We start from the raw sequence: 57,671 nt of genomic DNA, 5'->3' as shown, positions 1-57,671 counted from the left end.
AGCCGGGACAGGAGCCGGGCCGGGATCATCAGCGCGGCCTGCTCGTTCTCCACCAGGTAGGTCATCACCTGCACGACGGCGTCCTCGACGTCCTCGGGCACCGTCCCGGCCGCCGACCACCGTACGGCGGTGGCCGGGTCCCACTGGTTCGCCGTCGCCTGGGCGTAGAGCCGGGGCGCGACGTCGGCCCAGACCAGGTCGCGGTCGACCCAGTCCACGGCGAGCGCCGGGCCGCCCGGCTCGACGAGCGCGCCCCGGGCGGCCAGCCCCCAGTGCGGGTCGGCGCGCGCGGCGACGTCGCCGGCGGTCCGCCCGGCCCGCTGCGCCCCCTGCCAGCGCTCCAGGTCCGCCCGGCCCCGGACCACGGTCGGCGGGTCGGCGGTCAGGTCGAACCGGTGCCCCTCGGCCCGGCACCAGGCCGTTAGGTGTACGGCGAGCGCGGGGTGCCGGCCCCGCACCACCAGCCGGTCGCCGGGGGCGAGACCGGCGAGCGCCCGCTCGACCAGGATCTGCCCGCCGGCGTCGAGGCCGAGGTCCTCAAGGTCGATAGTCGCCGGCATGGATCGTCCCGTCGGGGTGGTAGAAACCCGTCTCGGTCACCGCCCGGTCGAGCGCGGCGTACCGGTCCGTCCGGCCGGGCAGCCACTCCTTGAGCCCTTCCAGGTCGAGCAGCGGCCGGGTACGGGCGTCGCCGTACGACATGCTCAGCAGCAGCTTGCCGAATTCGTCCACCCGTTCCGGGTCGGCGTGCGGTCCGGCGGTCATGTTGCAGTGGTCGTACGGCTCGGTCTGGGCGAGCACCCGCACCGACCCGGCCGGCAGGACCCCCTCCCGGCCGAAGAGCAGCAGGTTCCCGTCGATCAGGCAGGCCGCGTCGACCCGGCCGGCGACCAGTTCCTTCGCGGCCTCCCGCTCGCCGCCGATGTGGTCGCCGTGCAGGCCGACCCCGACGTCGAAGCGGCGCACCTCGACGTCGGCGCCCGGGTCGAGGCCGGCCTGCCGCAGCAGCGCCAGCGGCAGCAGGGTCGCCTGGGGCGAGTCGACGGCGCCGGTGGCGACCGTACGGCCGCGCAGCTCGGCGAGGTCGCGCACCGGCGAGTCGGCCCGTACCACGACCACCGAGGTGAGGTCCTGGTCGGTGTCGCGCATCGCGATGGCGCGTACGGTCAGGTCGCGGGCCCGGGCCAGCCGCTCGGCGCGGATCCAGGCCAGCGGCGAGTTCCAGGCCACGTCGATCCGGCCGGCGAGCAGGTCCTCGACCTGCCGCTCGTAGTGGGAGTAGAGCAGGTAGTCGAACTCCAGCCCACGGTCGCGGAACCAGGAGCGGAAACCGTCCCAGATGGTCACCACCTTCGGGTCGTACGCGACCGCGCCGAGCAGCAGCCGGGCGCTCACGCGTCGGCCCCGTCCAGCAGGGGCAGGCCGCAGAGCGCCCGGCCCACGAAGTCCAGCAGCGCGGTGGTGGTGGGCGCCATCACCCGGGCGGCCCGGGAGTCGCGGAACCGCCGTTCGATCCCGAGTTCCTTGCGGAACGCGGCCCCGCCGCACGCCGTCATGGCCAGGTCGGCCACCTCGGCGGCGCTGCCGTCGGCCGCGGCCTTGACCTCCAGTACCAGCAGCTGCGCGTCCTCGCGCCCCTGCTCCAGCGCGGTGAGCGCCGTGTCGACCAGCGCGGCCGTGCGGTCGGTCTCGATCCGCATCCGGGCCAGCGTGGCGCGCGCCTCCGGCTGCTGCGCCAGCGACCGGTCCAGGTGTCGCAGCCGGGTACGGCTCAGGTGCGCGGTCGTCTCGCGCGTCACCGCCTCCATCAGGCCGACGCTGGCGGCGGCGTTGAGCAGCAGGAACCAGGGCAGCACCGCGCCGAGGGCGAGATCGAGGCCCGCGCCGTCCGGGCCGAGCAGGGCCGTGGCGGGCACCCGCAGCCCGTCAGCGGTGACCGGCCGGGAGTCGTTGCCACGCAGGCCCAGGCCGTCGAACTCCGCGCCGACGGTCAGCCCGGGGCCGCCGGGCCGGACCAGCCAGAGCGACATCGGACCCGGCGCCGACAGGGGCCGGCTGGACCAGACGTAGCTGTCGGCCTGGCCGGCCGAGGTGACCCAGCTCTTGTGCGCGTCGAGGCGTACCTCGTCGCCCTCGGCCGTGGCGGTGCCGAGCGGCGCCCAGAAGTGGCTGCGCGACCCGGCCTCGGAGAAGGCCAGCGTGCTCAGGTGCCGACCGGTGGCGATCTCGCGCAGCACGTCGGCCCGGTCGGCGACGGCCAGCGCGGCCACCGCGCTGTAGTGCATCGTCACCACCATCGCGGTCGACCCGCAGGCCGTCGAGATCCGCCGGACCACGTCGGCGGCGGCGCGTGGTCCCTGGCCGGTGCCGCCGTGGGCGGCCGGTACGGTGAGCGCGAGCAGACCCTCGTCGGCCAGCGCGTCGACGGCCTTGCGCGGGAAGCCGCCGGTCCGGTCGACCTCGGCGGCCCCGGGCGCGACGATCTCTTCGATGATGCGGGTCAACGGTTCCTGATCTGCCATGGTTCCTTCCCTCGTCCTGGAGCGGCCCGGATCCGGGCGGCGCGGCGCGGGTGGGCCGGCGGGGTGTCGCCGCCGGTGGTACGGAGATCGATGACTCTGGCTGAGGTAAGTCCAGCCTAAGCGTGGCCGGCGGGAAGACGGAAGAAAAGATCGACATTAGTCCACGTACGCACCGGCGCCTGGAACTTCTCTACGCGACAGCCCACTGTCACCGGAGGTTTCTCGCGGACGCGTACGGCGTTCATCGACGGCGCTCAGGGTACTGGCCATGAAGAGGCTGACCCGTCGAATCTTCGTCCTCGGTGGACTCGCCACCGCGGGCGTGGCGATTTCCCCCTGGCAGAGCGCCCGAGCCGCGGCGCCGTACCCGTTCAAACTCGGTGTGGCGTCCGGTGATCCGGCGCCCGACAGCGTCGTGCTCTGGACCCGGCTGGCGCCCTCGCCGCTCAACGCCGACGGGCAGGGCGGAATGGCCGCCGCCGACGTGACCGTCGAGTGGCAGGTCTCCACCACCGACCGGTTCACCTCGCTGGTGGCGTCCGGAACGGTCACCGCCCGGTACGCCGACGCCCACTCCGTGCACGTGGTGGCGGGCGGGCTCTCCCCCGACGCCGACTACTACTACCGGTTCCGGGCGCAGGACCACATCTCACCGGTCGGGCGTACTCGGACCGCCCCGGCGACCGGTACGTTCGGCCGCGACCTGGTGATGGCCTTCGCCTCCTGCGCGCACTTCGAGTCCGGCTACTACACCGCCTACCGGCGGATGGCCGAGGACAACCCCGGCCTGGTCCTGCACCTGGGCGACTACATCTACGAGGGCGGCGCGGGCAGCGGCGGCGTACGCCAGCACCTCGGCTCCGAGATCGTCACGCTGGCCGACTACCGCCGCCGGTACGCGCAGTACAAGTCGGACCCGGACCTGCAGGCGGCGCACGCGGCGGCGCCGTGGCTCGTGGTACCGGACGACCACGAGGTGGAGAACAACTACGCGAACATGGTCCGGGCCGACAGCAGCCCGGCGCTGACGGCGGCGCAGTGGACCGCGCGGCGCACCGCGGCGTACCGGGCCTACTACGAGAACATGCCGTTGCGGCCCAGCTCCGCGCCGAGCGGCAACAGCATCCCGCTCTACCGCCGGATCCGCTGGGGACAGCTGGCCACGTTCCACCTGCTCGACACCCGGCAGTTCCGCGACGACCAGGCCTGCGGCGACGGGTGGAAGGTCTGCGCGGACGCGGACCTGACCAGCCGCTCGCTCACCGGCGCCGCCCAGGAGGCGTGGCTGCTCGACGGGCTGGCGCAGCACTACGGCACCTGGGACGTCCTGGGGCAGCAGGTCTTCTTCGCCCGCCAGTACGACGCGAGCGGCGCCGCGAGCATGGACGCCTGGGACGGGTACCGCGCCTCCCGGGCCCGGATCCAGCAGGGGTGGCGGGACCGCCAGGTCCGCAACCCGCTCGTGCTCACCGGCGACGTGCACCGGGCCTGGGCCAACAACCTGAAGGCCGACTACGCCAACCCGAACTCGGCGACCATCGGTACGGAGCTGGTCTGCACCTCGATCACCTCCGGTGGCAACGGCTCGGCGAGCACCACGATCCCGAACGGCGCGACCAACCCGCACCTGAGGTTCTCCTCCGACCGGCGCGGCTACGTCCGTACCACGATCTCCCGTACCCAGGTCCGCGCGGACTTCCGGGCGTTGGCCAGCGTGACCGAGCACGACGCGCCGGTCACCACGGCGGGCTCGTTCGTCATCCTCGACGGCCAGCCCGGCCTGCAGGCCGGATAGGAGGGGCCACAGATGTCAGTCATCACCTCGTTGCTGGTCGCGTCGGCGCTCGCGGTACCCGGCTCGGCCGCGCCGGTCAGGCCCGCTGCGGCACCCGGGACGGCTCCGCTGGCCGCACCCGCCGTGGCACCCGGGGCGGCTCCGCTGGCCGCACCCGCCGTGGCACCCGGACCTGGCGCGGTCTCCGCCGCCGCCGTGACCTGGGCGCCGGCCAACAGCGTCGCTACCGGCGACCAGGACGTCCCGGCCATCGCGGCGAACCGCACCGGACAGGTCGCGGTGGTCTGGGAGGACGACCGCGACAGCACCGCTCCCGAGGACGACACGCACAGCGAGATCTACCTGCGGCTCTTCACCAACGGTACGAGCGGCTACGAGGTCAGGCTCTCCGGCGGCGGTACCAGCGGCGTGGCCTGGCGGCACGTCACGCCGGACGTGGGGCTGGACGACCGGGGCAACGCCGTGGTCGTCTGGGCCGCGGACGCCGACGGCAACGGGTACTACAACATCCAGTACCGGGTGGTCTCCCCCGCCGGGGCGGTGCTCGCCTCGGGTCAGGCCAACGCCGACGACGCCGGCCAGCAGGTCTGGCCGAGGGTGGCGGTCGATCCGGACGGCGCGCCGGGCAGCGCGGCGGTGAGCTTCTCCGTGGTGTGGGAGGACATCCAGGGCACCGGTCCGGCCACGGTCCGGGCCGCGGGCTTCACCGGTCCGACGACCAAGGCGTACGAGGTGGCGGCCAGCCAGTCGACGGGGGCCCACCACCGGCCGGACGTGGCCGTGTCGGCCTCCGGCGACGCGCTCGTCGTCTGGGACGAGGACGCCGACGCGAACGGGTACTACAACATCGGCCTGACCCGGCTCGCCAAGGCCAACGGGGCGGTGAACCTGTCCCGCCGGACCGCCAACTCGCTCGGCGACGGCCAGCAGCGGCACGCCGCCGTCGCCGCCAATTTCACCGGCGACTTCGGCGTGGCCTGGGAGTCCGACCACACCGGCACGCCCGGCGTCTGGACCCGTTCGTTCACCTCCGCCGGCGTGGCCCGGCACACCGAGGTGGAGACCTCCTCGGGCGCGGGAGCCGCCGCGCCGACGGTCGGCATCGACGACCAGGACAACGTGGTGGTCGGGTGGACGGTCCAGGCCGCCACCGCCGACGTCTGGGTACGCGGGCTCAACCCGGACGGTACGGGCACGGGCCGGCTGCCGGGCGCGGCGTTCAGCCAGACGACCGCCGGACGGCAGGAGCAGGTGGCGGTGGCCTCGTCGCCCTGGGGCGAGGTGAGCGTCTGCTACACCGACGACAACGACGGCAACCTCTTCGACCAGGTGATCCTCGGCCTCGGGGCGGTGAACTCGAACTGGAGCGGGATCGGGTCGGCCGGCCGGATGTGACGCCGGGCCGGTGGTGGGGAGCGCGTCCCGGCGGGGCGCCCGGAGGCTTCGGGCGCCCCGCCGTCCACGCCGGACCGCGCTCCGGCCGTACGGTCGCCCGTGCGCATGGATCATGCATTAGGCGCCAACCATGTGGACTCTCGGGCGATTTACCCCAAATTTAAGGGAAGTTTATGCCGTGTCGTGGTTCCCGATACGTGCTCTTGGCCCCACCTAGTCGCATAATGCAACGCAGGTCGCCAGGCATTGGGCCAAAAGCGACATACTAGATATGAGAGGTGAAGGCGTGAAGCTCACCTTTATTCGCAAGACCGTGCTGTCGCAGGTCAACAACTGCCCTTCGCTGTACCGCACCGACCGGGACACGTTCATCGTGCAGGGCTGGCGCGTCTCCGACCCTGAGGCCCTGGCCCAGCTCGACATCCCGGCGCACGAGACGGCGGTCGAGGTTCCCTCCGACGTACTGGCCGAGATCGCCAAGACGCTGTAGCCGGCTTCCGATCGGCTCACGGTTCAGGGGTACGTCCCACCGGTCATCCGCGTACCAGCGCACTGGCCACCGGCCGGCGACCCGGCGTCGCGACGACGTCGCGGACGGACGAGAGGCCATCGTCGCTTCCTGACCGGTGAGCCGGTGGCCATCGAGGGACAACCCTGGTCGCACCGGGTCCACACCCCGACCCGGGACGACCGACGGATGCGGCGGGTCCGGCTCATCGGCGACCCGCCTCTCCGTCCCGGAGACACCCACCCCATTCGGCGAAAACGACTCGCTAGCGCGCGCCCAATCGGCCGCGATGCACCACTGGCCGCCATTCGGGCGGTACGGTGACGCCTACCCTCCGCGTAGCCTAGGAGCAGGCGATGTCGACCAACCAAGGCCACCACAGAGGGGCGCTTGGGGCCAAGTTGCGGGAACTGCGCGCGCGCGAGGGGATGTCCGGGGTGGCGCTCGCCGCGCAGCTGGGGTGGGTCCAGTCCAAGGTGTCGCGGATCGAGACCGGACGGCAGCTTCCGACGGAGGAGGACGTCCACGCCTGGGCGGTCGCCACGAACGCCGGACCGGCGATCGTCGACACGCTGCTCGGGCAGCTGCGCCTCTCGCGTACCGAGCATCTCGCCTGGCGCCGCGGCGCGACGGACGCGGGCCAGGCCGGTACCCAGCGCTCCATGCTGGACCTCGCGGCCGAGGCGACCCTGGTCAAGAACTTCGAGGTCGGCATCGTCCCCGGGCTGCTACAGACCCCCGACTACGCGCGGGTACGGCTGGCCGAGAACGTCGAGTTCCACGGCGCGCCCGGCGACGACCTGGAGGACGCCCTGCTGCTGCGCATCCAGCGGCAACAGGTGCTGTACGACCGCAACAAGCAGTTCCACTTCATCGTCACCGAGTCGGTGCTGCGCGCGCTGCTCTGCCCGGTCGAGGTGATGCGCGGTCAACTCGACCGGCTCAGCGCCCTGATCGGCATGACCAACGTCCGGTTCGGCGTCATCCCGATCGGCGCGTACCTGCCGCTCGCGCCGCTGCACGGCTTCGTCATGTTCGACGACGCGATCACCGTCGAGACCTGGGCCGAGGAGGAGACGCTGCAGACCGCCGCCGACGCGGAACGGTTCAGCCGGATCTTCGAGCAGCTCGACCGGGTGGCCCGGTACGGCGACGAGGCCCGCGAGCTGATCGCCGAGGCGATCAGGCAGCTCCGCTCCCCGGCCGAGAGGTAGGGAGGAACCGGGCGCGCGCGAGTTCACGCGGGGCGCCCACGGCACGGTCACGCGAGTTCGGGGATGTAGTGGGCCTTCGCCGCACCGGCACGCCCCTACATCCCCGCAACAGCACGATCTCGACACCCGTCGGCGCGCCCCGGGCCGTCGCGACATTCGGTCGGCGACGGCCCGGGGCGGATCTCCTGACGAGGCCCGGACCGGCGGGACGGGTGCCGGTCAGCCCACGGAGCGGTGCCGGGGACGCCGGGTCAGCGCGAAGCCGACGACCCCACCGACCGCGGCGAGAATGCCGCCGACGCTGGTCCAGATCCACCGGCTGGAGAAGCCGTCGAACCAGCCGTCGAACCAGCCGCCGTCCTCCTCGCCGGACTGCTCCGCGGTGGCCGTGGCGGCGTCCGCCGCGAGCACCTTGCCCGGCTTCGCGGCCGGTACGAGCGGCGCCTTCAGGTCCCCGTCCTCGGGCGCCGAGCCGCTGTTGCCGTCGCTGCCGATCAGCATCTCCACCTCGGTCGGCAGGCCCCGGTCCTCCTCGGGCAGGGTGGTGACCGAGAGCCGGACGTAGTACGTGCCGGGCAGCGGGTCGCCGGACCACGGCTCGGCCCACGGGCGTACCCGGCGCAGGGTGCAGCCGAGCGTGACGCTGGCGGCGTCGGGGGCGGCCATCGGCGTCTGGGCCCCGGCGGTGCACGCCTGCCGGCGGCGCAGCCCGTCGAAGACCTCCACCGCCCAGACGGAGCCGCCGTGCCGGCTCTTCGCCGGTGGCAGGGTCACCGTGATCGACACGTCGTTGACCTGCCCGGCGGTGGCGTTGAAGGACCAGTACAGGTAGTCGCCGGTCGAGGCGGAGACCCGTACCGGCTGTCCCGGGTTGACGACGGTGGCGGTCAGGAAGGAGGTGCCGGCGGTGGTGACCGTGGTGGCCCCCGGCGACGGGGTCGCGTTGTCGGCGGCGGCGACGCCGGCCGGGAGCAGCGCGGCGCCGAACGCCGCGGCCCCGAGCGCGGCGGCGCGGATGACGTGGTTGCGCATGGTCAGTTCGTCCTCCAGACGGCGACCCACCAGCGGGTCAGCCAACCGACGATCAGCCCGGTGAGCAGCCCGGCGACGGCGAGCACCGCGAGCAGCGCCCAGCCCCGGCCGAGTCCGGGGGCGTTCGGCGCGGGCGAGGCGTCGACCACGTCGATGGTCAGCTCGACCGGCATGCCGGGGCCGCCGGTGGCGGCGGCCGGGGCGAAGGAGTTGCTGACCACCAGGCAGACGGTGGTGACGGCGTCCGCCCCGGCCGGCTCGGTCTCCTCCGGCGTCGGCTCGTCGTCGGGGTCCCCCGCCGACCAGCGCAGGCCGGTGGAGACGACGTCGATGGTGCCGCTGCCGGCGTCGGTACCGCGGACGAGTTCCCGGCCGTCGGTGGCGGTGGCCCGCAGCAGTACGCCGTAGTCGCGGCGCAGCGGCCGGTCGAGCGCGACGCTCACCGAGGCGCGCAGCTCCTGGTTCGAGCGGACCGGGATCCGGTACCAGCGGTGCTCGGAGAACTGCTCGCGGTCGGTGTAGACGCCGGGCGAGAGCAGCGGGGCATTGTTGCACTCACCGGAGCCGGTGACGATCGCCGGTGCCTGGGTGTACGTGTCCTTGGCCCGGTCGACCAGCTGCTTGATCCGGTTGGTCAGCTGCTCCGGGCTCTGGGCCGAGGTGTAGGTACCGCCGGTGGCGCCGGCGATGCAGAGCAGCTGCCGCCGTACCTTCTCGTCCGGGGCCAGGCCGAGGGTGTCGACCACCAGGTGGGTGCCCTGGGCCGCCAGCTCGCGGGCCACCTCGCAGGGGTCGGGGGGCGCGCAGGTGTCCTCGCCGTCGCTGATCAGGACGATCCGGCGGGTCGTCTCGCCGGTACCGAGATCCTGCGCGGCGCCGCGCAGCGCGAGCCCGATCGGCGTGAAGCCGGTGGGGCGAAGGGTCGCGATGGCGCCCTTGGCCTGCTGCTTGTCGACCGGCCCGACCGGCACGATCTGCTGCGAGTCCTTGCAGCCGATGGCCTTGTTGTCGCCGGGGTAGGTGGCGCCCAGCACCCGGATGCCGAGCTGCGTCCCCTCGGGGAGCGCGTCCACCACGTCGTTGAACGCCTGCTGGGCGACGGAGATGCGGCTGCGCCCGCCGATGTCGTTGGCGCGCATCGAACCGCTCACGTCGAGCACCAGCTCCACTTTGGGCGGTTCGCTCGGGGTGGTCTCGTCGGCGCCGGCCGGCGGGGCGCCTAGGGGCGACAGGGCGGCCATGAGTCCCAAGAGGACCGCAGCGGGCCGTCGTATGTTGATCACACGGGGATATTAGTGATGCCGGATCGCCGCGATGCCGGCGCGGCCCCGGCTCCGGAGCGTGCCGGTCGACTGTGGACGCGGGGCCACCGTCCCGGCCACTGTCCCGGACGCCGTCCCGGACGCCCGATCGGGACGGCGCGGATCCGGTCGGTACTTTCCCGGACGGCCGGAGCCGTTGAGCCCCTGGTGAGACAGCGGTTGGCTCGATCCATGAGATCGAGAGGAGTCACCACGATGGACCGACCGCAACGCCGTCCCCTGGCCCTGTTCGTGGCGCTGGCCGGAATCCTCGCCCTGCTCGGCGCGGGCGCCGTCGCCGCACAGGCGGCACGGAAGTCGCCGCCCCGTACCGTCAGGACCAGCGTGGGCTTCGACCAGGTGTACTGGCAGCGGGTGCCCGGCCTGGCCGGCAACACGTGCGTGAAGACCGAGCTGAGGGGCAGGATCGAGTACGAGTACTCCTGGCGGCTCGGGCCGATGCCGCACCCGGGCCGGCCGCAGAAGACCCGGCCGGCGCTGAACAAGCTGGCGGTCGTCGCGCCCCAGGTGGTCGTCTCGGCGTGGACCACCTGCTCCGCGTCGGGCCGCAGGCCGCTGAGGGTCAGCGGCGTGGCGTTCGAGCAGCGCTGGCTGAACGCCGACGGCTGCGGCCTCAACGGGCTCTCGCTGGGCGTGGCCTATCCGCCCTTCGCCGTCCAGGCCGGTACGACGATCAGCTGCGGTGAGACCAGCTACATCGGCCGCAAGAGCAGCTTCTCCAAGGACGACAACGACTACCAGGAGTCCAACAGCAACGTGCGGATCAACATCGCGAACAGCGGACTGAAGTGGACGGAGAACTCCAGGGGGATCTGGGGGTGCGCCCGGGCGGAGGTCGGCGGCCGGGTGGTCAAGTCGAACCGGAACGACACCTTCGGACACGTCTTCTACCCGTGCGTCCACCTACCGGCGGAACGGGTCGCCTGAGGCCGGTCCCCGAGGGCGTAGCCACCGTCGGCCACGCCCTCGGCCCGGTCAACGGGCGAGGTCGGGGTCGGGCTCGGCCGGGGTGGCGGCGCGCTCCGGTTCCGGTCCGAGTACGGCGGCGAGCAGGCCCGGGAACCGGGCCTCCAGGTCCTCGCGGCGCAGGCTCACGTAGCGCTGCCGGCCGTGCGGCACGTTCCGGATGACGCCCGCCTCGCGCAGCGTCTTGAGGTGGTGCGAGCGGGTGGACTTCGGGATCTCCCCGCCGACCGCCTGACAGGAGACCTCCGTGAGGGGGCCCTCCGCGAGTTGGCGGACGATCGCCAGCCGGGGTGGATCGCTCAGCGCGAAGAGCACGTCGGTCAGGACGAGCTCCTCGACCTCGGGATGCGGCAGGTCACGCGACGATCCGGGCATGGTTCGAGAATAGTTGAACAGTTGGCGGAATGCGAGGTAGCCTCCACACCGTTCGAGAATCATGGAACATTCGCGAACGGCGGCGCGCCGCTGCTGGAGGAGCTACCGAGATGACCCAGGCCCGTGACGTCACCCCAACCCGCCCCAGAACGGGAGTCATGTCCCACTCGGGCGGTTTCTGGCTGCTCGGCGCGGCACTGCTGATCCTGATGTCCGCCGCCGGCGCCCCCACCCCCCTCTACGTCGTGTACCAGCAGCGCTGGGGCTTCTCCGCCACCGTGCTGACCTCGGTCTTCGCGATCTACGCGCTCGCCCTGCTGGTGGCCCTCGTCACCGTGGGCGCCCTCTCCGACCATCTCGGCCGGCGCCCCGTACTGGCCGCGGCGCTGGTGGCCGAGGCGGCGAGCATGCTCGTCTTCCTCGACGCCCACGGCGTCGGCTGGCTGCTCGCCGCCCGTACCGTGCAGGGCCTGGCCACCGGCGCGGCGGCCGGGGCGATCAGCGCCGCCCTGGTGGACCTGCAACCGCCCGCGCGTCCCCGTCGGGGCGCGCTCGTGAACAGCATCGCCCCCGCCGTCGGTCTGGCCGTCGGGGCACTCGGCTCCGGCCTGCTGCTCCAGTACGCCTCCGCCCCCACCACGCTGGTCTTCGGCGGGCTCGCCGTCGCCTTCGTCCTGCTGGCGCTCGCGGTCGCGCTGCTGCCGGAGACCGTGTCCCGCCGCCCCGGCGCGCTCGCGTCGCTGCGGCCCCGCATCGCGGTACCGGCGCACGCCCGTCCGCACTTCCTCAGCGCCACCCCGCCCCTGGTCGCCACCTGGGCGATCGGCGGGCTCTACCTCTCGCTCGGCCCGTCGCTGACCGCGAGCAGCCTGCACGTCGGCAGTCACCTGGTCGGCGGGCTGGTGGTGACCACCCTGATGGGCTTCGGCGCGGCGGCGGCCCTGTTCGCCCGCGACCGGGCACCCCGCCGGGTGATGGTGGTCGGCTCGGTCCTGCTCGCGGCCGGTACGGCGGTGAGCCTGCTCGCCCTCGGCCTCGGGTCGGCGCCGCTCTTCTTCGCCGGTACGGCGGTGGCGGGCGTCGGCTTCGGCGCGGCGTTCCTCGGCGCGTTCCGGTCCCTCGCGGCGCTACCCGCTCCGGGCGAGCGGGCCGAACTCTTCGCCTCGATCTACGTGGTCAGCTACCTGGCCTTCAGCGTGCCGGCGGTGGCGGCCGGAATGATCGTGCCCCGGCTGGGCCTGGGTGAGACCGCCACCGGCTACGGGCTGGTCGTCATCGTGCTCGGCCTGCTCGCGGCGCTGCCCCGGTTCGCCCGCGTCGGTCAACGGGTGGCACCGGGCGGCGCGGCGGACTGACCGACCGCCGGGCGCCGAAGTGGTCCGGCCGCGCGCAGCGCGCGGTGCGGGCCCCTGCCGGCGATCCGGCCGCGAGCGGTGACGCGGCGGGAACGGCGATCCGGTGGGAGCGGCGGCCCGGTACGTGGCAGGGTGTCCGGATGACGATCCGCCTTCCGGCCGCCGAAGCCACGTACCTCGACTCGCTCCTGCACCGGCTGCACGGCGCGTTCGGCGACGAGCTGGTGGCGGTCTATCCGACCGGGTCGCTCGCCCTCGACGGCTACGTCCCCGGTCGCAGCGACATCGACCTGATCTGCGTCACGATCCGGCCCCCGAGCGAGCCGGTGCTGCGGGACCTCGCCGCCCGGCTGGACCACCGGGTGCTGCCGTGTCCGGCGGCCGGGCTGGAGTTCGTCCTCTACGGCGAGCCGGTCGTCCGGGCGGGCACGGTCGCGGCGGGCTACGCGCTCAACCTGAACACCGGTCGCGAGCTGACCCCGAAGGTGAGCACGGACCCGTACGACGGGCCCGGCTTCTGGTACGCCATCGACCGCTCGGTCGCGTACCAGTGCGACGTCGCGCTCTTCGGGCCGCGACCTCGGGAGCTGATGCGTCCGGCGCCGTTCGAGAGCCTGCTGCCGGTGGTGATCGAGTCGGTCGAGGAGCACCTCAAGGGTCTCGCGACGCACGGCGACAACGCTGTGCTGAACGGGTGCCGGGCGCTGTGTTTCGCGACCGGGCGGAGCTGGCGCGCGAAGCCGGCCGCCGCCGAGTGGGCCCGGCGGGCAACACCGGAGTTCGCGGAGGTGATCGGCACGGCGATGGCCGGGCACGCCGCCGGGCGGGGTCCGAACCCGGCGCTGGCCGCCACCGACGCCCGCGCCTTCCTGGAGTACGTGCTGGACCGGCTGCACGCCGCCGGCCGGAGGGGTTCGGCGTGAGCGGTTTGACCTGAATCGGGGTTCAGGTCGCAGGATGATCACCACACCGTACGGGAGGAAAGCCGTGATCGATCCGTCCGCGCACGTCCGCCTCGCCCGTCCCGCCCGCGACCTCGCCGCCGCGGAGCGCTTCTACGTGCACGGGCTCGGCCTGCGGGTGCTGTACCGGGCCTCGGCCGAGGGGCCCGGCGAGCACGACCTGCTGATCCTGGGCTGGCCGGCGGCGACCTGGCACCTGGAGCTGGTCGGCGGCGAGAACCTGACCGCGACGCCCAGCCCGTCGGCGGAGGACCTGCTGGTGCTCTACCTGGACGGGCCGGTCGACGAGGAGTTGGTGCGCCGGCTGGAGGAGGCGGGCGGCACCCGGGTCTCGCAGGGGCCGTACTGGGACCGGTGGGGCGTCACGGTCGCGGACCCGGACGGGTACCGGCTGGTCCTCTCCACCCGGTCCTGGTCCAACGCGGACTGACGCCCGGCCCGTCCACCGGAGTGTCCGCCGGCCCGGTTGGACGGACCGGGGGCCCGCCGGACCGCGAGCCGGACGGGGTCGGTCCGACGGGCCGGGCCGAGCCGGGCCGAGCCGAGCCGAGCCGGGCCAGCCGATGGTCAGACCGTCAGGCCGAGGTAGGTCAGCGGGCCGGGGTCGGGGACGTCGATGACGTGGAAGCCGAGCCGGTCGTAGAACGGGCGGGCGGGCCGGTTCGCGGTGACCATGCCGACGTGCAGTGCCCGCACGCCCTTGCGCCGCAGTACCGCCACGAAGGTCTCGACCAGCCGGCGCCCGTGCCCGGCCCGCTGGTAGTCCGGCAGCAGGTCGATGTGCAGGTGAGCGGGGTAGTCGGCCAGCTCGGGCACGAGCATCCGCTCGGGCGTGTGCAACAGGTGGACCATGATCTCGTCCGGCGTGGTCGGGGCGCCGTCGCGGGCCGGATAACGCGCCGACACCAGGGGCAGCCACTCGTCGCGGAAGCGGGCGACGAAGCGGGCGGTGTCGGCGGTACCGAGCACGTAGCCGACCGCGCGGTCGTCGTCGGCGAGGACGAAGGCCAGGTCCGGCTCCAGGTGGGCGTACGGGCCCGCGAAGATCTCCGGCAGCACGTCCGGGTCCCGGTACTGGTCGCGCGCGTCCTGGCCCGCGTCGGCGGTACGGATGCAGATGTCGTACACCGCCGCGCGGTCGTCGGGGCGGTAGGGGCGGATCTCGATCGACATGCGCCCCAGCATGCGTGAGAGCGCTCTCACGGTCAACCGCGCGGGTCGCCGGGACCGCTCGATTGATCCGCAGGGTTGATCATCCGCACAAATTCAGAGAAATAATCCCCTCCGGCGCGTTCGAGGCCACCCTTTCTCTGTATTTGTGCGGATCAACGGCGGTTCGGATCAGCCCAGGTGGTCGCCGAACCAGAGGGCCGCCTCGTCGGCCACCCGCTCCAGCGCCCCGGGCTCCTCGAACAGGTGGGTCGCGCCCGGCACGACGTGCAGCACCGCCTCGCCGCCCAGCGCCCTGCGGGCCACGTCGTTGAGGCCCAGCACCTCCTCGTCCCGCTCCCCGACCAGCAGCAACGTGGCGGCTCGTACCTCCGGCAGGTCCGCCCCGGCCAGGTCCGGCCGCCCGCCCCGGGAAACCACCGCCGGCACGTCGTCCGGCCGGGCGGCCGCCGCCGAGAGCGCCGCCGCCGCGCCGGTACTCGCCCCGAACAGCCCGATCGGCAGTACGGGCAGCTCGGCGCCGGTACGCAGCCAGTCGACGATGCCGACCAGCCGGTTGGAGAGCAGGTCGATGTCGAAGCGCAGTTCGGCGGTACGCTCGTCGATCCGCTCCTCGTCCGGGGTGAGCAGGTCGACCAGCACGGTGGCGAGGGCGTGCTCGTTGAGCGTGCCGGCCACCGCCCGGTTCCGGGGGCTGTAGCGGGAACTGCCGCTGCCGTGGGCGAAGAGCACCACCCCGTCCACGCTCTCGGGAAGCACGATGTCGGCACTGAGCTCGACCTCACCGGCCGGGATCGTCGTCTCGGTCGTCCGCGTTGCCATGTCCCCGCTCCCCTCCCTCGGGTCTGCCAGGCATCGCCATACCCGCTGCCCAACCGCCCACTCCCGGGCCCGTCGACCGGGCGCGGCGCGGGGACTGGGTTTGCCGCTCCGGGTGGTGGGAACGACCCGCGGGACAGGCCGGCGGGACGGCGCGCGACGCCCCGTCCCGGCGGCGGCGGGTAGCGCACGACCGCGAGGAGAGTCATGGGCCGGAAGGCGAAGACCGAGGCAGAGCAGGCGAAGCGGCCCGACGACGAGCGGCCGGAGCAGGAGTCGGCCGAGCGCGGGGAATGGGGCGACGAGGTGGCGCACAAGGCGCGTACCGCCGACGATCCGCTGGCGATGGCGCCGCACGACCGCGCCGGCCGCCCGTCCCAGGGCAGACCGATCTGACCGACCTGGGCGCGCCGATCTAGGGCAAATCCTTGTGATTAGAGATCATCTCACGCGGATTTGCCCTAGATCGCGGGGGGAGCCGAGGAGCATTTTCCCAGCTCAAAGCGGGTCATTCCGGCCCGGCTGGGTGGTGCGTTCGGTAGGCTCGCACCGGTCCCGCCCGGCGGAGACCGTACGGTACGGCGGCACACCCGCCGGCCGGCCACCGGGCGGCCGACGGGAGGTACGCCCATGCCGGCTTCCGCGCGCCGGTGGTCCCGACCGGCGCTGCACGCCGCGGCGAGTCTGCTCGCCGTGGCCGTCGCGGCCCCACCGGGAGGTCTGCCCGGCGGTGCCCTGCCCGCCGCGGCCGCTCCCGGCGCGGTGGCATCGCCGACCGACCCGCTGCCCGACGGCGAGGGCGGCACCCCGATCCTGCGGGACGTGCTGGAGGCGACCGGTCGCGAGTACCTCGCGGCGCGCGCCGCGCTGGAGAACTCCCAGCGACGGCAGGCGCGGCTCGTCGCCGAACTCGACCGCCTCGACCGCCGGATCGGCGAGTTGGTACCGCAGGTCGGCGCGATCGCCACCCACGCGTACCGGATCGGCCGGGTCGGGCCGGCCCTGCTCCTGCTGCGCAGCTCCTCCCCGGACACACTGCTCGAACGGGCGACCGGCCTCGACCAGATCTCGGTCTGGAACGACGGGCGGCTGCGCGAGCTGGACGAGTCCCGCCGGCGCGCCGCACGGGCGAAGGCCGCGATCGACGCGACCGTGGTCGAGCAGCGCCGGCAGCTGGCGGTGATGACCCGGCGCAAGCAGGAGGCGGAACGCGCGCTCGCCCTGGTCGGCGGTGTGAGCACCGGCGGTTTCGTCTCCGTCACCTCGCCGGTCGCCACCCCGGCGCCCCGCAATCCCGACGGTTCCTGGGCGAAGCAGTCCTGCGACCAGGACGACCCGACCACCAAGGGGTGCATCACCCCCCGGCTGGCGCACGCGCTCGCGGAGACCTGGCGGGCCGGCTTCACCCGCTTCGTCTCGTGTTACCGCCCGGGCGGGCCGTACGAGCACCCCAAGGGCCGGGCCTGCGACTTCTCGGCGCAGCGGCGCGGCTTCGGGGGCGACGCCGCGGGCGACGACAAGGTCTACGGCAACAACCTCGCCGCGTTCCTGGTGCGCAACGCCGATCAGCTGGGCGTGCTGTACGTCATCTGGTACCGGCAGATCTGGTTCCCCGCCACGGGCTGGAAGTCGTACGGCGACGGGCACGGCGACCCGTCCAGCGACCACACCAACCACGTGCACCTGTCGGTGTTGTGAACCGACTTCGGATCACTTCGGTCCGATCTCGTCCTCCAGGGTGCGGCGTACCGGCGCCCGGCCGGCCGGCTGCGCGGGCGGGGGTCCGACCGGCGCCGGCGGCGGGTTCGGCACGGTGGCCGAGTCGCCGCACGCGACCCGGATCAGCTCGCCGTGGTGGCGTAGCTCCAGTCCGCCGCCGCCGGAACCCTCGCGCAGCGCGTACGTCGTCTCGTCCCTCCGCACGTCCACCCGCAGCCGCATCCCGCGCCAGAGCAGCGAGAACTCCAACCGGTTGATCCGGCTCGGCAGCCGCGGCGCGAAGGCGGGGATCGACTCGTGGTCGCGCAGCCCTCCGAAACCGGCGACCAGCGCTATCCAGGCCCCGGCGAGCGAGGCGACGTGCACGCCGTCCCGGGTGTTCTGGTTCAGGTCGTGCAGGTCCATCAGCGCGGCCTCGCCCAGGTAGTCGTGGGCCAGTTCGAGCTGGCCCACCTCGGCGGCCAGCACCGCCTGCGTGCAGGCCGACAGGGACGAGTCCCGGACGGTACGGCGCTCGTAGTAGGCGAAGTTGCGAGCCTTCTCCTCGGGCGTGAAGGCGTCCCCGCGCCAGTGCATGGCCAGCACCAGGTCCGCCTGCTTGACCACCTGCTTGCGGTAGAGGTCGAAGTAGGGGTAGTTGAGCAGCAGCGGGTAGTTGTCCGGCGGCGTGCCCGCGAAGTCCCACTCCTGCAACCGGGTGAAGCCCTCCACCTGCGGATGGACGCCGAGCTCCGGGTCGTACGGGATGTGCATGTCGCCGGCGGCGTCCCGCCAGCTCGCCGTCTCCTCGTCGTCGACGCCGAGCCGCCAGGCCCGGTCGGTGTGCCGGCCGGCCGCCTCGGCCGCGGCCAGCAGGTTCCGCTGCGCCATCAGGTTCGTGTAGACGTTGTCGTTCTTGACCGCCGTGTACTCGTCCGGGCCGGTCACCCCGTCGAGGTGGAACCGGCCGGCGCGGTCGTGGTGGCCCAGCGAGCGCCACAGCCGGGCGGTCTCCACCAGCAGTTCCAGCCCCACCTCGCGCTCGAAGTTGTCGTCGCCGGTGGCCTGCACGTAGCGCCGCACCGCGTCGGCGATGTCCGCGGCGATGTGGAACGCGCCGGTGCCGGCCGGCCAGTAGGCCGAGCACTCCTGCCCCCGGATCGTCCGCCACGGGAACGCCGCGCCGTGCAGCCCGAGCGTGCGGGCCCGTTCCTGGGCGAGGTCGAGGGTGGAGTGCCGCCAGCGCAGCGCGTCCGCCACGGCGGCCGGCTGGGTGTACGTGAGCACCGGCAGGACGAAGGTCTCGGTGTCCCAGAAGGTGTGGCCGTCGTACCCGGGGCCGGTGAGGCCCTTCGCCGCGATCGGCCGTACCTCGGCCCGGGCGCCGGCCTGGAGGACGTGGAACAGTCCGAACCGGACCGCCTGCTGCACCTCCGGATCCCCCTCGACCACCACGTCCGAGGCGTCCCAGAAGGTGTCGAGGAAGTCCCGCTGCTCCGCGAGCAGCCCGTCCCAGCCCGAGAACTTGGCGCCCGCCTGGGCGGCGGCGACCTGGTCCCGCAGGCCCGGCAGCGACCGCCGGCTGGACCAGCCGTACGTCAGCAGCTTCACCACGCTCAGCCGCTCGCCCGGCTGGAGCACGCAGGTCACCGTGGTACGCGCCCAGTCCTCGAACGCCTCGGTGTCGACGCTGGTCCGGGCCGGCCCGTCGATCTGGTGGCTCATCGCGGCGGCCACCCGCAGGCCGCTCGCCTTGGTCCGGTGGATCAACAGCCCGCCGGTCTCCTGCACCAGCCGCTCCTCGGCCTGCAACGGCTGCTCCAGTACGGCCGCGACGCGCGGGTCCTTGCTCTGCTTCGGCAGCTCCTCGTTGGCCACCAGTTCGGACTGGATGATCAACCGCAGCGGCTCGTCGACGGGCTCGACCTCGTAGTGGATGGCCGCGACCGAGCGCTGGGTGAAGGAGACCAGCCGGGTGCTGCGTACCCGGACGCCGCGTCCGGCCGGGGAGCGCCACTCCAGCGACCGGTGCAGCGTCCCGGCCCGCAGGTCCAGCACCCGCTCGTGGGAGACCAGTTCGCCGTACCGCACGTCGAGCGGTTCGTCGTCCACGAGCAGCCGGATCGGCTTGCCGTTGGTGACGTTCACGACGGTCTGGCCGGACTCCGGGAAGCCGTAGCCGGCCTCGGCGTACGGCAGCGGCCGCAGCTCGTAGAACGAGTTGAGGTAGGTGCCGGGCAGCCCGTGCGGCTCGCCCTCGTCGAGGTTGCCCCGCAGGCCCACGTGCCCGTTCGCCAGCGCGAAGACCGACTCCGACTGGGCCAGCACGTCCAGGTCGAGCCGGGTCTCCCGGACGTGCCAGGGCTCGACCGGATAGGCCCGCTCCCGGATCATTTCGCCTCCTCGTCCAGCAGCTCGGCCAGATCGCGTACCACCACGTCGGCGCCGTTGGCGCGCAGTTCGTCGGCGTGGTCCACCCGATCAACGCCGATCACATGGCCGAAGTCACCGGCCCGGCCGGCCGCCACGCCGGCGACCGCGTCCTCGAAGACGGCGGCCTGCTCCGGCCGTACGCCGAGCAGCTTCGCGGCGGCCAGAAACGTGTCCGGGTGCGGCTTGCCGCGCAGCCCCTGCTCGCGGGCGACCACCCCGTCCACCCGCGCCTCGATCAGGTCGGTCATACCGGCGGCGTCGAGTACCTCGCGGGTGTTGGCGCTGGCCGAGACGACGGCCCGGCGCAGCCCGGCCCGCGCGGCGGCGCGCAGGTACGCGACCGAACCCTCGTAGACCTGCACCCCGTCGCTGCGCAGGCGCCGCAGCAGGATCTCGTTCTTGCGGTTGCCGATGCCGTTGACGGTGTCGGCGCTCGGCGGGTCGTCCGGGTCGCCCTCGGGCAGGGTGATGCCGCGCGAGGCGAGGAAGGTACGCACCCCGTCGGCCCGGGGCCGGCCGTCGACGTAGTGGTTGTAGTCGTCGTCCGGGTCGAACGGCCGGAACTCCTCCCCGGTGGCGGCGGCCCGCCGGCGCAGGAAGTCGTCGAAGGTCTCGGTCCAGGCGGCGTTGTGCACGAGGGCGGTCTGCGTCAGCACACCGTCCAGATCGAAGAGGCAGGCGGTCACGTGAGCGGGTAGACCCAGCACTCGTTCAACTTATCCGCGCCGTCTGCTGATCAAACAGCTTTCCCGCCCGGCCGGAGGCCCTCGTCACGCCGCGGTGGCGGCCCCGGCCACCGCCCGCACCGGCTACTTGACGCGCAGTGTCCAGACCACCGTCATCTCGGCGGTCGTCGTACCGTCCTCGGTGGCGATCTCGACCGGTACCGGGAACTCCGGCCGGGTGCCGGACTCGAACTCGGCGAGCACCTCGTCGATCGGTCGGCCGAGTCGCGCGGTCGCCCGTACCGGGCCCAGGGCGAGGCGCCGGTAGGCGATGTCGGCCCGTACCGCCAGCGGCACCGCCCGGTCGAGCAGGTGCCCGAAGGCGGCGAGGACGACCGCACCCGAGGCGGTCTCGCCGAGCGTGAACATGGCCCCGGCGTGCGGGCCGCCGACGTGGTTGTGGGTGGCGGCGGAGTCGGGTAGGCGGACCACCGCCCGTACGCCGCCGGCCGCCTCGGGCGCGATCTCCACGAATTCGAACCCGAGGGTACGGGCGAACGGCACCGCTTCGAGCATGCCGGCCGCGACCTGGCGTGAGTCGATGGACATGGCCGCACGTTACTCTCAGGTAACTTGTGCGGCAAGGGCGGCGCCGGGGCTGTTCCCGGCGCCGCCGCCCGACACCGTCAGAACAGGTCGCCGATGGTCAGGAAGATCTGGGTGTAGAAGTTCCCCTCGATCGAGCGGAACAGCGCGAACTCCTGGCCCGGGCTGCCGAAGAACGGGCGCAGCGTCCAGGCCAGCTGGGTACCGACGAAGCCGAAGAGCAGGATCCAGATGTAGAGCAGCGTCATGCTCGCCGGCCGCTGACCGTCGGGGCCGACCCGGTCGCCCGGCCGGGCCGGATACCCGGGGTACGGGGCGTGCGCGCCGGGCGGGAACGTCCGGTACGCCGATCCGGCGCCGACGAGCGCGGGCATCCCCGGCTGCGCGGCCGGCACGGTCGCCGGTACCGCCGGCTGCGGGGCGGTCGCGACCGCCGTGGCGACCGTCGCGGGGACCTCGCCGTTCGCGGCGCCGGCCGGGACCGCCACCTGCTCGGCCGGTTCCCCGGCGGCCGGGGCGGCGGCCACCGCGGCCGGGACCTGAGCGGCCGGGATGGCGGCCGGCTCGACCGGGGCCGGAGCGGCGACGGCGGCCGGGGCCGGGGCCGGCCCGAGCAGGCCGTGCGCGTTGAGCACCTGCATGCCGCCGGTGAGGAAACGCAGCCCGACCAGCGCCGACAGGGTCAGGATCGCGACGTTGAGCAGCTTGAAGAAGGCGTAGTCCGGGGCGGTGATCAGGAAGAAGAGGCTGATCGGCGCGAACGCGACCGCGAGCATCGCGGTGACCGTGATCGCGACCATCACCAGCGCGAGCGCCTGGCGTACCGAGAGCCGGGCCCCGAAGACCAGGTTGAACAGGTACAACGTGGGCAGGCAGATGGCCAGCGTGATCAGGAAGAGCAGCGGCAGCTTGACCGCGGAGGTGACCGCCATCAGGAAGCTGTTGAAGGCGCCGAGCACCGCGCCGTAGCAGGCCAGCGCGATGGCGGAGCTGGCGAGCATCCGTACGGTCAGCGCGTTGAGGTCCCGCTCCTCGACGATCTGCCGCCAGATGCTCTGCCGATCCCGCAGGATGCGCTCGATCACGAGCAGCCCGGGCCCGTTCGCAGACACGACAGGTTCCTCCTCAATGGACGGCCGCCGGCTCGGCGGGCACCCGACCCGTAGGAAACTAGGCGCCGCACGGCGCCGGCGCGCCGGGAGAAGCTGACGCTAGAGCACCCCCGCCGATTACCGCCACCCCACGTCTATGCGATCACCGCGCTCGTCGAAGAAGTGCAGGGCGTCCATCCGCACCGAGATGGCCAGCGGGTGACCGGCCGAGACGGCCGGGTACGGCGCGAGCCGCACCGCGAGTTCCGCCGGGCGGCGGTGATGCCGGCCCGGGTCGTTGAGCACGCTGATCCGGGACGAGCCCGGCCGCTCCTCGGGTGGGCCGCCCGCCGCGTCCTGGCCGCGTCCGGTGATCCGCTGCATCACCCGGCCGAACCGGCGCAGCCGGCCACCGCCGGCCGACGGGCCGGACAGCGCCCCGCTCAGCTCGTCGACGACGATCGCGGTCGCACCGATGTCGAGGAACGCCAGCGACTCGTGACCGTGGTGCTCCAGGTAGCGGATCCGCCCCTGGAGCACGTCGCCCGCCGCGTCCGGGGCGACCGGGGTCAACGCCTCGGCGCGCATGCCGACGACGATGCGCTCCCCGTGGTACCGGGCCACGGCCCGGGAGCGGATGTCGTCCCAGGGCAGGTAGAGCGACTGTTCGCCGAGGTTGAGCGCGATGTAGCGGTCGAGGTGGACGTAGACCGACGCCTCGAGCAGGTTCATCCGGGGGCTGCCGAGGAAGGCGGCGACGTAGAGGGTCGCCGGCCGGCCGTACACCTGGGTGGGGGTGCCGACGTCCTGGAGGACGCCCTTGCGCATGATCGCCACCCGGTCCGCCATGGTGAGCGCCTCGGCCTGGTCGTGGGTCACGTAGATGGTGCTGACGCCGAGTTCGCGTACCAGCCCCGAGATCTCCGCGCGCAGCTCGGCCCGCAGTCCGCTGTCCAGATTGCTCAGCGGCTCGTCCATCAGGAACAGCCCCGGGCGGCGGACGATGGCCCGTCCCATCGCGACCCGCTGCCGCTGACCGCCGGAGAGCTGGTTGGGCTTGCGAGCCAGCACGTCGCCGATGCCGAGCGCGCTCGCCACGTCGGTCACCCGCTCGGACCGCCGCCCGGGCTCCACCCCGGAGAGCCGCAGCGGGAAGGCGATGTTGTCGCCCACGGTCATGTGCGGATAGAGGGCGAAGTCCTGGAACACCATCGCGATGCCCCGGTCCCGGGGCGGCAGGTCGTTGGCGAGTTCGCCGTCGAGCAGTACCGCGCCGCTGCTCGGATCCTCCAGCCCCGCGACCATCCGGAGCACCGTCGACTTGCCGCAGCCGGACGGGCCGAGCAGCACCATGAACTCGCCGTCGTTGACGTCGAGGTTGATGTTGTCGACCGCCACCGTCCCGTCCGGAAATACCTTGGTGACGTCCTTCAGTGCGACGGTGGTCACCGATCCTCCCCGCAGTGGTTGCCGGCCCCGGCAATGACTGTGACCAGGATCATCGTCGCCGCCCATCGGGTAAACGTGCCATGTTCACCGTGTGACAGGACGGTAACCCGATTGTCCGCAACGTGTGGTACTGAGTGGAGAGTCAGGGTCGCGGTGCAGGTGGGACCGAGTTCGGGGTAGCTCGATGCGAGATCGGCGCGGGGCGTTGAATCGTATTTGTCCCGGCCGGCGCGGCGCGCCGGTCAGGAAACGCGTTCCCGTCCGGTCGTACCGAACTCGTCATTGACCGGCATGCCGTGCCACTGCTGCCCCGAACGGCGCAGGAAGTAGTCGAGCCCGGCGTCCCAGGTGTGCCCGCCGGCCCGCCGTTCGTAGATGTAGCCGAGCGGGTGGGTCCGGTAGATCAGGCCGCCGGCCCGCAGCACCCGGTCCATCAGGCCCCGGTCCACCGAGCGCGGCACCGGCCGCCAGCCGCCGACGTCCTCCAGGTCGCCGCGGCTCATCAGCATCGTGCCGCCCGCCACCGGCGGCCCGTACGTCTCCGGCGGCACCGCCCGGCGGCGTACCGTCACGCCGAGGGTCTGCAGGTAGACGAACTCGGCCGCCTTGCCGACCAGGGTGGCGCCGGAGAACTCCCGGGCCAGCACGAGGTCCCAGACGTGCTCGGGCCCGTAGACGTCGTCGTCGTCGAACTTGGTCACCAGGCTGCCGCGCGCCCGGGCGGTGGCCGCGCCCATCACCTCGCCGAAGCTCAGCGTCGGCGGCGCCGTGAAGATCTCCAGTGGCCGGCCGCAGTCGGCCAGCTTCGCCCGCAGCTCGTCGTCGGCCTCGATGCCGTGCAGGCAGAGCACGATCTCCAGCTCCGGGTAGGTCTGCCCGGCGATGTAGCGCACCGCGTCCGGAACGTACTCCGGCCGGCGGGTGACCAGGATGGCGCTGACCGAGGGCGGGGCGGCCAGCCCCGTGAAGGTGCCGGCGACGACCTCGCCGAGGGCGAAGGCCCCGCCGTGCCCGCGCAGCGCGGCGCGGAGCTGACGGGCCGCCCGGATCTCCCAGTCCAGCGGGTCCGCCCCCACGCCGGGCAGCGGTTCGGCCAGGACCTCGCGCAGCGGCGCGGCGAGGCGCCCGGCCACCGCGGGCGGCAGCTCCGGCACCTCCAGCACCACCCCGGTCGCGGCGAGCTGCGCCAGCAGGGCCGCCTCGGCGTCCGGCGCCCGGCCGGCGAGCCCGGCACAGCGCAGCTTACCGATCTTGGCGACCGCGCGGAGCTGGTCGGCGCGCAGCGGCACGTCGGCCAGCGGGCCACGGGCCAGCACCCGGTCCCCGGCGCCGACCAGCCGCCAGCCGGCCCGGGTCGAGTCCGCGTCCAGCAGAAGCGCGGCGCCCGGCGCCGTGGCGGTGGTGGAGATGTCGCGCCCGATCGGGTTCGCCACCGCCGGATCGATCAACACGGCGGGCGTACGGTCGTCCACCCGTGCCCCGGTGCGGTCCGCGGCGACCACGGCGGCGGCCAGCAGCGGATCGCTCGGCACCCCGCCCGGGTCGGCCGCCAGCACGAGATCGTGCGCGCGGATCTCCTCGTTCGGCGGCAGCGGGCCGGACCAGGCGACGTGGTTGGCCGACGGCGCCAGCCAGGGCGGTGCCGCGCCGAGCGCGATGACGTCGGCGCTCGCCGGGCGGGGCAGGGGTCGGATCGGCGCCAGCGCCGCCAGCACCGCCACCAGCACGTCGTGCAGCGCCACCGCGGCCTTCAGCTCGACGGAGACGCAGGCAGTACCGCTGCGGCGGGGCAGCGTCACCTGCTGCCGGTACGCCCCGGGCAGCGGGCCGAGCCGTCCGGCCCACTCCGGGCGCGGTGGCCGCCAGTCGCGGACCTGCACGGTGACCTGCCGGACCCGGGTGGCACCCGCCGGCTCGGCCAGGAAGCGGCGCAGCCAGGAGATCGAGTCGGCGGTCACCAGGACGTGCCCGATCTCGCCTCCGGCGCCGACCGGCGGGGTCACCGGCGTCGCCGCGGCCCACCTGGTCGTCCGCCCCAGCCGGGACCGCAGCCGCGTCGAGCCGCCCAGGTCCACGCGCCAGGTACGCCGCGAACCGCCCGCCTTACCAGTCGCTTCGCCCACCGGTCCCCCAGCCACGCACCGGGCGCGTCCTCGGGCCGCCCGCGTTCACACGGAAGGCTACCGCCCGCGCTCCGGTACGCTACGGGCGTGTCCAACCGTGGCGCCATTTCCGCCGATTCGATCAGACGCAACGACTGGGGGTCCTTCGATCCTCCGGTGCTCGGCGGCTGGATCCCGTCACTGGACGTAACCGTCGTCATCGCCGACGAGACCGAGCAGGACCGGTTGGAGCACACCCTCGCCTCGCTGGCCCACCAGACGTACCCGGCCGACCTCTTCGAGGTGGTGGTGGTCGACGCGGAGGCGCGCGACCGGTTCGAGCTGCCGAAGCTGCGGCCCGAGCGGTGCCTGCTCGTGGACGCCGCGGGTCGGGCACCCTTCCCCACCGCCGTCGCCGCCTCGTCGTCCAAGGTCATCATCCGGCTGCCGGCCGGCGCCGTGGTCGCCCCGGAACTCGTGGCGGCGCTGGTCCGCTGGCAGCACGTGACCCCGGAGGCGGTCAGCATCGCCACGCTCGCCGAGATCGCCAGCGACTGGTCCAGCGCCGAGGAGATCTCCGACCGGGCCGCGGACGGGACGCTGGCGAGCGCCGCCCCGGCCGCCGGGGCCACCCCGTCGGCCGAGCTGACCAAGCTGCTCGCCGGCACCCACGACCTGCGTACCGCCGACCATCTCGCGTTCCTCGCGGTCGCCGGGATGCCGTTCGCCTTCGCGCGGGACCGGTACGAGCCGGGCACCGACCCGTACGAGGGGGCGGACATCGAGGTGGGCTACCGGCTCGCCCAGGCCGGCGCCGTCTTCCTGCCCGAGCCGCACGCCCGCGCCTGGGCGGTCGGCGCGGACCGCGCCGCGCTGGCCCGCCGGCAGCGGGCCCGGCTGGCGAACCTGCTGCCGTACCCGCGCGGCAACCGGGGCGCGGGCGGCCGGACCTGGGCGGTACCGCTGGTCACCGCCGTGGTCCCGGCCGACGGCCCGTACGAGACCGTCCGGTCCTGCGTCGACCGGCTGCTCGGCGGCCAGGAGGGCGACCTGCGGGTGCTCCTGGTCGGCGACTGGGAGAACCTGCCGGCCGGCTCGGGCGAGGACTCCGACCTGGGGCTGCTCGCCGCCGAGTACCGGGCCGAGCCGCGGGTGCGGCTGGTCACCAGCGAGCCGACCAACGGCTTCCCCTCGCCGTACCTGCTGCGGGTGCCGAGCCGGCTCGGCGTCGGCCCGGCGACGGTCCGCTCGCTGATCACCAGCGCCGACCGGTGGCAGGCCGGGCTGGTACGGGTGCTGCCGGCCGCGGCCTCCTCGGCCGCCCAGGCGCTGGAGCTGTGGCGTACCGCGGCGCTGAGCCGGGCCCTGCGCGTCGGCGCGCCGGTGGGCAAGCTGCCGGCGGTGGTGGGCCGGACCCACGGCGAGCGCTGGGAGACCGGCAGCGAGTACGACGTTGTCGACCTCACCTCGCCGAAGGCGGCCCGGGCCGCGGCGGCGGCCGGCCGGGGCGCCGGGCGGCCGACCGAGACGATCGCGGTCGGCGGCGCCCGGTCGCTCGCGAAGGCGACGACGTTCGTGGCCCGTCGCTACGCCCGCGCCGCCAAGCGCCGTATCGTCCGCCGCTGACCCACGCACGCCCGCCGCGCCCCGCCGCGAGCGGGCGGGGGCGGGGCGGGGCCGGTCAGAGGCTGCGGCGCAGCTCGGTGGCGAGCTGGTCGCTGACGACCGCCGGGGCGATGCCCCGCGAGTGCGTCCGGACCGCGTCGCGGGCGGCGGCGGAGACCTCGGCCGGCGGCTCGGCCAGCAGCCGGGCGGTCTTCTCCGGGTCGTCCAGGTCGAAGCGGACCACCGCCTCGGGCGGCATCAGGTCGCTGAGGCTGGTGCCCGTCGAGGCGTACACCGGCAGGTCGAAGCCGGCGGTGAGCGCGACCGCGCCGGAGTTCAGCGACGACCGGTACGGGAAGACCGCCGCGTCGGCCGCGCGCAGGTAGAACTGGACGTCCGCCTCGGGTACGAAGCCCGGGTAGAAGAGGACCGCCGGGTGCTCGGCGGCCCGCCGCATGAACTCCCGGCCGCCCGGCTCGTCGCGGACCTTGCCGGCGACCAGCCAGCGCAGCCTCGGTTCCAGGCGCACGGCGCGGTCGAACGCGTCGAAGAACGCCGTGTGTCCCTTGTACGGCCGGATCTGGCCGAACGTGACCAGCACCCGCGCGGTACGCGGGACGCCGAGGTGGGCACGGGCCGCCGCCGCGTCCACGTGGTCCGGGTACGCCCCGACGTACGACGGGTGGGAGACGACGGCGGCGGCCTTCGGGGCGACGCCGAAGGTGCTCTCCAGCAGCTCCAGGTGGCTGTCGTGCATCACGTGCACCAGGTCCGAGTTCTCCAGCATGAACCGGCGCAGCCGCTTCTCGACCTCCGGGTAGACGGTCTCGTGCGGCAGTACGTTGTGGACCGTCCAGAGCAGGCGCACGCCCCGGCCGCGCAGGCGTCGGATCTCCCCCTCGAACCGGGTGACCCGCGCCAGCGCGTCCCCCTGACTGCCGCTGCCGGCGGTCACCTCGTAGAGCCAGTGCACGTGCAGCACCCGGGGCAGGTCCTCGGGGAGCGCGTCGAGCAGCGAGTCGAACCTGCCGAACTCCCGCAGCCGGATCGGCACCAGGTTGTGCCGCGGGAAGCCGCTGTAGATCAGTGCCTGGTAGGGGTTGGCCAGGTCGACCGGCCAGTACGCGCAGGCCACCGGGGGCTCGGCGGCGGTCCAGTCGGCCGCCGTCAGGGCCGAGAGCGCGTCGTCGAGGAAGTGGGCGGCGGCGGTACCGCGACGCCAGGGAATGATCACGGGATCAGCTCCGAAGTCGGGGCGGACGGGCGACCGGCGTCCCGTACCGCGCGGGTGACCGCCTCGGCCAGCGGGGCGCTGGACGGGTCGTCCGCCCGTACGGTGGTGACGCCGTTGCGCACGGCGACGCGGGTGAGCAGGCCGATGGCGAGTTCGTCGGCGAGCGAGCGGGGCAGCTCGCGCCACCCGGTACGCCAGACGGCGACGGTGCCGGAGCGGCCGGACCCCGCGTCGGCGGGTACGCCGGCCGCCGGGTCGACCAGGGTGGCCTGGAGCGGGGCGTCCGCCCGGTCCCGCCAGATCAGCAACTGGGGCGAACCGGCCGACGACCCGGCCTCGACCGGGCGCCCGGCCGACGACCCGGACCCGACTCCGGCCGAGGGTTCCGGCGCGGTCGACGGACGCGGCTGCCGGCCCGGGGCGCCCGCGCCCCGCTCGTCGGCGAGGCGGCGCAGCAGGCGCTGCTCCTCCGCGCTGGCCTTGCCGAGCCGGACGAGCTCCAGCAGGGCCCGTTCGGCCAGGTCAGGTTGATCACGTGCCAGGGCGGTACGGGCGACCCAGCGGATATCCTGAAAAGCGACTCCGCGGGTGTTCAGTAGCGCCCCGAGGTCTCCCAGTCGCGCACGGGCACGACGAGCGCCGCTGCGGACCGGTCTGAGTGACCGACGTAGTCTTCGCATAGAGTTCAGCACACCTGAGAATTTAGAGTCGGCAGCGAATACGCCCTCGGACGACCCCAGTATCCACTTACGTGAGGTGATCATGTCAGGCCCATGGGCGAGTGTCGTCGTCCCGGTGTACAACACCGAAAAGTGGCTACCTGAGGCACTGGAGTCCATCGATCGGCAGGGCTGTCGGGACCGGCTCGAGGTTCTCGTGATCGACGACGGTTCGCCCGACGACTCCGGGCGGATCGCGCAGGAGTACGCGGCCAAGGCCCCCGGCGTGCGCTACGTCCGGCAGGCCAACGCCGGTCTCGGCGCCGCCCGCAACCACGGCGTACGGCTCGCCACGGGGCGTTACCTGGCATTTCTCGATTCCGACGACATTTACCCCGCCGACGGTCTGCACGATCTGCTCCGCCTCGCGGACGAACACGACGCACAGATCGCGGTCGGCGACATGCACGGTCTGCCGCCGCGCCCGAGCCCTCGGTGGCGGCGCGAGTTGATGAGCGGCACCCGGCTCATCAAACACCTCTCCGAAGCGCCGGACATCGTGGGCAACCCGTCGGCGTGCAACAAGGTATTCCGCCGCGATTTCGTACTCTCGACCGGCGTGGAATTCACCGAGGGCACAGCTTTCGAAGACGTATTGTTCACCTTGCCGTTAATGATGCAGGCGGACCGTACCGTCCTCACTCCCCGGCTCGCGTACCTGTACCGGCTGCGCGGCGACGGCACCTCGATCATGGACGCGCGCAGCCAGCCGAAAAAGATCTTCCAGCACCTCGGCATCGTGGAGCGGCTCGCCGGCGAGCTGGACGGGGTCACCGACGAGGGCACCCGGCACGCGGTGTACCGCTGGATCGCGTACATGCAGCTGCACTACGCCAAGCTGGCCGCCGAGTCGCTCGACGACGCCCAGCTCACCGAGTTCGCCGGCCGGATGGCCGCGCTCTTCGAGGACATCCCGGTGGAGACGTCCAGCGAGTTCGCCAGCGCCTCGCACGTCGGGATGCGCGCGGTCGGCGTCTACGAGCAGGACCCCGCCACCATCCGGCAGCCCCGCTCCGGCGCGCCGTTGCGCGTGCGGCACGGCCAGCTCTACCTCGGCCACGCGGAGTTCGACCGGTACCAGCACCTTCTGCGGATCAACCAGGCCACGGCGACCTTCAGCAAGATCAAGCCGGGCGAGCCGCCGGTGATCGAGGGGAACGCCCACCTGCCCGGCATCAGCGCCACCCCGGGCGAGGTCCGCGAGGACCTGCTCCTGGAGGTCGGCGACACCCTGGTACGCCGTCCGATCGTGGTGCGCGCGCTGACCGAGCACGGGCTCCGCTGGAGCTGCGCGATCCCGCTCGACGAGGTCGGTACCGGCACCCACCGGCTCCAGCTCCTCGTCCGCGACCAGGGCCGCGAGTTCCCCCTCAGCCCGGGCGGCGACACCTGGGGCACCGGAGCGATCTCGCTCCCCGACGGGCGTACGGCCCGCATCCGCCACGGCATCCGGGCGCCCCGCCTCGTGATCACCGGCACCCGGCTGGCCGCCGCCCTGCACAGTCCCGCCGTCGCCGCCGTGTACGTGGGCCGGCGCGGGCAGGCGTCGCTGAAGTACCGCGGCAAGCAGGTGCTGCGCCGGGTGGTGCCCTCGCTGCGGCAGCGGAAGACCCGCTGATCTCCGGGCACCGAGTATCGCCCCCTCCGACCAGGGCCGGAGATGCCCGATAACTGAGTATCGTGGTGGAATGCCAGCAAACCGGCGTTTCCCGCTCCCACCGGCGCCGACGGACCGCGCCGTCGGCCGCCGGTGAGATGGACTGGGCCGGATGGGCGCTGTTCGGGGTGGTGGCCACGACCGCCCTCACCGCCACGATGATCACCGCGCAGTTGGCCGGTCTCACCCGCCTCGACTTCGCCCTGGTCCTCGGGACGCTGGTCACCGAGGACCCCGACCGGGCCCGGGTCGCCGGGTTCTTCCTGCACCTCTGCGCCGGTCAGGGCTTCGCCCTCGGCTACGCCGCCACCTTCGCCCTGCTGCACCGCGCGACCTGGTGGCTCGGGGCACTGCTCGGACTGCTCCACGTCACCGTCGCGCTGACGGTGATCCTGCCGCTGCTACCCGGCGTCCACCCGCGCATGGCCACCCACCGGGCCGGGCCGGCCAGCACCGCCGTGCTGGAGCCGCCCGGTCTGCTCGCCCTCAACTACGGCATCCCGACCCCCGCGGTCGTCGTCGCCGTACACATCGCCTACGGGGTCGTTCTTGGACTGCTTCTCGGCGCCCGCTGACCGCACGACCGACAGGGCCGCTCCGGTGACCGCACGACCGACGGGGCCGCTCCGGTGACCGCACGACCGACGGGGCCGGGCCGGTGACCGGGCCGGCCGTCGAGACGCATTCCCGCAGGCCACCGCCGATAGCCGACTACGGCCTGCTCAGCGACACCCGTACCGCCGCACTCGTCGCCGCCGACGGGGCGATGGACTGGCTCTGCGTACCCCGCTTCGACGGCGAGCCCGTCTTCGGCCGCCTGGTCGGCGGGGCGGCGGCCGGCACCTTCCGTACCGGGCCGGCGCGGCCCGCGGCGGTCGTCCGGCGGCGGTACCGGCCGGACACCGCCACGCTGGAGACCACCTGGGCGGTGGGGGACGCCCGGCTCACCCTGACCGAGGCGATGGTGGCGGAGGTCGGCGGCCGGCTGTTGCCGACGAACCTCGTCGTGCGACGGCTCTCGGCCGAGCGGGGAGCGGTCGAGGCGCTCGTCGAGTTCGACCCCCGGCTCGGGGTACGGCACCGCCCGCCCCGGGTCCGCCGCCGGCGCGACCTTCTCGTCTGCGAGTGGGGGGCGCTCGCGATCTCCCTGCGCTGCGCGCCCGCGCTCACCGTCGAACCCGGCGGGCGGCCCACCCCGGTCACGGTCGTACCGGGGCACCCGGTCACCCTCGTGCTGACCGTGGCGCAGCGGGAACCCCTCGTCGACGTCGCACCGGCCGCGGCCTGGGAGTTCGTCGCCGAGGACGAGCACCGCTGGCGGCTCTGGGCCGCCGGGATCGACCAGTCGCTGCCGTTCCGGGAGCACGTCGTACGCAGCCTGCTCACGCTGCGGCTGCTCACCTACTCCCCCTCGCAGGCCCCGGTGGCCGCGCCGACCACCTCGCTGCCCGAGGACCCGGGCGGGGTACGCAACTGGGACTACCGCTACGTCTGGCCTCGCGACGCCAGCATCGGGGTCAACGCCTTCCTCAGCGTCGGCCTGCTCGACGAGGCACACGGCTTCCTCGCCTGGTTGCTGCACGCCAGCCGGTTGCAGCGGCCACGCCTGCCGGCGCTGCTCACCCTGGACGGCCGGCGCGTACCGCCGGAGCGGCAACTGCCCGGCTGGGCCGGCTACCTCGGCAGCGCGCCGGTACGGGTCGGCAACGCCGCCGCCGGCCAGCACCAGCTGGACGCGTACGGCTGGGTGGTCGACGCGGCCTGGGCGTTCGTCCGGGCCGGACGCCCGCTGTCGAGCGAGACCTGGCGGGCCGTGCGCGGCTTCGCCGACGTGGTCGCCCGGCGCTGGTGCGAGCCGGACGCCGGCATCTGGGAGCTGCGCGAGCCCGGGCAGCACGTGCACTCGAAGCTGATGGGCTGGCTCGCCCTGGACCGGGCGCTGCGCATCGGCGAGACCCACGGGCTGCGCCAGCGCCGGCGCCGGCGGTGGCAGGCCGCCCGGGACGCCATCGCCGGCGAGGTCCGGACCCGGGGCTTCGACCCGGGTACCGGCAGCTACGTCGGCCGGTACGGCTCGGCGGACCTGGACGCGGCGCTGCTGGTGCTGCCGCTGCTCGACCTGGACGACGCCGGTTCCCCCCGCGTGCGCGGCACCGTCGACGCCGTCCGCGAGCGGCTCTCGGCCGGCGGGACGCTGCTCTACCGGTACCCGCCCGGCACCGACGGCCTCCCCGGCGCGGAGGGCGCCTTCCTGCCCTGCTCGTTCTGGCTGGTCCAGGCCCTCGCCCACACGGGCCGCCGGCGGGAGGCGGTGGAGCTGTTCCAGCGGTTGGTCGAGCACGCCGGCCCGCTCGGGCTCTACCCGGAGGAGGTGGATCCGGTCAGCGGCGCCTACCTCGGCAACTACCCGCAGACGCTGACCCACGCCGCGCTGGTCCAGGCCGTCCTGGCGATCCGCGACGCGGCGTAGCGCGCCCGGCCGCGACCCGGAACCGGCCGCACGGCCCGGCCGCGACCCGAACCGGCGACGCGGCCCGGTCGCTCAGTGGGAGAGGGAGCTCGGGGCGTCGACGCCGGCGTTGGAGCTCACGCTGATGCCCAGCCGCTCGACCAGTTCCCCGCCGAGCCAGGCCGTGACGCCGGAGAGCACGATGGCGACGAAGCCGAGGATCAACGCGGCGGCGGAGGGTTCCCAGTTCTCCGCGTTGAGCCGCAGCAGCCAGCTCACGCCGAAGAGCAGCACCACGATGACGTTGCCGAGCCCGTGGACGGTACCGACCCGCTTGGCCCGGGTCCCGGACGGGATGGCCCGCAGGTCGATCGCGCCGAACAGGGCGGCGACCAGGCCGCCGATCACCCCGGCCGCGATGGTGTACGCGGCGGAGACCTGGAAACCCGTCCGGTCCGTGATGAGGTACAGGATGTCGAAGATCACCGCCGTGGCCAGCAAGCCGAGCGGAAACACGATCAACATGGGGTGTATGGCATGGCCCATGGCCCTGGCTCGGCTCTCCACCGCGTATCCCCCTCGCCGCTGGAACAGCAATGCGCGGGGGATACCCGCTCAGCGCCGGTTCACGCGCCCCGACCGGTGACGGTGCCCAGCCGCAGCACCTCGCGCTCGCGGTCCGGCAGCACCTCCAGCCGCCGGTTGCCCACCCGCACGTCGCGCGGCAGCCGGCGCCGGGCCGCCACGTCGAACGGCAGGTCGATCGGGCCCGCGTCGCCGTCGCGCTGGTAGAGCGGCAGCCAGTCGCCGTCCCCCGGCGCGCCCTCGCCGCCGAGCGGGACGCGCACCGTCCAGGCGGCGCCCGCGACCTCGACGGGGAGGATGACGTCCGGCTCCGGCAGCTCGGTCGGGCCGGCACCCTCCCGGCGCCGCAGCACCATCCGCAGCTCGCCCCGGCCGCCGCCCGCCCCGGCGCCGGGCCCGGCGGGCAGCTCGCCGCTGAGCGAGAGCACCCCGTCGGTCAGCTCGGCGGCCCGGACCATCGGCCCGGGTGGCAGCGCCCGCAGCCAGAGCACCTCGTCGTCGGCGGGCCGGGCGAGCAGCTCCACCTCGCCGACGGTGTGCCGCAGCCCGGCGAAGTCGGTCGGTACCGGCAGCTCGCGCGCCTCGCCGTCGCCGTCCGCGAAGGCGACCCGCCAGGCCGCGCCCGCCTCGCCGACCAGCACCGGGCGGTCCGTCAGGGCGCTGCCGCCCACCAGGTCGGCCAGCGGTATCCGGGCGGACCAGCTCGTCCCCTCGTCGGGCAGCTGCACCGGGTACGACCGCCAGATCACCCCGTTCACCCGGGTGAGCCGCAGCACGGCCGTGGCCGCGCGGTCGAGCCCGTCGCCCTCGACGACCAGGGCGTCGCCGTCGATCCGGGTACCGGTGACCCAGTTGCGCGGGCGCTCGACCCGCAGCCGCAGCCGCCCCTGTTGGACGTACGGGACCAGCCGCACGCCGTCGGCGACCCAGCTGGCCGGCAGCGCCGGCCGCGACTCGCCGATGCCGAGCGCCCGCTTGCGCAGCCCGTCCACCCCGAGGGTGGCGACGTTGAAGGCCCAGTCGCCGGGCTCCCAGCCCTGCTTGCCGGCGAGCCGGCGCGGGTCGATGCTGGCCGAGAAGCCCGCCCAGCCGTACGGCACCGAACTCGGGGCCTCGGCGATGCGGGTGGTACGGGTCGCCAGCGGTACGAAGCGCCGCCGGTCGCCCGCCTCGCGCAGCCAGAGCATCCGGGTGGAGCCCCACGGGTTGCCCGCCCCGCGCAGCACGTCGTACGCGAGCCCGCGTACGTGCAGTCGACCGTCGGCCCAGCGCACCTCGTGCACCTCGGTGCGGATGCCCTCCGGGGCGAGGAAGAGTCTCCGGGGCGCGGCCGGGTGCTGGTCGTCCAGGAGCGGGAGCTGCACGTAGTAGCCGCGCCCCCGGCGGACCACCTTCGGCGGGGCGGTGCCGGGCCGGCTCGCCGCGACGACGGCGACCAGTTCCGACAGGGCCCGCTCCTTCGCCAGCCGCCAGGCCACCCGCAGCCGGGGCGCCAGCCGGTCGACCACCCGGTCGTCGACCTGGGCGAGGTAGTGGCCGGTCAGGTCCAGGAAGCGCAGCCGGTACGCCTGGTCCACGTCGGGCAGCAGGTCCAGGAACATGCGCAGGTCGCTCTGGAGCGCGGTCTCGTCGTACCAGTCCTTGAGCTTCGTCTCGCCGAGCGCGGCCAGGGAGCGGCTCGCGCTCTCGACCGCGGCGAAGCGGTCCACGACGTTGCGGACCTCGCCCTGCCGCTGGCTGATCGACTGGTCGGTACCGGCCTCGCGCTGGCGCCAGTAGTAGACCGGCAGGTCGATCACGTCGACCGCCTCGGCCATGGCGTACGCCGGCACGGTCACCGGGATGTCCTCGTACCGCACGCCCTCGGGGAACTTCAGCCCGCGCTGCTCCCAGAACGAGCGGCGGAACACCTTGTTGCAGGCGAGCCGGTCGTAGACCAGGTTCGGCTGGGTGGCCAGGCTGGAGCGCAGCCGGGTGACCCGGTGGGTGCCCCGGTGCAGCGGCGACTGCCGCAGCCCCCGCGAGGTGAAGAGCGCGACGTTGCCGGAGGCGAAGTCCGAGCCGGTCTGCTCCAGGGCGCCGACCAGCACCTCCAGCGCGTACGGCGGCAGCACGTCGTCGCTGTCGACGAAGGTCAGGTAGTCGCCCATGCCGAAGTCGATGCCGACGTTGCGGGCCGCGCCGAGGCCGCGGTTCGGCTGGCGGACCAGGCGGAACCGGGGGTCGGCCGCGACGTGCCGCTGCGCCACCTCGGCGCTGCCGTCGGTCGAGCCGTCGTCCACCAGCACGATGTCCAGGTCCGGGTAGGTCTGCCCGGCCAGCGAACGCAGGCACTCGGCCAGGTAGCGCTCTACGTTGTAGATCGGTACGACGACCGTCAGTACGGACCCCATCTCGCGCCCCTGTCTGCCTGTCCGCCCGTTCTGTTCCAGCTCGACCAACTTCCGGCCCGGCGCACCCACCCCGGTCCGGTCAGGCCTGGTTCAGCAGTACCCGCCGGACTACCCGCTCGGCGGCCCGCCCGTCCTCCAGCGCGCAGAACCTGCGCCGGAACTGACCGCGCGCCTTCACCGCCGCGTCGTTGTCGACGGCGCCGGTGCGGAACAGGTCGAGCAGGTCCGCGAACGTGGTCGCGACCGCACCCGGCGGCTCGGCGGTGATGTCGAAGTAGACGCCCCGCACCAGCCGATACGCCTGCCAGTCAGGAGCGTAGACGACAATCGGCCGGTCCAGGATCGCGTAGTCGAACATCAGCGAGGAGTAGTCGGTGACCAACACGTCCGAGGCCAGGTAGAGCTCCTCCACCGACGGGTACGCCGAGACGTCCCGGACCCGTTCCGCCTGCCGGGCGGTGCCCGGGGCGTGCGCCCGGTCGTGGAAGTAGTGGCTGCGCATCAGCAGCTGAGCGTCCGGGCCGAGCGCCTCCACCAACTCCGCCGGGTCGAACGGCGGGTGGTAGCCGGGGTGGTGCTCCCGGTGGGTGGGCGCGTAGAGCACCACCCGCTGCCCGGGCGCGATGCCGAGCTTGGCCCGGGCCGCCTCGACGTCGGCCGCCGTGGCGTTGGCGAGCCGGTCGTTGCGGGGGTAGCCGGTCTCCAACGTCTCGTACCGGCACGGGTAGGCCCGCTCCCACATCTGGGTGGTGAAGGCGTTGGCGGTGACGCTGAAGTCCCAGCGGTCCGCCCGGCGCATCTGGCCGGCGAAGTCCGGGTCCTGCACGCCGCCCGGGTAGTCCTGCTGGTCCAGCCCCATCACCTTCAGCGGGGTGCCGTGGTGGGTCATCACGTGCACCGAGCCGGGGCGCTTGACCACGTTGTTCGGCCAGTTCACGTTGTTGATCAGGTACTTGGCCCGGGCCAGCGCCCGGTAGTAGGCGCGGGAACCGGCCACCACGTACGCCACCCCCGGCGGCAGGGTGCTGACCTTGTCCCGCCGGACCACCCAGACCCCGCGTACGCCCGGGGCCAGCTCGCGCGCCTTCTCGTAGATCGCGGCCGGGTTGCAGGCGTAGCCGCGGTACCAGTAGGCGGCGTAGAGGGCGAGCGACGGGTCGATCGAGCGGCGCCGCTGGAGCGCGTAGTAGCTCCGGTTGGCCGCCTCGCGCCCGGCGCGCACCACCGCCCGCGCGGCGCGTACGCCCCGGCGGGCCACCGCCTCGCCGGCGGTACGGGCGGCGCCGGTGGCCCGGAAGGCGAGCCGCAGCGCCTGGAAGGTGCCGTGCCGGCCGCCCGCCACGAGCCGGTGCTTGAGCCCCTCGCCCCCACCCGGCACCGGGTACCCGCCGGGCGGCAGGTAGCGCCGGTAGTGCGCGGTCATCTCGGTGAAGAACCGCTTCCGCAGCTGCTTGGGGAGCCGGTCCTCGTTGCCCCGGACCATCAGGAAGTGCCAGATCATCCGGCGGAAGAGCAGGCCGCGCAGCTGGGCGGCGCCGGGGCGGGAGTCGTCGAGGGTGTCGAAGACCTGCGCCCAGTTGGGGAAGATCGCGAAGTGCCCGTCGCCGACGGTACGGGTAGCCGCGCCGGCCCGCCGCTGCCGGTAGTAGACGCAGACCCGGTCCAGCAGGGTGATCCGCTCCGCCGTGCCGAGCAGCCCGTACGTGAACGGCACGTCCTCGTACCAGCCGGAGCGGAACTGGAAGCCGAGCCGGTCCAGCAGGTCCCGGCGGATCACCTTGTTCCACGGCACGTGCAGGATGTCGATCGCCTCGGGCCAGTCGCGCAGCGCGAAGACCTGCGGCGCCAGGTGGAAGCGGCGTCCCTGCACGCTGGAGTCGGTCTGGTTGTCCCAGTAGACCCGGGCGTGGTCGACGATCAGCACCTCGGCGTCGGTCTCCCGGAGCCGGTCCACCACCGCCCGCAGCGCCCCGTCGGCGAGCCAGTCGTCGCTGTCGAGGAACCAGACGTACTCGCCGGTCGCGGCGGCGACACCGCGGTTGCGGGCGGGCCCCTGACCCTCGTTGCGCTCCAGCGTGATGACGCGGAGCCGGGCGTCGCGGGCCGCGTACTCGGCGAGGATCTCCCCGCTGTGGTCGGGCGAGCAGTCGTCGATGGCGACGACCTCGATGTCGGTGAACGACTGGTTCAGGATCGAGTCGAGACACTGCCGCAGGTAGCCCTGCACCTGGTAGACCGGCACGACAAAACTGATCAGAGTCATCGGTCCCGTTCCTCGGTGGTCGCGGTGGTGGCCGCCGCCGCCCACCGGGTCGTCTCCTCCGGCCGATCTATCCTTTTCCAACCCGAATCGACACTAGCGCCGCGGGCCCGGCGCTCGCGGACGGCCATCACCCAGCCGGCGGTCGCGCTCACCATGAAGACCACGAAGAGGTACCCGGCGAGCACGGCGATCCCGATCGACGCCACCCCGGCGAGGACCGCGAGGGTCAACAGGATCAGCCGGCCGTCCCAGCCCAGCCCGAAGTTGCGCAGCAGCGGCGCCCGCTCGTGCTTCTCCAGCCGCGAGGTCAGGTTGTAGTGGTGCAGCGCCAGCACGAAGAGCAGGGCGAAGGTCACCGGCCCCGGCACGTCGGCGGCGACGTCGATGGCGATCACGAAAACGTACTCGGCGGCCCGCAGCGCGGCCGGCACCAGCCAGTCCAGCGCCCCGTTGTGCGGCACCGCCGCCCGCAGCCCGGCGGTCAGGGCCACCAGCAGGGCGGCGACCACCGTCACGCGCAGCCCGACCCCGCGTACGCCGGTCAGGGCCACGCCGAGCAGGGCGGCGCTGCCGGCCAGGCCGACCACCCCGGAGAGCAGCGGTCCCGGCTGGCGCAGCCGGCGCCCGACGTCCCCGAGCCGGCGGGCGACGAACCCGTCGTCCCGGTAGAGCGCCGTGTCGACGCCGGAGAGCACCGCCACCCGCATCGAGTGCGCCCGCACCGTGCGCAGCAGCAGCGTGTACGCGGCCGCGAGACCGCCCCAGACCAGCACCGCCACCAGGCTGACCAGCGGGTTGAACAGCGCGGCGGTCAGCGCGATCAGGGCCCACCGCTCCCCGATCGGGAAGACCACGGTGCGCTTGAGCCAGTAGCTGACCGAGCCGGTGTCGGCCTGCACCCGGGTGGAGGCGCGGCTGAGCCGGTCGCCCAGCCCGCCGGCGGGCGCCGTGCCGGCTGGCTTCGCCCGGCGGGCCGCCTCGTCGTGCAGCACCCCGTACCAGGTGTCGGTCATGTGCCGGGCGGTCTGGAGGGTCATCGCGGCGATCGCGAGGGTCCAGCCGTTGCCCAGGCCGGCCCGGTCGACCCCGATCGCGAGCCCGGCGTAGACCAGGTACTCCTTCGCCCGGTCGGCCATCGTGTCGAGCCAGCCGCCCCACGGGCTGAACTCCCGCGTGTACCGGGCCAGCTGCCCGTCGACGCAGTCCAGCACGAAGCCGAGGTAGAGCAGGACCGCGCCGGCGACCAGCGCGGGCCGGCCCCCGTACCCGAAGAGCGCGGCGGCGGCGACGGCGAAGAGCACCGAGATCGCGGTGACCCCGGTCGGTCCGAGACCGATCCGGGCGGCCAGCCGTGTGACGTGCGGCGACCAGCTGCTGACCGCGAACGTGGTGAAGAAGTCGTCCCGCTCCTTGACCGAGAGGCGCAGCTCGGCGGCGTCCGAGTCGACCGCCGCCACCTCGGCCTCGGCCGCGGCGACCGCGCGCTGGCCGGTGGCACGCCGGGCCACGAGCAGCCGGACCCGGTGGGCGGAGATCGTGGTGCCGCGGGCCAGCGCGGTGAGCACGCGGTCCAGCACCGGCCCGTGGCCGGCCTCCCCGGCGGCGGCGCGGGCGGCGTTCACCAGCGCCGGCAGGTCGGCGGTGCCGACCTTCAGGGCGCCGCCGAAGGTACCGGTGGCCGCGTCGCCCAGTTCGCCGGGCGAGCCGGCGATCACGACCTGGCCGCGGTCCTCGGCGACGGCGGCCTGGCCGGGGCCCGCCTCGGCGGCCGGGAGCACCAGCGCCACGGTCGGGCCGACCGGACTCGTGGCGAGATGCCGCAGTACCGCCGTGTGCGCGACGAGGTCGTCGCCGCAGAGCAGGACCGGCTCGCGCGCCGTCGCGACCAGCTCGGCCAGGCCGGCCGCGGTCGTGACGGTGGCCACGTCCCGGGCGCCGGCCTGGCGGAGCTGGGCTTCGAGGTGCTGGGTGAGCGGTTCGCCGGTGGCCAGCGTGACCGGCTCGGCGGCGGGTGTCGAGCGGAGCAGCAGCGCCAGCGTCACGTCCGGACCACGTTGTTGTACGCGTCGAGCGCGTCGCGCACCGTACCGTCGATCTTCAGTTCGCCCCGGTCGAAGTAGAGGCCGCGGGTGCAGAACCGGGTCAGGTCGCCCTCGTTGTGCGAAACCAGCACCAGCGTGCGCCCCTCGGCGAGCAGCCGCTCGATGGTGTCGTAGCACTTCTTCCGGAACTCGGCGTCGCCGACCGCCATCACCTCGTCCATCAGCAGGATGGGGTGGGTCAGGTGCGAGATCACCGCGAAGCCGAGGCGGACCTTCATACCGGACGAGTAGTGCCGTACCGGCGTGTCGACCGCCTTGCTGACCTGCTCACCGGCGAACTCGACGATCTCGTCGAAGTGCCGCTTCAGGTAGTTCGGGCTCAGACCGTGCAGCGAGCCGACGAGGTGGACGTTCTCCCGGCCGGTGAGGTCGTTGGAGAAGCCGGCGGAGAGTTCGAGCAGGGGCGCGACCTCCCCGCGTACCTTGATCCGGCCCTCGTCCTGGATCAGCACGCCGGCGATCAGCCGGAGCAGCGTGCTCTTGCCGGTGCCGTTCTTGCCGATGATGCCGACCGCGTCGCCCGACTGGATCTGGAACGACACGTTCCGCAACGGCCAGAACTCGTTGGCGTGGGGCTGGCGCCCACCCCGGTGGATGAACATCTCGCGGATCCGCAGCTGCCGGCGGCGGTTGCGGACGAAGCGGATGCCGAGGTTCTCGGCCTCGATGATCGGCTCGCTCACTAAAGCTCCTTGAGCACGGCGGGCTCGAGTGCCCTGAATACCCACCAACCGCCGAAGAAGAGCACCACACTGCCGATTACGGAGATGGCGAGCAGGCCGTTACTGGGGAATTCCGAGGGGTACCAGACCGCGTGGAACAACTGGTAGATGCCGACCAGCGGGTTGAGTTCGTAGAGCGTCTTCAGCCACTCCGGCATGCCCGACTTCTGCACCAGGGCCAGCGGGTACGTGATCGGGGTGGCGTAGAAGAGCAGCCGGGTGATCAGCCGCATCATCCGGTCGACGTCCGCGAGCAGCACGTTGAGCGAGGAGAGCAGCATCGCCACGCCGGTCAGCAGCACCATCAGCAGGAGCACGCCGAGCGGCAGGGCCAGCAGGTTCATCCCGAGGCGGAACTCGCCGAAGTACACGGCGAGGGCGATCAGCACCGGCAGGCCGGCGACGTACTCGGCGAAGCGCCCGATCACCCGGCCGAGCGGGAAGACCTCGCGCGGCACCCGCATGGTGGTGATCAGACGGGCCTGCCCGGTCAGCGCGGAGGTCGCCTCGCTGATGGCGGAGTTCGTCCACATCCAGGCGAAGATGCCGGTGATGAGGAACAGTGGGTACGAATCCTTGGCCGGCCCCAGGTGCTGTCCGGTGCCGTAGAGGACGCCGAAGACGAACCAGTAGATAATGCCCATGGCCAGTGGCTCGATCAACGACCACAGGTAGCCGAGCACGGACTGCTGGTACTTGACCGCGAGGTCCCTACGCACCAGCAGACGGAGTGCGTTGCGGTGCGACCAGACCCCCATCACGCTCGCCGTCACGCCTGCCTCCCGGCACGGGGGAACGACGGCTGGAGGCCGGTTCGCCGGAGAATTCCGCCGACCCGCCCTGATCGGATCACGTACCGACCTCTCCCTCTGGCCGTCACGCGCGGCCATCCTGGAAACCATTGTGCTCGCGTGTCTGGGCCGGGTCCGACGGACACGGCGTACCCCGCGGCGGCGAGCCCGCTCCGGCGGGCCGCTTGACGCGCCATAGGTTAGCAGTAAGGAATCCAGGGAAGTAAGCGGACAAGGCCGCTACGCTCAGCACTCGATCACGTTCACCGCGAGGCCCCCGCGCGCGGTCTCCTTGTACTTGACCTTCATATCGGCACCGGTCTCCCGCATTGTCTTGATTACCTTGTCGAGCGAGACCGCGTGCACACCGTCACCGCGCAACGCCAATCGGGCGGCGGTGATCGCTTTGATGCTCGCCACCGCGTTGCGCTCGATGCACGGAATCTGCACCAGTCCGCCCACCGGGTCGCAGGTGAGCCCGAGATTGTGCTCCATGCCGATCTCGGCCGCGTTCTCCACCTGCTCCGGCGTGCCGCCGAGCGCCTCCGCCAGGCCCGCCGCCGCCATCGAGCAGGCCGAACCCACCTCGCCCTGGCAGCCGACCTCCGCCCCGGAGATCGAGGCGTTCTCCTTGAAGAGCACGCCGATCGCCGCCGCGGCGAGCAGGAACCGGATGATCCCCTCGGGCGAGGCGGACGGGACGAACCGGTCGTAGTAGTGCAGTACCGCCGGGATGATCCCGGCCGCGCCGTTGGTGGGCGCGGTCACCACCCGGCCGCCGGCCGCGTTCTCCTCGTTGACCGCCAGCGCGAAGAGCGTGACCCAGTCCATCACCCGCAACGGGTCGCCCGGCCCGCCGGCACCCGTCGCCCGGGCGCCGCCCGGCCCGGCGTCGCCGTACGAGTGGCCGGCGTCGTCGGCCTCCAGACCCCGGCGCAGCTCCGCGGCGCGGCGGCGTACCCGCAGCCCGCCCGGGAGCACGCCGTCGGTGTGGCAGCCGCGCTCGACGCACTCCCGCATCACCCGCCAGATCTCCAGCAGGCCGGCCCGGATGTCGGCCTCGCTGCGCCAGGCCCGCTCGTTGGCGAGCATCACGTCGCTGATCGACAGCCCCGCCTCGGCCGCCATCTCCAGCAGCTCCACCCCGGTCGTGAACGGGTACGGCACCACCGTCGGGTCCGGCTTGATCCGGTCCGCGCCAGCCGCCGCCTCGTCCACCACGAAGCCGCCACCGACGGAGTAGTACGTGCGGGCCCGCAGCACCGCGCCGCTCCGGTCGTACGCCGTGAAGATCATCCCGTTCGGGTGGTACGGCAGCGAGCGGCGCCGGTGCAGCACCAGGTCCCGGTCGTGGTCGAAGTCGATCTCGTGCGCGCCCAGCACGTCGAGCCGCCCGGTCGCCCGGATGGCGGCGATCCGTTCCGGCACCCCGTCGGTCTCCACCGTCTCCGGCAGCTCGCCGGCGAGCCCGAGCAGCACCGCCCGGTCGCTGCCGTGCCCGTGCCCGGTCGCGCCGAGCGAACCGAACAGCTCCGCCTGGATGCGCGCCGCCTCGACCAGCAGCCCGTCCGCCTTGAGCCCGGCGGCGAAGGTGCGCGCCGCTCGCATCGGCCCGACGGTGTGCGAGCTGGACGGCCCGATCCCCACCGTGAACAGATCAAAGACGCTGATCATCGCTACCCCCATCGCCAACTGCGCCGACCGGCGGCGAGCCTACCCCGATCCTGCGCCCCGGCTTCCCGGCCGGCCAGCCGGGGTACAGCACCTACGGGTGCCGGTCCCGCGAATCCGCCTCCGGTCGGAGGCCGGCGTGGCCGGCGGTTCATACCGTGGATGGCAGGTGCGGCGCAACCGCCGCGGAGTTGGAGAAGAAGAGACGATGAGTCGCAAGCTGGTCCGCCCCCGTGACAACCGAATGATCGCCGGCGTCTGCGCCGGGCTCGCCCGCCGGTTCGGGCTCTCCACCGGCCTCGTGCGCCTGCTCTTCGTGCTCTCGCTGCTCCTGCCCGGCACGCAGGTGATCATCTATCTGGCCCTGTGGATCATCATGCCGAACGAGGACCGCTACCTCGCCAACGCCGCCCACTGACCGACCCGAACACGCACCGGCCCGGTCCACCAGTTGCGGACCGGGCCGGACGCGAAGGACCGCCACGGTGCACGAGCGCCGGGCGCCGATCCGGCTCGACCAAGCGAACCGGGTCGGTGCAGGAGCCATCCGCCGAGGGCGCGACGTGCCGGAACTCGGCCCGCTCCACCCGGACGCGGCGCCCGAGCGGACCGGCGAAGAGCGACCAGGTCAGGGGTGGGGGCCGCCGTGCCCCGCGAAGACATCAAGCGTGACGGGCTGAGCGGGGCCTGGCGGCCCCACCCCTCCACCCGCCCCACGACGCACCGCGAGCAACGAACGGTCCTCACAACCCCGACCACGACGCACCGCCACCAACAAGATCAGCGCCGGATCGCCACCACGATCTCCTCCGGCAGCCCGTCCACGATCGTCCAGTACTGCGGCGAGAACTGTGTCGGCTGGAACGCCTGCTCGTCCTGCCAGTTCCAGGTCCCCGCCTCCTTGTGGAGCACGAAGACGTCGATCGGCCCGAACGGGGTGTCCCCGCTGCGCTCCGCGAACTGGCGCGGGTCGCTGATGCCGGCGAGGGTACGGATCTCCGCCCGCCGGTCGTCCCAGCGCGACAGCGTGCTCCCCGCGGTCCGGTCGTTGTCCAGGTAACCGGGCCAGGGCAGGTACGAGAAGAGCCGGTCGTCGGTGGAGAGCGTCACCGGGTCCGGCTTCGGGCCGAGCACCCGCTCGACCGCCTGCTGGACCTGGTCCACCGGGAACCACGGCCGGCGCCCCTTGCTCGGCGCGTACTTCGGGTAGCCGCCGCCGGGCAGCGGTTCGGCGAAGGCCGCGGCCGCGTACCCGCTGGTCTCGGCGTAGCTGCCGCCCGGGAAGCTCTTGCCGCTCTCCGGCATCCACCGCATGGTGAACGTGATCGCGGAGGCCGCGAGCGCGACCGCGAGCAGCGCCGCGGTGGCCATCCGGGGCGGTGCCGGGCGCAGCCGCCGGAGGATGATCGGCGCGACGTGCGCCAGCACCAGGATCCCGGCGATGGTGAAGATGACGCCGTAGAGCCGGGCCGTGTAGTGCAGGAAGCCGGTGTGCTGGGTGAGGCCGTAGCGGAGCATCGAGAGCAGCCGGTACCCGTAGACCCCGATGACGATCAGGCCCAGCGGCCGGGCCCACCAGGCCGACCGCCAGAGCCAGACCAGGCCCACCAGGCCGACGAACTGCAGGAGCCCGATCGGCGACCCGTCCAGGAACGGGAAGATCCCCATGTTGATGCCGCGCGACACGTAGAGGTCGGAGATCGACTGGCCGCCCTTGGTGAGCGAGGCCCAGACGAACGGGACCACGTACCAGGACGAGGCGACGAAGGCGACCGCGACGATCAGCCCGAGCCGGCGCAGGTAGGACCAGCGGGTGGCGCGGTCCCGCCAGGCGATCACGACGAGGGCGAGCACCCCGATCGCCGAGTAGACCATCCACGCCTGGTAGGTCACCACGATGAGGCCGCCGATCAGGCCCGCCGGCAGCCAGTGCATCCGGCGCGGCGTCCGCGCGAAGACCTCCAGCACCCACGGTACGAAGATCGCGAGGGTGAGCACCTCGAACGCCTTGCGCGGGTCGGACCAGGTGACCAGCCCGATCGCGGCGATGGCGAGCGCGATCCAGGGCGACACCAGCCGGCGCCACATCAGGAACGCGCCGAGCACGGCGGCGGAGGTGAAGAGGACCTCGGCGTCGGCGACGAGCCGCCACGCGGGCTCGTGCAGCAGCACCGAGGCCCGCCCGACGAGCCAGGCGTAGAACGGCGGGTACTCCGAGGGCAGCGACGGGATCAGCGTGTCGGTGCTCGCCAGCGTGGTGGTGTACCGGGTGGCCGAGGCGGACATCCGCCCCATGTCGCCGAAGAGCCCGCCGAAGCCGAACGGCGTCCCGTAGAGCGCCGAGCGCAGCATCAGCACGATCCAGGCGGAGCCGAGCCCGGCGGCCAGGCCGGCGACGAGTTGCCCGGACCGGCGGGTCGCGAGCAGGAAGACCGCGACGATCAGGCAGAGCGCCCCGGCGATCGGTACGGTCGTGGCGCCGGCGGAGAAGGGGTCCCGGCTGACCACGCTCGGGATCACGAAGGCGACCGGGGTGGCGATCAGCCAGGTGAGCACCGCGACGGTACCGCCGTTGAGTAGCCCTCCGAGGGCACCGCGTCGCGGCGCTGGCGCCGGCGCGGCTGCCGGCTCGGTCGCGTCCGGCTCGGCCGGATCCGCGGATCCGGCCTGGTCGCCGGCCCGATCGGGTTCCGGTACCGGCGCGAGCACGGGGTCAACGGTAGCGGGGGCGGCGGCGCTGCCCGCGCCGGACGTCCCCGGCGTGGCCGGGTCCGGCGCCGCCGCCGGAGCGGCGGCGCCGGACGGGACCAGTTCGCTCGTCGGCTCCGGATTCACCGGTTCCGGCTCGCTCGACCGCGTCCTCAACGTCATGGCGGAGGTCAGCTACCGGTACGGGCGAGGTCCGCGTCCGCGGCCTCGACCGACTCGACCTGCGGCTGCTTGGTCCCCGTCCGCGACTCGATCGGGCGGAGGCTGAGCAGGCTGGCGAAGAGCCCGGCGAAGAGCACGGTCACGCCGAGCCCGATCGCGGTCGAGGAGGGCAGGACCACGCGCAGCGTCTCGGCCAGGTCCTGGTCGCCGAAGCCGCTGGCGCCCCAGGCGGAGACCGCGAGGATCGAACCGGCCAGACCGAGCAGAATCAGGATCAAACCACCGGCGGTGCAGGTCTCGAACCGGACGAGCCGGGCCCACCAGGCCACCTGCTTCTGGTTCGTGATGCCCTCGGTGTGCCCGTAGATCAGAGCGAAGACGCCGAAGAGCAGCAGTTGCGCCCCGACCAGCATCGCCAGGCAGGTGTAGACCATGGTGCTGATGTCGAAGCCGACGCTGCCGATCCGGATCGGGCCGAAGGAGAGGGCCGCGGTGCCGAGCAGGCCGAGCACGAAGAAGATCAGCCCAGGGTTGATCAGGGTCTTGCGCGGCGCGAAGACGAGCAGGAAGCGCAGGTGGCGCCAGCCGTCCCGCCAGGTACGCAGGTGCGGGGCGCGGCTGCGGCCGTCGGGCTGGAGGGTGGTGGGGACCTCGACGATGTCGTACTTGTTCAGGGCGGCGCGCACCACCAGCTCGGAGGCGAACTCCATGCCCGGCATGCAGAGGTGCAGGTCGCGGATGCGGTCCCGGTTGAAGCCGCGCAGGCCGCAGTGGAAGTCGCCGACGTTGCGCAGGCCGAAGAGCCGCCGGCCGAGCCAGGAGAGGACCGGGTTGCCCAGGTATCGGTGCAGGGGCGGCATGGCGCCCGGGGCGATGCCACCCCGGAAGCGGTTGCCCATTACGACGTCGTGCCCGGCGCGCAGCTCGCGGATGAACGGCTCAAGGTTCGACAGGTCGTACGAGTCGTCCGCGTCACCCATGATCACGTACTTGCCACGGGCCTGGTCGATGCCGTTGAGCAGCGCCCCGCCGTAGCCACGGATCGGCGCGTGCACCACGCGGGCACCGGCGCGGGTCGCGATCTCCTGGGACCCGTCGGTCGAGCCGTTGTCACTCACCAGGACCTCGCCGACGACGCCGAGTTCGTTCAGCGCCCGAATGGCCTTGGTTACGCAGACCTCTAGTGTCTCAGCCTCGTTGAGGCACGGCAGGAGGACGGTGACCTCGACTTCGTCCTTGGCAGCAGGGAGTGCCACAGGCGTTCTCCAAGATTGGGTTCGGACTGGGTGGCACGGCGACGCCGGGCCATGTCACGGCCAGTCGGTGGCCGTCGATGCTGTACCGCGCTGGACGATACCGCGACGCCTACGCTCCGACCGGGTCCGCCCAAGACCCGTAGGAGAATACCTGGTGTCCCCGGGACGAAGTGCCCCAGTCCATCGCCTCTCGACCCGGCCGTCCGTTCCGCCGTCGAATCCCGGACGACCCGCACCGCCGACCGGCTCACCGGTCGGCGGTGTCCGGCCGGAACGGGCCGGCCGGGCAGAGGCTAGGCCGCCACGTAGCTGATGGTGACCTTCTCGTAGCCCAGCGACCGGAGCAGCCCTTCCAGCATCTTCCGGGTGTTCTCCTGGGCCCGGTCCGGCAGCCCGCTGTCCCGGGCCGAGGCCGCGATCCGCTCCTCGGCCAGCTGGTAGACCTCACGCTGCCGGTTCGGGTCGCCGCCGAACACCTCGCCCAGGCGGTTGAGCAGACCCCGGTCCTCGGCGAAGACGTAGCTGTGCTCCAGGTCGAGGTTGGTCTCACCGAGCTGCGGCGCGGGCAGTTTGATCTCCACCGACTTCCGGTCGGCCGACTCGGTGATCGCCCCCTCCGCGATCTTGGAGAAGTCGACGTAGCACTCGACGCTGCCGGCGCCCACGAAGAGCGTCCGGTCGTTGAGCAGGAAGTCCGGCACGTACTTGCGGTCCTTCTGCAGGTCGATCACGACCTGGAAGTTCCCCTCGGCGGCCACGTAGCGGCTGAGGTCCTGGATCGACTTGAGCAGCGGCGGCTGGCTGCGGTCGGTGGTCTCCTGGGCGAACGGGTTGCGCCAGCTGGGCCAGAGCCCGGCCGCCTGCACGCCGAGCACCAGCACGACCGCGAGGCCGACGATCCCGGCCAGCCAGAACAGCCCGCGCCCGCGACCGCGGGTGGGGGCGTCGACCAGTTCGGGGTTCGACGGCGCCGGCTCGCCGACCGAGCCGAGGGCGTCGTCGCCGGTCGACGGTGCAGTGCCCGGCTTCGCGGGCAGCGTGGCCTGACCCTTCGCGTACTCCGGAAACTCGCGGGTGGGCTGGTTGATCTCGCCGTTGCCGGACATCACCCTCACCGTCCTCATCAGACAACTGCCTAACGCAAACGGTACGGCCAGGGTGCGACAGTCGCGACCGCAGGAGCGGGTGACGGCGTACCCGGCGGCGCGCCGCCCGACGCCGGGCGGCCCGCGGCGGGCGCCGGGCCCCGCGCGGCGGGCGTCAGGCGAAGGCGGAGAGGCCGGTCAGCCGCTGTCCGATTACCAGTTGGTGGATCTCCGCGGTCCCCTCGTAGGTCAGCACGCTCTCCAGGTTGTTGGCGTGCCGCAGCACCGGGTACTCGCCGCTGACGCCGTTCGCGCCGAGGATGGTCCGGCACTGGCGGGCGATCGCGAGCGCCTCGCGTACGTTGTTCAGCTTGCCGACGCTGACCTGCTCGGGCCGCAGCCGTCCCGCGTCGGCCAACCGGCCCAGGTGCAGCGCGAGCAGGTAGCCCTTCTGCAGCTCGACGGCCATGTCGGCGAGCTTGGCCTGGGTGAGCTGGAAGCCGGCGATGGGGCGGCCGAACTGCTCCCGGCCGACCGCGTAGTCGAGCGCCACGTGCAGGCACTCGCGGGCGGCGCCGAGCGCGCCCCAGACGATGCCGAACCGCGCCTCGGTGAGGCAGCTCAGCGGCGCCCGCAGCCCGGTCCCCTCGGGCAGGGCCGCCTCCGCCGGCAGCCGCACCTCGTCCAGCACCAGCTCGCCGGTGGCCGAGGCGCGCAGCGAGAGCTTCTGCCGGATCTCCCGGGCGGCCACGCCGGGGCTTCCCATCGGTACGACGAAGCCCTGGATCCCCGCCTCGGTGCGCGCCCAGACCACCGCCACGTCCGCGACCGGCGCGTTGGTGATCCACATCTTGGTGCCGCTGAGGACCCAGTCGGTACCGTCCCGGCGGGCGCGGGTCGTCATCGACGCCGGGTCGGAGCCGTGGTCCGGCTCGGTGAGGCCGAAACAGCCGATCGCCTCGCCGGCCGCCATCGACGGCAGCCAGCGCTGCTTCTGCTCCTCGCTGCCGTAGCGCCAGATCGCGTACATGGCGAGCGAACCCTGAACCGAGACCAGGGAGCGGACGCCCGAGTCGCCCGCCTCCAGCTCCAGGCAGGCGAGCCCGTACGCGACCGCGGAGGCGCCGGCGCAGCCGTACCCACTCAGGTGCATGCCGAGCAGGCCGAGCCTGCCGAATTCGAGGGCGAGTTCACGTACCGGCGCCTGGCCCCGTTCGTACCAGCCGGCGACGTGCGGGCGTACCCGGTCGTCGACCACCTGGCGCACGACGGCGCGGATCTGGCGCTCCTCGTCGGTGAGCGAGTCGTCGAGGTCGAGCAGATCGAGCGGGAGGACCCGGGCCATGGGAGTCACCTTAACGAGTGATCAGCGCCGGCGCCGCACGGCGGCCCGGCCGGGGCCCGGCCGGGCGGGTCACTGCGCCGGCAGCACCAGCACCCGGGCGTGGATCTGGTTGCGCTGCTGCAGCGCGGCGCGCAGCGCCCGGTGCAGGCCGTCCTCCAGGTAGAGTCCGCCGTTCCACTGCACGACGTGCGGGAAGAGGTCACCGTAGAAGGTCGAGTCCTCGGCGAGGAGCTTGTCGAGCGCCAACTCCCGCTTGGTCGTGATCAACTGGTCGAGCCGCAACGGGCGCGGCGGGATCTCCGCCCACTGCTTCAGCGTGAGCCCGTGGTCGGCGTAAGGACGTCCGTCCCGAACCGCTTTGAAGATCACGACGGCACGCTCCCCTCCCCATGACCGAGCTGACTTTCCCGCGTCGCCGGCGCGCGACACACCGCGACGCGCCGTACCGACGACCCGTGCCAGCCTAGCGACCACGGGCGACATCGCGGTTTGTTCCAGGATGTCAGCTTCGTTACTGCCGTTGCCTGCAACCGGGCCGCCCCGGGGCGCGGGAGAACCGGACCCGGCGCGGCTGGATCAGCTCCATTGTCCGCGATGTACGACCTCCTCGACCGGTCGCCGACCGCGCCGGAGCGACGGTGACCGGTGGTCGGCGGCGCGGTAACCGATGGTGATGGCGCCGATCGGCGTGAATTCGGGCGGTACGCCGAACTCCTCCCGGTACGTCGCCTCCCGCTCCGGGGGAATGCCGAAGAAGCAGGCGCCGAGCCCCTCGTCCACGGCGGTCAGCAGCATCAGCAGCGCCGCGAAGCCGGCGTCGATGTGCCAGTACGGCACCGGCCAGCGCCGCTCGTCCCGGTCGGTCCAGCCCTTGTCCGGTTCGGCGTACCGGTCCAGGTAGGCGCCCCGGTTCGAGTGCGGTACGACGATCAGCGGCGCCCGCCGCATCCCGGTCAGCCACCGCCCCGGGCCCGCCGTCTCGGGCGTGGTCGCCGCCCAGAAGCGCGCCCGGTCCTCGGCGGACTCCAGCACCAGGAAGCCCCAGCCCTGGGAGAACCCGGCCGACGGGGCCCGTACGGCGTGCGCGAGCAGCCGCTCGACCACCTCGGGCGGCACCGGCCGGTCCGGGTCGTAGTTGCGCACCATCCGGCGCCGCCGTACCACCTCGGCGAACTCCACCCGCGCTCCTCTCGCACTTCCCTCGCACTTCCCTCGCCGATCTAGGGCATATCGTCGTGATTGGCGATCGACTAACGCGGATTTGCCCTAGATCGACGGGGTGGGGGGCGTCGACGAGGCGGGCGTCGTGACGGTGATGCCCCAGCCGCCCCGCCAGGTCTCGCCCGGCGCGAGGACGATCAGGTCTCGGCCGGAGCGGAACGCGTCCGGCGGGCAGGTCATCGGCTCCACCGCCACCGAGCGTCGGTACCGCTCGCCGGTCAGGGTGTCCCCGGTGAAGACCTGCCACCAGCCGAAGGACGCGTCGGCGTCGACGCGTACCACGGTCGAGCCGTCCGGACTGGCCAGGCTCGCGGCGAAGGTGCCGTCCGATTCCGGCTCCGGGTCGCCGAACGGGGTGTCGAGCACCAGGTCGCCGATCCGGCGCGGCTCGGTGAAGTCGTACTCGCTTCCGGCCACCTTCGCCTCGCCGATCGGGAGCAGCCGCCCGTCGACCAGCAGTCGGCTGCGGCCCGGTACGCGCAGCAGCAGGTCGTCCACGGCCACCCCGGGCACCCGCAGGTACGGGTGCACGGCCAGCCCGAACGGGCAGGGCTCGGCGCTCGTGTTCGTCGCCTCGTGGCTGACCCGCAGCCCCTCCGCCCCCACCCGGGCGCGGGTACGCAGGCTCAGCGACCAGGGGTAGCCGGGCTGTGGGGGCAGCTCGCAGCCGATGGTGACCTCGTCGTCGGCCTGCTCGACCAGGTGCCAGGGCATCCAGTTGACCAGCCCGTGCACGGCGTTCTGCCGGGCCGGTTCGGTCAGCGCGAGCTGGAGGTTCCGCCCCTGGAAGGCGTACCGGCCGTCGCGGATCCGGTTGGGCCAGGGCGCGAGCACCTGCCCGGCCGAGCCCACGCAGAGCTCGTCCTCCCCGTACCCGTCGAGGTACGGCACGCCGTCGACCTGGTAGCTCCGCAGCCCGCCGCCGACCTCGACCACGACGGCTTCCTGGCCGCCCGAGGCGATCGTCCACTGTGTACCGGAAGGGCGGCGCGGGCCCGACTCGACGTTTCCCATGCTGGGACGATATCCGGTACCGCCGGGTCGCGCCCGGACGGCGGCGCGCACCGCGCCCCGGAGCCGGCGAGGGCGGCGTCGCGTCCCGCGCGGGCCCAGCCGGTCCGGGCGGCCACGCGGCGCAGGCTCAGCCAGTCGCGTCCCGCGCGGGCTCAGCCGGTCCGGCGGCGATCACGGCGGCGATCACGGCACCGCCGGGCCCTGCCGGTCCGAGCCTCGCGCGGGGTCAGCTGGTCGCGCGGTAACGCAGCAGCGCCGGGAAGGTGACGGCCAACACACCGGCGAGCACGGCCGCCGCGATGCCACCGCCCACCCAGGCGGTACCGACGCCGAACGCCGCGGCCGTCGCGCCGGCCCGCAGGTCACCCAGGCGCGGACCGCCCGAGACGACCACGATGTTCACCCCCTGCAACCGGCCCTGCAGCCGGTCCGGGGCGTAAACCTGGAGCAGTGTCTGCCGGGAGACCGCGCTCACCAGGTCGGCCGCGCCGGCCAGCGCGAGCAGGCCGATCACCAGCCAGAACTGCCGGGCCAGCCCGGCCAGCGCGATCGTCACCCCCCAGGCGACCACCGCGGCGACCAGGGCCACGCCCTGCCGCCGTAGCCGGCTGAGCCAGCCGGAGGTGAGCCCGCCCAGGACGGAGCCGATGGCGATGGCGCTGTAGAGCCAGCCGATGGCCGCCCCGCCGCCGAAGCGCTCCTGGGCCACCTCCGGAAAGAGGGCGCGCGGCATGGCCAGCACCATCGCGATGATGTCGACGGCGAAGGAGAGCAGCAGCACCCGGGTGGTCGCCAGGTAGCGGAACCCGTCCGCGATGCTGCGCAGCCCGGCCCGGCGCGGGGCGCCGCCGTCGGGGTCCGGCTCGGGCGGCATCGACGGCAGGCGGAGCGTCGCCCAGACGGAGACGGTGAAGAGCAGCGCGTCGACGGCGTAGGCGATCGGGATGGCCACCGTGCCCGACCAGGCCGCGAAGATCAGGCCGGCGGTGAGCGGGCCGAGCACCTCGCCCGCCGTGGAGGTGGTGAAGCCGAGCGTGTTCGCGGCCGGCACCAGCTCCGGCGGAACCAGCCTCGGGATGATCGCCTGCCGGGTCGGCGAGCTGATCGCGAAGGCGGTGGACTGCACGGCCACCAGCACCAGCAGCAGCACCGGGCTGCCGACCCGCAGCAGCGCCTGGAGCAGCAGGCCGAAGGTGGAACACCAGAGCAGCGCCGAGCCGGCCAGCAGCAGCCGGCGCCGGTCGACCACGTCCGCCACCGCGCCGCCCCAGAGGCCGAAGATCAGCAGCGGTACCAGCCCCGCGATGCCGATCAGGCCGACCCAGAGCGAGTCCCGGGTGAGGGTGAACATCTCCACCGGTACGGCGACCGCCGTGAACTGGAAGCCGTAGCTCGACACGCCCGAGCCGAGCCAGAGCCGCCGGTACGCGGGCACGCGCAACGGCCGTACGTCGATCGCCCAGCGGGCGGAGCGCCAACGGCTGGTCGTACCCGCCGGGTTCCCTCGCCGGTCCTTACTGTCCTTACTACTGACACTGGTCAAGGCGCTAGCCGCTCGATGATCCACTCTCCCTCATCGGTGCGACGGTAGCGCAGTCGATCGTGCAGCCGCCCGGTCCTCCCCTGCCAGAACTCCACCGTCTCCGGCACCACCCGCAGCCCGCCCCAGTGCGGCGGGGGCGGCACGGGCTCGCCGTCGGGAAAGCGGGCGGCAGCGGCCGCGAGGCCCGCCTCCAGCGCCGACCGGTCCGGCACGACCCGGGACTGTGGGCTGGCCCACGCGCCGAGCTGCGAACCGCGCGGCCGGCTGGCGAAGTACGCCTCGGTCTCGGCGCGCTCGACCGGGACCACCCCGCCGCAGACCACCACCTGCCGGTGCAGGGGAAACCAGGGGAAGACGAGGCTGGCATGGGGGTTCGCCAGCGCCTCGGTGCCCTTGCGCGACTCGTAGTTCGTGTAGAAGACCAGCCCGCGCGCGTCGTACCCCTTCAGCAGGACGGTACGGCCGCTGGGCCGGCCGGCGCCGTCGGCCGTGGCGACCACCATGGCGTTCGGCTCGGGCAGCCCGGCCGCGACGGCCTCGGCGAACCAGCGGCCGAACTGGGTCGGCCAGTCGGGTGCGAGTTCGGCCGGGGAGAGTCCCCGTTCCTCGGCGTAGTCAATCCGCATCGCCGCCGGTTCCACTGTGTCCCCCATCACGCACCATCCCTGGTCACACCCGCTCTGACCTGCATGAATCGCATACTGGCCAGCGAATTTACCGGCGCCGACCCTACGCGCGCCCGGCCCGCGCGGGGATGTCGGACTTAGCACAGCCGCGCAGGGTCGCAAAGTCAGTTACCCAACAGGCAAGATGGCACGAATACATCCCTGAGGATCGCCTAAGTAGCTCCACCGGGCCGCCCGGACGAGCCCCCGGGGTGCGCGGAGAACCCGAGCCAGGAGAGCAGAATGTCCGACTTCAAACCGGGGTTGGAAGGTGTCATCGCCTTCGAGACCGAGATCGCCGAACCCGACAAAGAGGGCGGCGCGCTGCGCTATCGGGGCGTCGACATCGAGGACCTGATCGGACAGGTCTCGTTCGGCAACGTCTGGGCGCTGCTCGTCGACGGGCGGTTCGGCCCCGGGCTGCCGCCCGCGGAGCCGTTCCCGGTACCGGTGCACTCCGGCGACATCCGGGTCGACGTGCAGTCGGCGGTGGCGATGCTCGCCCCGTACTGGGGGCTCAACCAGCTGCTGGACATCACCGACGAGCAGACCCGGGAGGACCTGGCCCGGGTCTCGGTCACCGCGCTCTCCTTCGTCGCGCAGTCAGCCCGCGGGCTGGGGCTGCCGGCCGTACCGCAGAAGGAGATCGACAAGGCGCAGACGATCGTCGAGCGCTTCATGAAGCGCTGGCGGGGTGAGCCCGACCCGCGGCACGTCAAGGCCGTCGACGCCTACTTCATCTCCGCGGCCGAGCACGGCATGAACGCCTCCACCTTCACCGCGCGGATCGTCGCCTCCACCGGCGCCGACGCCGCCGCCTGCATCTCCTCCGGCATCGGCGCGCTCTCCGGCCCGCTGCACGGCGGCGCGCCCTCCCGGGTGCTGCACATGATCGAGGCGGTCGAGCGCAGCGGCGACGCGGAGGGGTACGTCAAGGGCGTGCTCGACCGCGGCGAGCGGCTGATGGGCTTCGGGCACCGCATCTACCGGGCCGAGGACCCCCGGGCGCGCGTGCTGCGGCGTACCGCCAAGGAGCTCGGCGCGCCGCGGTTCGAGATCGCCGAGGCGCTGGAGAAGGCCGCGCTGGAGGAGCTGCACGCCCGCAAGCCCGACCGGGTGCTCGCCACCAACGTCGAGTTCTGGTCGGCCGTGGTGCTCGACTTCGCCGAGGTGCCGGCGCACATGTTCACCTCGATGTTCACCTGTGCCCGGGTGGCCGGCTGGTCGGCGCACATCCTCGAACAGAAGCGCCTGGGCCGGCTGGTCCGCCCCTCCGCCCGGTACGTGGGCAGCGGCCCGCGCAAGCCCACCGAGGTCGAGGGCTGGGACGCCATCCCGCACGGCGTCTGAGCCGACGAGCGCCCGAGCCGACCGACACCGAGTCACGCGCACCAGAGCCGGCCGGCGCCCGAGCCGACCGGCGCCCGAGCGGCGCGGAAGGGCCCCTTTCAGGATGGGAAGGGGCCCTTCCGCATACCTCGGGGCAGATGTGTCGTACGCCTCAGCCGCGTCCGTGGGACCACGGCGTCCACCGGCCGGGACAGGTGCGAGGATGGGTGCTCGGCAGCGTCGCCGGACCACCTGCTCGGACCGGGTCCGCCGGCCGGCGGGGGTGCCTCGCAAGCACCGAGATCCACGAGGCAGTCCCGGACGCCGCGGAGCCGGATACCGCGCCCGCCAGCTCACCGGGCCGCAGGCCCACCCGGAAGGATCTTCGATAACCGTGGCTGACGTATCGTCCATTCGGATCCCCGACGAGATCAAGCCCGCCGACGGCCGCTTCGGCTGCGGGCCGTCCAAGGTCCGCCCGGCGGCGGTATCCGCGCTCGCGGACGTCGCGACGACGTACCTCGGCACCTCCCACCGGCAGAAGACGGTCCGCGACCAGGTGGCCCGGCTGCGCCGCGGCCTCGCCGAGTTCTTCTCCCTCCCGGAGGGGTACGAGGTGGTCCTCGGCAACGGCGGGACCACCGCCTTCTGGGAGGTCGCCACCTTCGGGCTGGTCCGGGACCGGGCGCAGTTCGCCAGCTTCGGGGAGTTCGGCGCGAAGTTCGCCAAGTCGGTGAAGGACGCGCCGTTCCTGGGCGAGCCGACGGTGCGCAAGTCCGACCCGGGCACGGCGCCGGCGCTGGTCGCCGAGGCGGGCGTGGACGTCTACGCCACCCCGCACAACGAGACCTCCACCGGCGTGGCCGTGCCGATCAGGCGCGTCGCCGACGCCGACCCGGAGGCGCTGCTGCTGGTCGACGCCACCTCCGGTGCCGGCGGCCTGGAGGTCGACGTGCGCGAGACGGACGTCTACTACTTCGCGCCGCAGAAGTGCTTCGGCTCGGACGGCGGCATCTGGATCGCGCTCATGTCCCCGGCCGCCCTGGCGCGCGCCACCGAAATCAAGGAGTCCGGCCGGTACATCCCGGCCTTCCTGGACCTGGTCACGGCGATCGACAACTCTCGCCTGGAGCAGACGTACAACACCCCGGCGCTGGCGACCATCTTCCTGGCCGCCGAGCAGACCGACTGGATGAACGCCCAGGGCGGGCTGGCCTGGGCGACCAAGCGCACGGCCGAGAGCGCCGGCATCGTGTACGGCTGGGCCGAGCGCTCGTCCGTCGCCACGCCCTTCGTGACCGACCCGGCGCTGCGCTCCAACGTCGTCGCCACCGTCGACTTCGCCGACGGGGTGGACGCCTCCGCCATCGCCAAGGCGCTGCGCGCGAACGGCATCGTGGACACCGAGCCGTACCGCAAGCTCGGCCGCAACCAGCTGCGGATCGCCCTCTTCCCGGCGGTGGAGCCCGCCGACGTGGAGGCCCTGACCGCCTCGATCGACTACGTGGTCGAGCGGCTCTGACCGACCGCCAACGGGGGTAGTGGCGACACCCTCGTCCCCCGGGCCGAGGCAGCGAGTCGGCGGTCTGCTCCCAGTCGTCCAGCGGGATCGAGAGGTAGACGGGTCCGGTCGGTGGTTGGCTGGCGACGGCGTACGCCCGCATCAGGGCCG

General features: G+C 73.2%; 48 protein-coding genes and 1 pseudogene (1 of these 49 running past the window's edge). 17 read left to right on the top strand and 32 right to left on the bottom strand.

Annotation, left to right across the window (positions count from 1 at the left end; genetic code table 11):
* The 3 genes in view from AB0J86_RS19490 to AB0J86_RS19480 are tightly spaced (each overlapping or abutting the next) and all read right to left on the bottom strand, a layout consistent with a single transcriptional unit that may run on beyond the window.
* On the bottom strand, positions 1-560 hold the beginning of the coding sequence (locus AB0J86_RS19490; protein ID WP_363858926.1) for a ferritin-like domain-containing protein. It extends 619 nt beyond the left edge of the window; 560 of the gene's 1,179 nt are visible here — the first part of the coding sequence; it begins with the start codon at positions 558-560; its stop codon lies beyond the left edge, outside the window.
* Complete coding sequence (locus AB0J86_RS19485; protein WP_363858924.1) at positions 538-1,395, bottom strand: phosphate/phosphite/phosphonate ABC transporter substrate-binding protein; 858 nt, start codon at positions 1,393-1,395, stop codon at positions 538-540. Before AB0J86_RS19485 ends, AB0J86_RS19490 begins: the two co-directional genes overlap by 23 nt.
* Positions 1,392-2,522, bottom strand: a complete 1,131-nt coding sequence (locus tag AB0J86_RS19480; protein ID WP_363858922.1) for an acyl-CoA dehydrogenase family protein — start codon at positions 2,520-2,522, stop codon at positions 1,392-1,394. Before AB0J86_RS19480 ends, AB0J86_RS19485 begins: the two co-directional genes overlap by 4 nt.
* A 268-nt stretch (positions 2,523-2,790) precedes the next feature.
* Between AB0J86_RS19480 and AB0J86_RS19475 the strand changes: the two genes are divergently transcribed.
* The 4 genes from AB0J86_RS19475 to AB0J86_RS19460 all read left to right on the top strand — a co-directional run bounded on the left by AB0J86_RS19475 (position 2,791) and on the right by AB0J86_RS19460 (position 7,434).
* Positions 2,791-4,317 carry an alkaline phosphatase D family protein gene (locus tag AB0J86_RS19475; RefSeq protein WP_363858920.1) on the top strand — a complete coding sequence of 509 codons (1,527 nt, stop codon included), beginning with the start codon at positions 2,791-2,793 and terminating at the stop codon, positions 4,315-4,317.
* 12 nt (positions 4,318-4,329) lie between these two features.
* A complete protein-coding gene (locus AB0J86_RS19470; protein WP_363858918.1) occupies positions 4,330-5,712 on the top strand; it encodes a hypothetical protein in 1,383 nt (460 codons plus the stop codon).
* A 286-nt stretch (positions 5,713-5,998) separates the two neighbouring features.
* The gene (locus AB0J86_RS19465) at positions 5,999-6,202 is read left to right on the top strand and encodes a hypothetical protein (protein WP_363858916.1); all 204 of its coding nucleotides are present in this window, start codon (positions 5,999-6,001) and stop codon (positions 6,200-6,202) included.
* 374 nt (positions 6,203-6,576) lie between these two features.
* A complete protein-coding gene (locus AB0J86_RS19460; protein WP_363858914.1) occupies positions 6,577-7,434 on the top strand; it encodes a helix-turn-helix transcriptional regulator in 858 nt (285 codons plus the stop codon).
* Positions 7,435-7,653: 219 nt separating this feature from the next.
* Here the strand turns inward: AB0J86_RS19460 and AB0J86_RS19455 are convergent, their stop codons facing one another.
* Positions 7,654-8,466 (bottom strand): peptidase, encoded by an 813-nt coding sequence (locus tag AB0J86_RS19455; RefSeq protein ID WP_363859040.1) that lies wholly within the window; start codon positions 8,464-8,466, stop codon positions 7,654-7,656.
* Between the two features lie 2 nt (positions 8,467-8,468).
* On the bottom strand, positions 8,469-9,749 hold the full coding sequence (locus AB0J86_RS19450; RefSeq protein WP_363858912.1) for a VWA domain-containing protein: 1,281 nt from the start codon (positions 9,747-9,749) through the stop codon (positions 8,469-8,471).
* Positions 9,750-9,983: 234 nt separating this feature from the next.
* On the opposite strand from AB0J86_RS19450, the gene AB0J86_RS19445 reads away from it, so the two are divergent.
* Positions 9,984-10,715, top strand: coding sequence for a hypothetical protein (locus AB0J86_RS19445; protein WP_363858910.1), 732 nt, complete (start codon positions 9,984-9,986; stop codon positions 10,713-10,715).
* Positions 10,716-10,763: 48 nt separating this feature from the next.
* Here AB0J86_RS19445 and AB0J86_RS19440 read toward each other — a convergent pair whose 3' ends face one another.
* Positions 10,764-11,129 (bottom strand): metalloregulator ArsR/SmtB family transcription factor, encoded by a 366-nt coding sequence (locus AB0J86_RS19440; RefSeq protein WP_363858908.1) that lies wholly within the window; start codon positions 11,127-11,129, stop codon positions 10,764-10,766.
* Between the two features lie 110 nt (positions 11,130-11,239).
* On the opposite strand from AB0J86_RS19440, the gene AB0J86_RS19435 reads away from it, so the two are divergent.
* From AB0J86_RS19435 to AB0J86_RS19425, 3 genes are all read left to right on the top strand, one after another.
* Positions 11,240-12,484 (top strand): MFS transporter, encoded by a 1,245-nt coding sequence (locus AB0J86_RS19435; RefSeq protein ID WP_363858906.1) that lies wholly within the window; start codon positions 11,240-11,242, stop codon positions 12,482-12,484.
* Positions 12,485-12,624: 140 nt separating this feature from the next.
* Positions 12,625-13,407, top strand: coding sequence for an aminoglycoside adenylyltransferase domain-containing protein (locus AB0J86_RS19430; protein ID WP_363858904.1), 783 nt, complete (start codon positions 12,625-12,627; stop codon positions 13,405-13,407).
* Positions 13,408-13,471: 64 nt separating this feature from the next.
* Positions 13,472-13,876, top strand: coding sequence for a VOC family protein (locus AB0J86_RS19425; protein ID WP_363858902.1), 405 nt, complete (start codon positions 13,472-13,474; stop codon positions 13,874-13,876).
* A 137-nt stretch (positions 13,877-14,013) separates the two neighbouring features.
* Here AB0J86_RS19425 and AB0J86_RS19420 read toward each other — a convergent pair whose 3' ends face one another.
* Both AB0J86_RS19420 and AB0J86_RS19415 read right to left on the bottom strand, forming a co-directional pair.
* On the bottom strand, positions 14,014-14,619 hold the full coding sequence (locus AB0J86_RS19420) for a GNAT family N-acetyltransferase (protein WP_363858900.1): 606 nt from the start codon (positions 14,617-14,619) through the stop codon (positions 14,014-14,016).
* Between the two features lie 168 nt (positions 14,620-14,787).
* A complete protein-coding gene (locus tag AB0J86_RS19415; protein WP_363858898.1) occupies positions 14,788-15,438 on the bottom strand; it encodes a hydrolase in 651 nt (216 codons plus the stop codon).
* A gap of 204 nt (positions 15,439-15,642) precedes the next feature.
* Between AB0J86_RS19415 and AB0J86_RS19410 the strand changes: the two genes are divergently transcribed.
* On the top strand, positions 15,643-15,831 hold the full coding sequence (locus AB0J86_RS19410) for a hypothetical protein (RefSeq protein ID WP_363858896.1): 189 nt from the start codon (positions 15,643-15,645) through the stop codon (positions 15,829-15,831).
* Between the two features lie 234 nt (positions 15,832-16,065).
* Positions 16,066-17,133 (top strand): hypothetical protein, encoded by a 1,068-nt coding sequence (locus AB0J86_RS19405; RefSeq protein WP_363858894.1) that lies wholly within the window; start codon positions 16,066-16,068, stop codon positions 17,131-17,133.
* Between the two features lie 12 nt (positions 17,134-17,145).
* Here the strand turns inward: AB0J86_RS19405 and AB0J86_RS19400 are convergent, their stop codons facing one another.
* From AB0J86_RS19400 to AB0J86_RS19375, 6 genes are all read right to left on the bottom strand, one after another.
* Entirely contained in the window at positions 17,146-19,527 is a 2,382-nt protein-coding gene (locus tag AB0J86_RS19400) for a glycoside hydrolase family 65 protein (protein ID WP_363858892.1), read from the bottom strand.
* A complete protein-coding gene (locus AB0J86_RS19395; RefSeq protein ID WP_363858890.1) occupies positions 19,524-20,273 on the bottom strand; it encodes a beta-phosphoglucomutase family hydrolase in 750 nt (249 codons plus the stop codon). The genes AB0J86_RS19400 and AB0J86_RS19395 overlap by 4 nt, the downstream gene beginning before the upstream one ends.
* 102 nt (positions 20,274-20,375) lie before the next feature.
* Positions 20,376-20,840 (bottom strand): DUF4442 domain-containing protein, encoded by a 465-nt coding sequence (locus tag AB0J86_RS19390; protein WP_363858888.1) that lies wholly within the window; start codon positions 20,838-20,840, stop codon positions 20,376-20,378.
* A gap of 77 nt (positions 20,841-20,917) precedes the next feature.
* Entirely contained in the window at positions 20,918-21,949 is a 1,032-nt protein-coding gene (locus AB0J86_RS19385) for a hypothetical protein (protein ID WP_363858886.1), read from the bottom strand.
* A gap of 117 nt (positions 21,950-22,066) precedes the next feature.
* Entirely contained in the window at positions 22,067-23,377 is a 1,311-nt protein-coding gene (locus AB0J86_RS19380; protein ID WP_363858884.1) for an ABC transporter ATP-binding protein, read from the bottom strand.
* Between the two features lie 242 nt (positions 23,378-23,619).
* On the bottom strand, positions 23,620-25,500 hold the full coding sequence (locus tag AB0J86_RS19375; RefSeq protein WP_363858882.1) for a glycosyltransferase: 1,881 nt from the start codon (positions 25,498-25,500) through the stop codon (positions 23,620-23,622).
* An 87-nt stretch (positions 25,501-25,587) separates the two neighbouring features.
* Here AB0J86_RS19375 and AB0J86_RS19370 point away from each other — a divergent pair, with 87 nt between their 5' ends.
* Positions 25,588-27,105 carry a hypothetical protein gene (locus AB0J86_RS19370; protein ID WP_363858880.1) on the top strand — a complete coding sequence of 506 codons (1,518 nt, stop codon included), beginning with the start codon at positions 25,588-25,590 and terminating at the stop codon, positions 27,103-27,105.
* A gap of 55 nt (positions 27,106-27,160) precedes the next feature.
* Here the strand turns inward: AB0J86_RS19370 and AB0J86_RS19365 are convergent, their stop codons facing one another.
* Positions 27,161-28,318: a glycosyltransferase gene (locus AB0J86_RS19365; RefSeq protein ID WP_363858878.1), complete on the bottom strand. Its 1,158-nt coding sequence runs from the start codon at positions 28,316-28,318 to the stop codon at positions 27,161-27,163.
* Positions 28,315-28,998, bottom strand: coding sequence for a hypothetical protein (locus AB0J86_RS19360; protein WP_363858876.1), 684 nt, complete (start codon positions 28,996-28,998; stop codon positions 28,315-28,317). Before AB0J86_RS19360 ends, AB0J86_RS19365 begins: the two co-directional genes overlap by 4 nt.
* Positions 28,999-29,080: 82 nt before the next feature.
* Here AB0J86_RS19360 and AB0J86_RS19355 point away from each other — a divergent pair, with 82 nt between their 5' ends.
* The 3 genes from AB0J86_RS19355 to AB0J86_RS19345 all read left to right on the top strand — a co-directional run bounded on the left by AB0J86_RS19355 (position 29,081) and on the right by AB0J86_RS19345 (position 33,164).
* On the top strand, positions 29,081-30,655 hold the full coding sequence (locus AB0J86_RS19355) for a glycosyltransferase family 2 protein (RefSeq protein WP_363858874.1): 1,575 nt from the start codon (positions 29,081-29,083) through the stop codon (positions 30,653-30,655).
* 137 nt (positions 30,656-30,792) lie between these two features.
* Positions 30,793-31,269 carry a hypothetical protein gene (locus AB0J86_RS19350; RefSeq protein ID WP_363858872.1) on the top strand — a complete coding sequence of 159 codons (477 nt, stop codon included), beginning with the start codon at positions 30,793-30,795 and terminating at the stop codon, positions 31,267-31,269.
* Positions 31,270-31,352: 83 nt separating this feature from the next.
* Positions 31,353-33,164, top strand: coding sequence for a glycoside hydrolase family 15 protein (locus tag AB0J86_RS19345; protein WP_363858870.1), 1,812 nt, complete (start codon positions 31,353-31,355; stop codon positions 33,162-33,164).
* Between the two features lie 72 nt (positions 33,165-33,236).
* On the opposite strand, the gene AB0J86_RS19340 is transcribed toward AB0J86_RS19345, so the two are convergent.
* The 7 genes and pseudogenes from AB0J86_RS19340 to AB0J86_RS19310 all read right to left on the bottom strand — a co-directional run bounded on the left by AB0J86_RS19340 (position 33,237) and on the right by AB0J86_RS19310 (position 43,673).
* Positions 33,237-33,689, bottom strand: a complete 453-nt coding sequence (locus AB0J86_RS19340; protein WP_363858868.1) for a DUF2231 domain-containing protein — start codon at positions 33,687-33,689, stop codon at positions 33,237-33,239.
* Positions 33,690-33,769: 80 nt separating this feature from the next.
* Positions 33,770-36,121, bottom strand: a complete 2,352-nt coding sequence (locus AB0J86_RS19335; protein ID WP_363858866.1) for a glycosyltransferase family 2 protein — start codon at positions 36,119-36,121, stop codon at positions 33,770-33,772.
* A 79-nt stretch (positions 36,122-36,200) separates the two neighbouring features.
* The gene (locus AB0J86_RS19330; RefSeq protein ID WP_363858864.1) at positions 36,201-38,384 is read right to left on the bottom strand and encodes a bifunctional glycosyltransferase family 2 protein/CDP-glycerol:glycerophosphate glycerophosphotransferase; all 2,184 of its coding nucleotides are present in this window, start codon (positions 38,382-38,384) and stop codon (positions 36,201-36,203) included.
* An 80-nt stretch (positions 38,385-38,464) separates the two neighbouring features.
* Positions 38,465-40,426, bottom strand: a pseudogene (locus AB0J86_RS19325) (DUF5941 domain-containing protein); the annotation flags it as partial.
* The gene (locus AB0J86_RS19320) at positions 40,423-41,169 is read right to left on the bottom strand and encodes an ABC transporter ATP-binding protein (RefSeq protein ID WP_363858862.1); all 747 of its coding nucleotides are present in this window, start codon (positions 41,167-41,169) and stop codon (positions 40,423-40,425) included. The gene AB0J86_RS19320 and the pseudogene AB0J86_RS19325, both read right to left, overlap by 4 nt.
* Positions 41,169-41,981, bottom strand: a complete 813-nt coding sequence (locus AB0J86_RS19315) for an ABC transporter permease (RefSeq protein ID WP_363858860.1) — start codon at positions 41,979-41,981, stop codon at positions 41,169-41,171. Before AB0J86_RS19315 ends, AB0J86_RS19320 begins: the two co-directional genes overlap by 1 nt.
* Before the next feature lie 264 nt (positions 41,982-42,245).
* Positions 42,246-43,673: an L-serine ammonia-lyase gene (locus AB0J86_RS19310; RefSeq protein WP_363858858.1), complete on the bottom strand. Its 1,428-nt coding sequence runs from the start codon at positions 43,671-43,673 to the stop codon at positions 42,246-42,248.
* Between the two features lie 205 nt (positions 43,674-43,878).
* Here AB0J86_RS19310 and AB0J86_RS19305 point away from each other — a divergent pair, with 205 nt between their 5' ends.
* Positions 43,879-44,088: a PspC domain-containing protein gene (locus AB0J86_RS19305; RefSeq protein ID WP_363858856.1), complete on the top strand. Its 210-nt coding sequence runs from the start codon at positions 43,879-43,881 to the stop codon at positions 44,086-44,088.
* 362 nt (positions 44,089-44,450) lie between these two features.
* Here the strand turns inward: AB0J86_RS19305 and AB0J86_RS19300 are convergent, their stop codons facing one another.
* From AB0J86_RS19300 to pdxH, 9 genes are all read right to left on the bottom strand, one after another.
* Positions 44,451-46,379, bottom strand: coding sequence for an arabinofuranosyltransferase (locus AB0J86_RS19300; protein WP_363858854.1), 1,929 nt, complete (start codon positions 46,377-46,379; stop codon positions 44,451-44,453).
* Positions 46,380-46,549: 170 nt separating this feature from the next.
* Positions 46,550-47,797 (bottom strand): glycosyltransferase family 2 protein, encoded by a 1,248-nt coding sequence (locus AB0J86_RS19295; RefSeq protein WP_363858852.1) that lies wholly within the window; start codon positions 47,795-47,797, stop codon positions 46,550-46,552.
* A gap of 293 nt (positions 47,798-48,090) precedes the next feature.
* Complete coding sequence (locus tag AB0J86_RS19290; RefSeq protein WP_363858850.1) at positions 48,091-48,921, bottom strand: DUF4230 domain-containing protein; 831 nt, start codon at positions 48,919-48,921, stop codon at positions 48,091-48,093.
* Positions 48,922-49,057: 136 nt separating this feature from the next.
* Positions 49,058-50,227: an acyl-CoA dehydrogenase family protein gene (locus tag AB0J86_RS19285; protein WP_363858848.1), complete on the bottom strand. Its 1,170-nt coding sequence runs from the start codon at positions 50,225-50,227 to the stop codon at positions 49,058-49,060.
* Positions 50,228-50,296: 69 nt separating this feature from the next.
* Positions 50,297-50,596 (bottom strand): type II toxin-antitoxin system VapB family antitoxin, encoded by a 300-nt coding sequence (locus AB0J86_RS19280; protein ID WP_363858846.1) that lies wholly within the window; start codon positions 50,594-50,596, stop codon positions 50,297-50,299.
* 207 nt (positions 50,597-50,803) lie between these two features.
* A complete protein-coding gene (locus AB0J86_RS19275; protein ID WP_363858844.1) occupies positions 50,804-51,406 on the bottom strand; it encodes a nitroreductase family protein in 603 nt (200 codons plus the stop codon).
* An 87-nt stretch (positions 51,407-51,493) separates the two neighbouring features.
* Complete coding sequence (locus tag AB0J86_RS19270; protein WP_363858842.1) at positions 51,494-52,462, bottom strand: aldose 1-epimerase family protein; 969 nt, start codon at positions 52,460-52,462, stop codon at positions 51,494-51,496.
* A 226-nt stretch (positions 52,463-52,688) separates the two neighbouring features.
* A complete protein-coding gene (locus AB0J86_RS19265) occupies positions 52,689-53,903 on the bottom strand; it encodes an MFS transporter (RefSeq protein ID WP_363858840.1) in 1,215 nt (404 codons plus the stop codon).
* A gap of 98 nt (positions 53,904-54,001) precedes the next feature.
* Complete coding sequence (gene pdxH, locus AB0J86_RS19260; RefSeq protein ID WP_363858838.1) at positions 54,002-54,658, bottom strand: pyridoxamine 5'-phosphate oxidase; 657 nt, start codon at positions 54,656-54,658, stop codon at positions 54,002-54,004.
* 255 nt (positions 54,659-54,913) lie between these two features.
* On the opposite strand from pdxH, the gene AB0J86_RS19255 reads away from it, so the two are divergent.
* Positions 54,914-56,020, top strand: coding sequence for a citrate synthase 2 (locus AB0J86_RS19255; protein WP_363858836.1), 1,107 nt, complete (start codon positions 54,914-54,916; stop codon positions 56,018-56,020).
* A gap of 373 nt (positions 56,021-56,393) precedes the next feature.
* On the top strand, positions 56,394-57,521 hold the full coding sequence (serC, locus tag AB0J86_RS19250) for a phosphoserine transaminase (protein ID WP_363858834.1): 1,128 nt from the start codon (positions 56,394-56,396) through the stop codon (positions 57,519-57,521).
* The last annotated feature ends 150 nt before the right edge of the window (positions 57,522-57,671 follow it).

Source organism: Micromonospora sp. NPDC049559, assembly GCF_040676675.1.
Lineage (GTDB): Bacteria > Actinomycetota > Actinomycetes > Mycobacteriales > Micromonosporaceae > JBFAPK01.
This window is presented reverse-complemented; position numbering and strand designations above follow the sequence as displayed.

Excerpts from the sequence above, each read along its gene's own strand:
- AB0J86_RS19310 (WP_363858858.1), bottom strand. The coding sequence starts at position 43,673 with ATGATCAGCGTCTTTGATCTGTTCACGGTGGGGATCGGGCCGTCCAGC.
- AB0J86_RS19410 (WP_363858896.1), top strand. The coding sequence starts at position 15,643 with ATGGGCCGGAAGGCGAAGACCGAGGCAGAGCAGGCGAAGCGGCCCGAC.
- AB0J86_RS19455 (WP_363859040.1), bottom strand. The coding sequence starts at position 8,466 with ATGCGCAACCACGTCATCCGCGCCGCCGCGCTCGGGGCCGCGGCGTTC.
- AB0J86_RS19355 (WP_363858874.1), top strand. The coding sequence starts at position 29,081 with ATGTCAGGCCCATGGGCGAGTGTCGTCGTCCCGGTGTACAACACCGAA.
- AB0J86_RS19360 (WP_363858876.1), bottom strand. The coding sequence starts at position 28,998 with ATGCGAAGACTACGTCGGTCACTCAGACCGGTCCGCAGCGGCGCTCGT.
- AB0J86_RS19285 (WP_363858848.1), bottom strand. The coding sequence starts at position 50,227 with ATGGCCCGGGTCCTCCCGCTCGATCTGCTCGACCTCGACGACTCGCTC.
- AB0J86_RS19255 (WP_363858836.1), top strand. The coding sequence starts at position 54,914 with ATGTCCGACTTCAAACCGGGGTTGGAAGGTGTCATCGCCTTCGAGACC.
- pdxH (WP_363858838.1), bottom strand. The coding sequence starts at position 54,658 with ATGGGGGACACAGTGGAACCGGCGGCGATGCGGATTGACTACGCCGAG.
- AB0J86_RS19415 (WP_363858898.1), bottom strand. The coding sequence starts at position 15,438 with ATGGCAACGCGGACGACCGAGACGACGATCCCGGCCGGTGAGGTCGAG.
- AB0J86_RS19405 (WP_363858894.1), top strand. The coding sequence starts at position 16,066 with ATGCCGGCTTCCGCGCGCCGGTGGTCCCGACCGGCGCTGCACGCCGCG.
- AB0J86_RS19390 (WP_363858888.1), bottom strand. The coding sequence starts at position 20,840 with ATGTCCATCGACTCACGCCAGGTCGCGGCCGGCATGCTCGAAGCGGTG.
- AB0J86_RS19330 (WP_363858864.1), bottom strand. The coding sequence starts at position 38,384 with ATGACTCTGATCAGTTTTGTCGTGCCGGTCTACCAGGTGCAGGGCTAC.
- AB0J86_RS19430 (WP_363858904.1), top strand. The coding sequence starts at position 12,625 with ATGACGATCCGCCTTCCGGCCGCCGAAGCCACGTACCTCGACTCGCTC.
- AB0J86_RS19340 (WP_363858868.1), bottom strand. The coding sequence starts at position 33,689 with ATGGGCCATGCCATACACCCCATGTTGATCGTGTTTCCGCTCGGCTTG.
- AB0J86_RS19290 (WP_363858850.1), bottom strand. The coding sequence starts at position 48,921 with ATGAGGACGGTGAGGGTGATGTCCGGCAACGGCGAGATCAACCAGCCC.
- AB0J86_RS19350 (WP_363858872.1), top strand. The coding sequence starts at position 30,793 with ATGGACTGGGCCGGATGGGCGCTGTTCGGGGTGGTGGCCACGACCGCC.
- AB0J86_RS19475 (WP_363858920.1), top strand. The coding sequence starts at position 2,791 with ATGAAGAGGCTGACCCGTCGAATCTTCGTCCTCGGTGGACTCGCCACC.
- AB0J86_RS19270 (WP_363858842.1), bottom strand. The coding sequence starts at position 52,462 with ATGGGAAACGTCGAGTCGGGCCCGCGCCGCCCTTCCGGTACACAGTGG.
- AB0J86_RS19480 (WP_363858922.1), bottom strand. The coding sequence starts at position 2,522 with ATGGCAGATCAGGAACCGTTGACCCGCATCATCGAAGAGATCGTCGCG.
- AB0J86_RS19460 (WP_363858914.1), top strand. The coding sequence starts at position 6,577 with ATGTCGACCAACCAAGGCCACCACAGAGGGGCGCTTGGGGCCAAGTTG.
- AB0J86_RS19400 (WP_363858892.1), bottom strand. The coding sequence starts at position 19,527 with ATGATCCGGGAGCGGGCCTATCCGGTCGAGCCCTGGCACGTCCGGGAG.
- AB0J86_RS19305 (WP_363858856.1), top strand. The coding sequence starts at position 43,879 with ATGAGTCGCAAGCTGGTCCGCCCCCGTGACAACCGAATGATCGCCGGC.
- AB0J86_RS19470 (WP_363858918.1), top strand. The coding sequence starts at position 4,330 with ATGTCAGTCATCACCTCGTTGCTGGTCGCGTCGGCGCTCGCGGTACCC.
- AB0J86_RS19335 (WP_363858866.1), bottom strand. The coding sequence starts at position 36,121 with ATGGGGTCCGTACTGACGGTCGTCGTACCGATCTACAACGTAGAGCGC.
- AB0J86_RS19435 (WP_363858906.1), top strand. The coding sequence starts at position 11,240 with ATGACCCAGGCCCGTGACGTCACCCCAACCCGCCCCAGAACGGGAGTC.
- AB0J86_RS19445 (WP_363858910.1), top strand. The coding sequence starts at position 9,984 with ATGGACCGACCGCAACGCCGTCCCCTGGCCCTGTTCGTGGCGCTGGCC.
- AB0J86_RS19440 (WP_363858908.1), bottom strand. The coding sequence starts at position 11,129 with ATGCCCGGATCGTCGCGTGACCTGCCGCATCCCGAGGTCGAGGAGCTC.
- AB0J86_RS19420 (WP_363858900.1), bottom strand. The coding sequence starts at position 14,619 with ATGTCGATCGAGATCCGCCCCTACCGCCCCGACGACCGCGCGGCGGTG.